General features: G+C 61.5%; 37 protein-coding genes and 3 tRNA genes. 5 read left to right on the forward strand and 35 right to left on the reverse strand.

Annotated elements, in window-relative coordinates; all coding sequences use genetic code 11:
- The 25 genes from ABHR75_RS04935 to ABHR75_RS05055 form a co-directional block, all read right to left on the reverse strand.
- Positions 1 to 226, reverse strand: a 226-nt coding sequence (locus ABHR75_RS04935) for a pyrroline-5-carboxylate reductase family protein (protein ID WP_346963794.1), incomplete at its 3' end; no start/stop codon positions are given.
- Positions 227 to 299: 73 nt separating this feature from the next.
- A complete protein-coding gene (gene rlmH, locus ABHR75_RS04940) occupies positions 300 to 770 on the reverse strand; it encodes a 23S rRNA (pseudouridine(1915)-N(3))-methyltransferase RlmH (protein ID WP_161145120.1) in 471 nt (156 codons plus the stop codon).
- Between the two features lie 6 nt (positions 771 to 776).
- The gene (locus tag ABHR75_RS04945; protein WP_161145121.1) at positions 777 to 1715 is read right to left on the reverse strand and encodes an SPFH domain-containing protein; all 939 of its coding nucleotides are present in this window, start codon (positions 1713 to 1715) and stop codon (positions 777 to 779) included.
- A gap of 306 nt (positions 1716 to 2021) precedes the next feature.
- A tRNA-Leu gene (locus ABHR75_RS04950) sits at positions 2022 to 2108 on the reverse strand.
- A gap of 43 nt (positions 2109 to 2151) precedes the next feature.
- Positions 2152 to 3069, reverse strand: coding sequence for a TatD family hydrolase (locus tag ABHR75_RS04955; protein WP_161145122.1), 918 nt, complete (start codon positions 3067 to 3069; stop codon positions 2152 to 2154).
- Positions 3059 to 3919, reverse strand: a complete 861-nt coding sequence (gene rsmA, locus ABHR75_RS04960) for a 16S rRNA (adenine(1518)-N(6)/adenine(1519)-N(6))-dimethyltransferase RsmA (RefSeq protein ID WP_161145123.1) — start codon at positions 3917 to 3919, stop codon at positions 3059 to 3061. Before rsmA ends, ABHR75_RS04955 begins: the two co-directional genes overlap by 11 nt.
- Before the next feature lie 107 nt (positions 3920 to 4026).
- Entirely contained in the window at positions 4027 to 5628 is a 1602-nt protein-coding gene (metG, locus tag ABHR75_RS04965) for a methionine--tRNA ligase (RefSeq protein WP_161145124.1), read from the reverse strand.
- Between the two features lie 69 nt (positions 5629 to 5697).
- Positions 5698 to 6576, reverse strand: coding sequence for a 16S rRNA (cytidine(1402)-2'-O)-methyltransferase (gene rsmI, locus ABHR75_RS04970; RefSeq protein ID WP_035136820.1), 879 nt, complete (start codon positions 6574 to 6576; stop codon positions 5698 to 5700).
- 6 nt (positions 6577 to 6582) lie between these two features.
- On the reverse strand, positions 6583 to 7644 hold the full coding sequence (locus ABHR75_RS04975) for a glycoside hydrolase family 5 protein (RefSeq protein WP_138113978.1): 1062 nt from the start codon (positions 7642 to 7644) through the stop codon (positions 6583 to 6585).
- Positions 7645 to 8112: 468 nt separating this feature from the next.
- Positions 8113 to 8185, reverse strand: a tRNA-Phe gene (locus ABHR75_RS04980).
- A gap of 123 nt (positions 8186 to 8308) precedes the next feature.
- Complete coding sequence (locus ABHR75_RS04985; protein ID WP_035137167.1) at positions 8309 to 8593, reverse strand: ATP-binding protein; 285 nt, start codon at positions 8591 to 8593, stop codon at positions 8309 to 8311.
- 324 nt (positions 8594 to 8917) lie between these two features.
- Positions 8918 to 9298, reverse strand: a complete 381-nt coding sequence (locus tag ABHR75_RS04990; RefSeq protein ID WP_138113976.1) for a DUF192 domain-containing protein — start codon at positions 9296 to 9298, stop codon at positions 8918 to 8920.
- A complete protein-coding gene (locus ABHR75_RS04995; RefSeq protein WP_055285913.1) occupies positions 9274 to 9750 on the reverse strand; it encodes a TadE/TadG family type IV pilus assembly protein in 477 nt (158 codons plus the stop codon). The genes ABHR75_RS04990 and ABHR75_RS04995 overlap by 25 nt, the downstream gene beginning before the upstream one ends.
- Positions 9750 to 11903, reverse strand: a complete 2154-nt coding sequence (locus tag ABHR75_RS05000) for a hypothetical protein (protein ID WP_229030338.1) — start codon at positions 11901 to 11903, stop codon at positions 9750 to 9752. The genes ABHR75_RS04995 and ABHR75_RS05000 overlap by 1 nt, the downstream gene beginning before the upstream one ends.
- Positions 11875 to 12411 (reverse strand): TadE/TadG family type IV pilus assembly protein, encoded by a 537-nt coding sequence (locus tag ABHR75_RS05005; protein WP_138113974.1) that lies wholly within the window; start codon positions 12409 to 12411, stop codon positions 11875 to 11877. The genes ABHR75_RS05000 and ABHR75_RS05005 overlap by 29 nt, the downstream gene beginning before the upstream one ends.
- Complete coding sequence (locus ABHR75_RS05010; protein WP_138113972.1) at positions 12347 to 12565, reverse strand: hypothetical protein; 219 nt, start codon at positions 12563 to 12565, stop codon at positions 12347 to 12349. Before ABHR75_RS05010 ends, ABHR75_RS05005 begins: the two co-directional genes overlap by 65 nt.
- Before the next feature lies 1 nt (position 12566).
- Complete coding sequence (locus ABHR75_RS05015) at positions 12567 to 12797, reverse strand: hypothetical protein (protein ID WP_138113970.1); 231 nt, start codon at positions 12795 to 12797, stop codon at positions 12567 to 12569.
- Positions 12798 to 13093: 296 nt separating this feature from the next.
- Complete coding sequence (locus tag ABHR75_RS05020) at positions 13094 to 13327, reverse strand: hypothetical protein (RefSeq protein WP_089572694.1); 234 nt, start codon at positions 13325 to 13327, stop codon at positions 13094 to 13096.
- Between the two features lie 10 nt (positions 13328 to 13337).
- On the reverse strand, positions 13338 to 13979 hold the full coding sequence (locus tag ABHR75_RS05025) for a type II secretion system F family protein (RefSeq protein ID WP_117746903.1): 642 nt from the start codon (positions 13977 to 13979) through the stop codon (positions 13338 to 13340).
- On the reverse strand, positions 13976 to 14869 hold the full coding sequence (locus ABHR75_RS05030; protein ID WP_229030340.1) for a type II secretion system F family protein: 894 nt from the start codon (positions 14867 to 14869) through the stop codon (positions 13976 to 13978). Before ABHR75_RS05030 ends, ABHR75_RS05025 begins: the two co-directional genes overlap by 4 nt.
- Before the next feature lie 5 nt (positions 14870 to 14874).
- A complete protein-coding gene (locus ABHR75_RS05035) occupies positions 14875 to 16203 on the reverse strand; it encodes a TadA family conjugal transfer-associated ATPase (protein ID WP_138113966.1) in 1329 nt (442 codons plus the stop codon).
- The gene (locus tag ABHR75_RS05040) at positions 16200 to 17849 is read right to left on the reverse strand and encodes a nucleotide-binding protein (RefSeq protein ID WP_161145129.1); all 1650 of its coding nucleotides are present in this window, start codon (positions 17847 to 17849) and stop codon (positions 16200 to 16202) included. The genes ABHR75_RS05035 and ABHR75_RS05040 overlap by 4 nt, the downstream gene beginning before the upstream one ends.
- Entirely contained in the window at positions 17849 to 18508 is a 660-nt protein-coding gene (cpaB, locus tag ABHR75_RS05045; protein ID WP_227790272.1) for a Flp pilus assembly protein CpaB, read from the reverse strand. Before cpaB ends, ABHR75_RS05040 begins: the two co-directional genes overlap by 1 nt.
- 252 nt (positions 18509 to 18760) lie before the next feature.
- Complete coding sequence (gene rsgA / locus ABHR75_RS05050) at positions 18761 to 19714, reverse strand: ribosome small subunit-dependent GTPase A (RefSeq protein WP_175406139.1); 954 nt, start codon at positions 19712 to 19714, stop codon at positions 18761 to 18763.
- A gap of 478 nt (positions 19715 to 20192) precedes the next feature.
- Positions 20193 to 22874, reverse strand: a complete 2682-nt coding sequence (locus tag ABHR75_RS05055; RefSeq protein WP_138113960.1) for a cation-translocating P-type ATPase — start codon at positions 22872 to 22874, stop codon at positions 20193 to 20195.
- 442 nt (positions 22875 to 23316) lie between these two features.
- Here ABHR75_RS05055 and pyk point away from each other — a divergent pair, with 442 nt between their 5' ends.
- Both pyk and ABHR75_RS05065 read left to right on the forward strand, forming a co-directional pair.
- Positions 23317 to 24777: a pyruvate kinase gene (gene pyk, locus ABHR75_RS05060; RefSeq protein ID WP_138113958.1), complete on the forward strand. Its 1461-nt coding sequence runs from the start codon at positions 23317 to 23319 to the stop codon at positions 24775 to 24777.
- Between the two features lie 425 nt (positions 24778 to 25202).
- Complete coding sequence (locus ABHR75_RS05065; protein WP_346963795.1) at positions 25203 to 26276, forward strand: hypothetical protein; 1074 nt, start codon at positions 25203 to 25205, stop codon at positions 26274 to 26276.
- On the opposite strand, the gene ABHR75_RS05070 is transcribed toward ABHR75_RS05065, so the two are convergent.
- From ABHR75_RS05070 to pheS, 6 genes are all read right to left on the reverse strand, one after another.
- Positions 26273 to 27121: a hypothetical protein gene (locus ABHR75_RS05070; RefSeq protein ID WP_229030341.1), complete on the reverse strand. Its 849-nt coding sequence runs from the start codon at positions 27119 to 27121 to the stop codon at positions 26273 to 26275. The genes ABHR75_RS05065 and ABHR75_RS05070 overlap by 4 nt on opposite strands.
- A gap of 80 nt (positions 27122 to 27201) precedes the next feature.
- Positions 27202 to 27972, reverse strand: a complete 771-nt coding sequence (locus ABHR75_RS05075) for an energy-coupling factor ABC transporter ATP-binding protein (protein ID WP_138113952.1) — start codon at positions 27970 to 27972, stop codon at positions 27202 to 27204.
- 44 nt (positions 27973 to 28016) lie between these two features.
- Complete coding sequence (locus tag ABHR75_RS05080; protein ID WP_138113950.1) at positions 28017 to 28853, reverse strand: energy-coupling factor transporter transmembrane component T family protein; 837 nt, start codon at positions 28851 to 28853, stop codon at positions 28017 to 28019.
- Entirely contained in the window at positions 28831 to 29916 is a 1086-nt protein-coding gene (gene cbiM / locus ABHR75_RS05085) for a cobalt transporter CbiM (protein WP_138113948.1), read from the reverse strand. Before cbiM ends, ABHR75_RS05080 begins: the two co-directional genes overlap by 23 nt.
- Positions 29917 to 30161: 245 nt before the next feature.
- Positions 30162 to 32615 (reverse strand): phenylalanine--tRNA ligase subunit beta, encoded by a 2454-nt coding sequence (pheT, locus tag ABHR75_RS05090; protein ID WP_138113946.1) that lies wholly within the window; start codon positions 32613 to 32615, stop codon positions 30162 to 30164.
- 184 nt (positions 32616 to 32799) lie between these two features.
- A complete protein-coding gene (gene pheS, locus ABHR75_RS05095) occupies positions 32800 to 33876 on the reverse strand; it encodes a phenylalanine--tRNA ligase subunit alpha (protein WP_035136801.1) in 1077 nt (358 codons plus the stop codon).
- A gap of 504 nt (positions 33877 to 34380) precedes the next feature.
- On the opposite strand from pheS, the gene ABHR75_RS05100 reads away from it, so the two are divergent.
- On the forward strand, positions 34381 to 35955 hold the full coding sequence (locus tag ABHR75_RS05100; RefSeq protein WP_346963796.1) for a carboxypeptidase M32: 1575 nt from the start codon (positions 34381 to 34383) through the stop codon (positions 35953 to 35955).
- A gap of 133 nt (positions 35956 to 36088) precedes the next feature.
- On the opposite strand, the gene glmM is transcribed toward ABHR75_RS05100, so the two are convergent.
- The 3 genes from glmM to ABHR75_RS05115 all read right to left on the reverse strand — a co-directional run bounded on the left by glmM (position 36089) and on the right by ABHR75_RS05115 (position 40988).
- Positions 36089 to 37420 (reverse strand): phosphoglucosamine mutase, encoded by a 1332-nt coding sequence (glmM, locus tag ABHR75_RS05105; RefSeq protein ID WP_346963797.1) that lies wholly within the window; start codon positions 37418 to 37420, stop codon positions 36089 to 36091.
- An 83-nt stretch (positions 37421 to 37503) separates the two neighbouring features.
- Entirely contained in the window at positions 37504 to 39816 is a 2313-nt protein-coding gene (locus ABHR75_RS05110) for a DUF4012 domain-containing protein (RefSeq protein WP_346963798.1), read from the reverse strand.
- A gap of 149 nt (positions 39817 to 39965) precedes the next feature.
- Positions 39966 to 40988, reverse strand: coding sequence for a DMT family transporter (locus tag ABHR75_RS05115; RefSeq protein WP_346963799.1), 1023 nt, complete (start codon positions 40986 to 40988; stop codon positions 39966 to 39968).
- 289 nt (positions 40989 to 41277) lie between these two features.
- Here ABHR75_RS05115 and ABHR75_RS05120 point away from each other — a divergent pair.
- Both ABHR75_RS05120 and ABHR75_RS05125 read left to right on the forward strand, forming a co-directional pair.
- Positions 41278 to 41352: transfer RNA gene (locus ABHR75_RS05120), tRNA-Val, on the forward strand.
- Positions 41353 to 41646: 294 nt separating this feature from the next.
- Positions 41647 to 42333, forward strand: coding sequence for a DUF5710 domain-containing protein (locus ABHR75_RS05125; protein ID WP_195445734.1), 687 nt, complete (start codon positions 41647 to 41649; stop codon positions 42331 to 42333).
- 444 nt (positions 42334 to 42777) lie between these two features.
- On the opposite strand, the gene ABHR75_RS05130 is transcribed toward ABHR75_RS05125, so the two are convergent.
- On the reverse strand, positions 42778 to 43156 hold a 379-nt coding region (locus ABHR75_RS05130), incomplete at its 5' end, for an HNH endonuclease (protein ID WP_346963800.1).

Here is a 43156-nt window from a genome sequence, read left to right on the forward strand (position 1 = left end):
CCTTCTCGATCATGTACGGTTTGACCGCAGCGACCACGATATCGGATGCGGCGACGACCTCGGCGGCATCGTGGCAGGCGACCATGCCGCGCGCCTCGCAGCGCTCAACCAGTGCGTCGTAGCGACCCGCACAGGCGCACATGTCGCTCGCAGCTACACCGGCAGCGATCCAGCCATCGGCCATAGCGCTCGCCATATTGCCAAAACCGACAAATCCAATCTTCATATCGCATAGTCCTTTCAGACACATTCCTCAAAACGAAAGGTATTGTCCCACGCCATTGTTTCGTATTGCCGACCTATTTGTGATACGGCTCGCCACGGCTGATCTTGCAGGCACGGTAAATCTGCTCTAGCAGCACCACACGCGCCAGGTTATGCGGCAAGGTAATGTGTCCAAAGCTGAGCATCTCGTCGGCGCGGGCGCGCACCTCATCACTCACGCCGTCCGAACCGCCGATTACAAAGGCAATGTCGCTGCTGCCTCGCAGCATAAGATCGTCGAGCCGCGCCGAGAGCTCCTCACTCGAACGCTCCTTGCCCTCGATAGCCAGCAGGATCACATGCGCCCGAGACGGCAATGCAGCAAGAATTGCCGCCCCCTCCTTGTCGCGCGCGGCATCCACGCCGCCCGCCTTAGCCGGGTCGATATCGGCCACCTCGCGGATATCAACCTTGGCATAGGCACCTAGGCGCTTGGTGTACTCAGCGCACGCGTCCTTCCAAAAGCGCTCCTTGAGCTTACCGACGCAAACGACGGTGTATTTCACGCGCGTCTACTCCTTCGAATCGTTTTGAACTTTGCTGGCGGTCAGCATCTGCTCGAACATCGAGGCCGACTGCGAAAAGTCGCTCGGCAGCACGACCGTCGAGGTTTTACCCGTGCGAGCGAACTCCGTCATCATCTCGGACCACTGCGTAAACATGAACAGTTGGTTGGCCTCGTCATTGCCGACACCCGTCTCTTGGATGATCTCGAGCGAATCTTTGATACCCAGCGCGATGGCCTTGCGCTGGTTGGCGATGCCCTCGCCCGCCTTTTCCATTGCCTCGGCCTCGGCGGTCGCCTCGGTGACGCGCTTGATGCGGTCGGCCTCAGCGAGCTCCTGTGCCGCAGCGCGCTTGCGCTGGGCAGCGTTGATGTCGTTCATGGAGTTCTCGACCTCGGTCGGCAGCGCGATTTTGGTGATGAGTGTCGACACGAGGGTGAAGCCGTAGGCAGCCATCTGCTCGGACACGGTGGCATTAACGTCCTTGGCGATGTCATCCTTCTTGGCAAAGACCTCATCGAGTGTGTAGACGGGAATCGAAGAGCGCAGAGCGTCGGTGATGAAGTCACGCATCTGGTCGACGGGCTCCTGCAGCATATAGTAGCTCTTGTAGATGCCCGAATCTGCCGGGCCGGCGCCCATGTCATAGCTCACGTGGTACTGAGCAGAGACCTCAAGGCCGATGGTCACGTTGTCCTGGGTCTTAACGTCGATGCCAAAACCGTTTTTCATGGTGCGCAGACTCACCGTGGCGGCCTTGCGGTCGATCACGGGCACCTTCATGTGGAAGCCCGCGTTGACGATGCGGTTAAACTTGCCCAGACGCTCAATGATCACGGCATGCTGTTGTTCAACGACATAGCAGGCGTTAGGAAGCAGCAGCAACAGGATGATGATGGGAATCAAAAGGCTGGTAAGGGCGGCGATGATACCGGACAACAGCATGGTCTCTCCTCTGATAGGCACACGTTGGCACTAGGATACCCGCACGAAGCAGCAACATGACATCAACAAGAGGCCCATAACAAAAAAGCTCCCATTGCTGGGAGCTCTTTCATTTAATGGTGCGGGCGAAAGGACGTCCGCGTATCCGCTTCGCGGATCCGCACCGGCTTCGGCCGCCTGCCGGCGTCCTCGCCAGCTCGCTAAAAACGCTCCGCGTTTTCTTTACGCTCGCTCCTTCACAGGTTCAAGTCCCTGTGATGGGCCCATAACAAAAAAGCTCCCATTGCTGGGAGCTCTTTAATTTAATGGTGCGGGCGAAAGGACTTGAACCTTCATGGGGTTGCCCCCATACGGACCTGAACCGTACGCGTCTGCCAATTCCGCCACGCCCGCGTGCAGGAATTAGAATAACGGAGCGCCACCACGAACGCAAGAACTATTTTTGAAAAAGTTTGCAGGCATTCTCCCAAGCGGCTTGCGCGATTGCCTCAGCATCCTCGCCGGTACGATCGACACGGTCGTTGACCAGCGTGTTTGCCGTAATGGAGATCATTGCGGGCTCGCATTCAAGACCGCGGATGGGCTCCGGAGCCATATACGGGCAATCCGTCTCGAACAAAATTCGATCGAGTGGGGTTGCCGCAAATGCCTCGCGCACATCGTCGTTGCGCTTAAAGGTGGCCGCACCGCCATAGGCGATATAGCAGCCCAAATCCACAAAGCGCTCCATCGTGGCGCGGTCCTCGCCAAAACAGTGCAGCACACAACCAGCCTGGGGCACACCCACCTCGCGCAGTACGTTGTACGCATCAACGTGCGAGGTGCGCTCCCCATCCGAGTCCTCGTGACGCAGGTGCAGCTCCACCGGCACATTGCGGCGCACGGCAAGCTCGAGCTGGCGCGCCATGCAATCAATCTGCACGTTATGGGGTGCCGGCGCGATATCGTCGTCATAGTCCATGTGATAGTCCAGGCCGATTTCGCCAATACCGGCGCATAAGGGGTCATCAAGTGCGGCAACGACCTGTGCATGAACGTCGTCGGTATAGTCCGGCGCGCCATACGGATGCACGCCGGCAAGATACTTGATCTGCGGGATATCCTGCATCGGAAGAATCTCGCGCACCAGCCAGTCGCTATAGTCCGCCACGCTGCGCTTGTCGGCAATGGGGTCGAACATCGTCACCAACAGGTCGACGCCCGCGGCTTTGGCACGCAGGAGCGTCTCGGGCACATCCTTGCCCCAAAACGAAAGCAGATGTGCATGCGTGTCGGCAAGCGGCGCCAAAGGCACGGGACAAGCAACCGTCTTCTTTTTCTTGGTAAACGTCACGCGTTCGGCATTAGGCATCATGGATTAGCTCCCGGGCCAGACGGACAAAGTCGGCAACATCGAGCGTCTCGGCGCGCGTGGTGGGTGCGATACCGCAAACCTCAAAAGCGGCATCGAGCACGTCCTTGGCAAAACCGTTGGCGCTCATGGAATTGCGGATGGTCTTGCGACGCTGAGCAAATGCAGCATCAATCACGCGGGCCACAAATTCGCGATCGAGTCCTTCGGGTACCACGCCGTCAACACGGTCGATACGCACGACGGCCGAGTCCACGTGCGGCGCCGGCATAAAGCAACGCGGCGGCACCTCAAAGCGACCCGTCACCTGCGCATACAGGCCGAGCTTTGCCGTATAGCCGCCATAGGTCTTGTTGCCCGGCACTGCGGCAATGCGATCGGCAACCTCCTTTTGCACCATGACGACGGCGCGCTTGAGCGCGGGCATCGTCTGGAAGAACTGCAGGATGATTGTCGCCGCCACGTTATAGGGCAAGTTCGCGACAAATACCGTGGGCTCGCCGCCGGCGGCCTGCTCAATCTGCTCCGGGCCCACCTTAAGCGCGTCGCCCATGATAAAGCGGAAGTTGGCGTAGTCGGCGGCGTGAGCATCGAGCACCGGCTCGAGCTCGGGATCTGCCTCAATCGACGTAACGCACGCCGCCTCCTGCAGCAGGGCCAACGTCAGCGTGCCGCAACCCGGGCCGACCTCGAGCACGCGCTCATCGCCCGCAAGCTCAGCGAGCTCACAGATACGTTCGATCACATGGTTGTCGATCAGGAAGTTCTGGCCCAGGCGATGCTTGGTCGCAAGGCCAAACTCCTCTAGCAGCTCCCTAGTTGCCGTGGGGTTTGCCAAAGGCGAAGTTGTCATGGTTGCCTCCTTAACATGGTGGCTGCATCGTAAAGCAAAAGGGCATGGACCGTTGCGGCCATGCCCTTACAGCTAAACAGCAAATTGCCGATATGGCGCGCAGCGGCTTAGCCCAGACGCGGGAACAGCGGCTCGCCCTTCTCGACGGGCTGACCACCGGCAAGCAGGCCCCAAGCGCAAATGCCCTTGAGGTCGTCGCTCGCGGCCTCGTCCTCGCAGGACAGGCGGCGCAGGGCCTCGGCAGAAGTCTGGGGCATGAGCGGCATCAGCAGGTGAGCGGCAATGCGGATGGCCTCGAGCAGGTTGTAGATCACAAACGCCAGCTCGTCAGCCTTGGCCTCGTCCTTGGCAAGCGCCCAGGGCTCGGAGTCCTCGATGTAGTGGTTGGCGGCATGGATGAGCTCCATGACCTCGTCCTTAGCTCCACCATAATCGAGCACGTCCATCTTGGCCATGTAGCGCTCGACCAGACCATCGGCGATCTTTGCCAGCGGGTTGTCGAACGCATCGAACGATGCGGGCTTGGCGGGCGCGCAACCATCAAAGTACTTGCCGCTCATGTTGAGCGAACGCGAGATAAGGTTGCCCCAGCTGTTGGCCAGGTCGGCGTTGTAGACCTGCTCCATGCGATCGAAGCTGATGGCACCGTCGGTGCCGGGGACGACGTCGGTCATAAAGTAGTAGCGATAGCCCTCGACGCCCAACATGTCGATAACGTCCTGCGGAGCGATGGCGTTGCCGCGGCTCTTGGACATCTTCTCGGCCTTGCCGGTCTCGGCATTGCGCACGGTCAGGAAGCCGTGGGCAAAGACGTGCTCGGGCAGGGCCTCGCCGATGGCCATGAGCATGGCGGGCCAAATGACGCAGTGGAAGCGGATGATGTCCTTGCCCACGATGTGGAACTGCGCGGGCCAGCGATAGGCCAGCTCGGCACGCGCCTCGTCGGTGTCGACACCGTAGCCGACGGCCGTCATATAGTTGAGCAGCGCATCGAACCACACGTAGGTCACGTGACCCTCGTCAAACGGGACCTGAATGCCCCAGTCAAAGCTCGTACGGCTCACGGAAAGGTCATTAAGGCCGCCCTCGACAAAGCTACGTACCTCGTTCATGCGGAACGCAGGCTCGACAAAGTCGGGGTGCTCGTCGTAAAGCTTGAGCAGCTTGTCCTGGAAAGCGGAAAGCTTAAAGAAGTAGGACTCCTCCTGCACGCGCTCAAGCGGACGGTGGCAGTCGGGGCACAGGTGCTGGCCGACGCTGCCGTACTCCTCGTCGCCCTTCTGGACCTGCGTATCGGTGAAGTAGGTCTCGTCAGGCACGCAATACCAACCGTCGTAGCTGCCCTTATACAGGTAGCCGGACTCCTTCATGCGCTCCCACAGGTACTGCACGGCATGATGCTGGCGCGGCTCGGTGGTGCGGATGAAGTCGTCGTTGGAGATCTCGAGCTTGCTCCAAAGCTCCTTGAAGTGCGGAGCCTGGCTGTCGGTCCACTCCTGCGGCGTCATGTTGTGCTTGGCTGCGGCCTCGGCGACCTTCTCGCCGTGCTCGTCCATGCCGGTCAGGAACTTGACGTTATAGCCGGCGGAGCGACGATAACGGGCCTGAACGTCGGCGATGATGGTGGAATAAGCCGTGCCCAGGTGCGGATCGGCGTTGACGTAGTAGATGGGCGTCGTGATAAAGAACGAAGGCTTACTTTGATCCATGGGGTTTGTCCTCCAGAAAAACGTTGCATACAGGGGATGATTCTAGCGCAAGGGCTGGATATCCTCCATCTATTGCATATCGAGCACCATGGCATAGACATCGCGCTTACGGCGCGAGTACTTCTGCGACAGGCGCTTGGCCACCGCAGAGGCGGGCTCTCCCTCCTCGAGCGCGGCGCGGATATCCTCGCGCAGAGCCTCGTCGGGATCCGCTGCCGCGGCGCCAACCGGCACGATACCGGCCTCCTCATCTTCGCTCGGCGGCGCGATGACCAGCGCAATCTCGCCCTTTACCTCGCCGCGAGCACGCAGCTCCTCGGCGAGCTGGGCGGCGGGCCCGCGCAAGACCTCCTCGTGCAGCTTGGTGAGTTCGCGGCAGACGGCAACCTCACGTTGGGGAAAGACCTCCGCCACGGCCTCGAGCGTCGCCACGATGCGATGTGGAGACTCGTAGAAGATGAGTGCGCCGGGCACCACGGCAAGACGCTGCAGTCGGCGCACGCGGTCGCCGTGCTTGCGACCCAAAAAGCCTTCGAAGAAGAAATGCTCGCAGGGAATGCCGGACGAAACGAGCGCCGTGACGCAAGCAGAAGGCCCGGGAATAACTTCGACGGGCACATCGGCCTCACGCGCCGCCTCGACCAGCGCCTGGCCGGGATCGGACACGCTCGGCATGCCGGCGTCCGAGGCAAAGGCGAGGGTCTCCCCCGCCAGCAGGCGGTCGACCAGGCCGGCGGCGCGGCTGGCGATCACATTCTCGTCGCAACGGACAAGCGGCTTGGAAATGCCCAGGTGCATCAGCAGCTTTGACGTCACACGCGTGTCTTCGCAGCAGATGACATCGGCAGCGGCAAAGGCTTCGCCAACGCGCGGGGACAGGTCGCCCAGGTTGCCGATGGGCGTGCCGACCACATAGAGTTTGCCCGTATGGGCGCTGTTTTGCGTCATATCAACCTATTCAATCATGCCGCGCTCGAGCGTGCCGAGCGCCGCGCGGGCGTCCCATGCTGCAATGCGCTTCTCGGTCTTCCACGTTTGGAAGAACCAACCGGCAGCCGGCGCAAACGAAGCCAGCTGATTGGCGATAAACACGCGCTCGTAGGCATTGCGGCCCTCGGGCGTAACCGACGAGTTGGCAAAGATCGCCGCGCCCGACCATTCGCCCACCAGCACGGGGAACCCAGTTGAAATCGCTTCTTTAAGCTCGCGCTTGTTACGCGAAATCGCCGTCGTCAGCCCGCGGGGGCTCGTGATGTCGAGCGCATGCTCGTCGCGGTAATGGTACAGGTGAAGGTCCATGTAGACGTTCTTGTACTTGGCGCCGCGCATAAAATGCTTCCACTCGCTGGGATGCCCCGACGACGAGAAAACGACGATCTTATCCTCGGGCATATACGAACGGACGAGCTCGTAAGCATCGCGATAGAAATTGCGCAGGTAGTGAGCAGGAATGCCATCCGTCATGGTGAAGAGGCTCTTGCGGACACTCATCTGCGGCGTATCCAGCAGCTCAATACCCAGCAGGCTCTCGGCCTCGCCGTAGCGATCGGCCAAGCGCTCGAGCACGTCGAGTGCGACATGACGACCGTTGGTGGACGAATGCCACTCGGCAACAGCCTCCGGCGTGGCGGGCGAATCGTTGGAATCGCCCTGGCCACCGGGCACAGTCGCCAGGTCAAGCAGCACGCGAATGTTGTACTTGGCAGCCCACTCAATCGCGCGGTCGATGTAATCGACAACCGAGATGTAGGAGGCATCGGACTCCTGTGAGCCAAAGGCATACCAAGGCACCGGCAGGCGCACGGCGTTGAGGCCGATCTGCGCCATGCGACGGAAATCGTCCTCGCTCACAAACGTCTCGTAATGACGGCGCATGCGCTCGTTATAGGCGGCGGTGCCCATGGCCTCCTGCAGCTCGGCCGCGTTGGATGCACCGGTCGCCGCGTATAGCGACGGGGTCACCCAAGGCTCGGGAATAAACCAGCCAGAGAGATTAACGCCGAGTATCCTCTCCATCACTGCCCCCTTCGGATCGTGCAGGCCGAGCCTGCATCGTATTGCATAGGAAAAGTATCGTTTTGAGTATACCCGCGCATGCGGACAGACGACCGAACGGTCTGTAAAGTGGCGCAAAAGTGGGAGGAATGTCTGAGCGGGCGGGCCCGAGATGTGCACGCACGTCGGAAGTAAGCGCCGGAAAGCGCATCCCACTCTGAAGCCAAATTCCGGGACGCAATTTCCGCAGAGCCCTCAATAAAAGAAAAGGACCCCTTTGCAGAGGTCCTAGTCAATTCAAGGTGGCGGGGAAGGGAATCGCGTCCGCGCGCTGCGCGGACGGACCGCTGCGGCGCTTGCGCGCCTTGCGAGCTACGCTGGAAAACGCTTGCGCGTTTCCTCAGCTCCGCGCCCTCACGGGGTTCGATTCCGTGCATGGGCTACATAAAAGAAAAGGACCCCTTTGCAGAGGTCCTAGTCAATTCAAGGTGGCGGGGAAGGGAATCGAACCCCTGACACGAGGATTTTCAGTCCTCTGCTCTACCAACTGAGCTACCCAGCCATTTGAGGTGTGCCTTGTTTCAAGGCTTGATTAGTATAACCAAGGACGCGTTCCGGTCAACCGAGAATTTTAAAAAAGTTTTTGAGCACAGCCTCGGTTCTATAAATCGGCACGTCAGAGGCATCAGCCGGCAGCAAGAAGTTTTTCACTCAGAGCCGCACGGGCAAACTCACTTGGCGTCATCCCCTCGGCAGCCGCCCGTCGACGAATGGCCTCCTTCATTCCCAGAGGAATCTTGACCGACAGCGTTGCCGTCCCCTCACCTGAGAGCGGGGGCCGTCCATGCACGATCCCACCAACGGTGTGTTCGCCATCCGGAAACTCTCCGCGCTCGTACGACTCGCACCACGCGTCAATCATTTCATCCGTTACAACCTGACCATTAGCGGCCGTATACGTCTTGCCCATCATCGACCCCTTTGCCGAGCCTGTTCAATCTCCTGCCAAAATTTCTTCTGGACTGGAGACAAGGCATGAATGATAAGCCACCCACGGACAAGCTCGACCGCGACAAGCTCCACGCTTCGTCCGTCTGGGAGCCATCCAATCGCAAGCCATCTCGGCGGCTCGTCCTTCGACTCGCGACGAATGCACTCAGTAACCGCAAGCCAAGCGCTAAGCACCTGCTTTTCCGTCAGGTGCTTTTTAGCGTTGGGATGAATCTCAACATCCATGCATCTTCTCCTCCATCTTACCCAATTTCGTATGACGAAAGTCCACTGTCGCCAATTCTTAAGCCGGCACGCGTTGGAGAGCAGGGGTCGAAACAATGATTGAAGGACGCTCTAGTACGGCCCAGGCGCCGGGGCAGGAGCACATGCGCCAAGGGCGGACGTTTTCGTAGCGCGCGAGGATATTGCCGTCGCGATCGATGAAGGCGATGTCGATGGGATAGGCCATAAAACACGTATGGACCGAAGAGCAGCGTGGAAACGCCATGACGAGCGGCAGGCCGTTGGCGGCAACCGGACGCCGTCCCAGCATGCCGCGCAGGCGCACGACAAACGACTCCGCCACCACAAACTCGGCCGGCGTCCAACCCAGCCTATTGAGTGCCCGCGCGTAGACGATGTAGGACGAGACCGCGGTCACATGACCACCCCCGGACGCCATGGATCGACCGTCACCGCACGCTCGTGCGACAACGTTGTCGGCGCCCCCAGCGGAACGCCAGCGATGCTGAGAGAAGTCGGCCACGGCTCATAGTGCATGGTGCAGGTGTAGGTCCTAAACGTACCGGATAGGGAGAGCAGGCCACCATCCGATGCCTCCGCGCCTTGCTCGCTCGACACTTCGATCTGCAAGTCATAGCCTTCCATGGCATTCAGAATTTGAGTCTGAACCGTCGCCGAGGCATCGGCAGAGCTTTCGTCGCCCTCCCCCTCCGACGCCACGGCGTGCGCCAACACGATGTCGGGCACCACGCGGTCGAAGCGCGCAACAGCGCTGGCAAAGATCATGACGTTGTACACGATGAGTGCCAGCACCAGCAAAACGGGCGTAACCACTGCCATCTCAACCGTCGCTTGGGCGCGCTCCTCGCGCAGACGCATGCGGATACTCATTACGACCCACCGCCCAGAGCGCCAACCAGCGTGGCGACATCGACGGTGAGCGGGATGGAGCCGCCGCCGGGCAGAGGAATCTCCGCAAGTGTGAACACCGTACCGCTAATGGTGCGTTCGACTTGATATTCCAACGCCTCGCAAAGCGCCTTGGGATCGGTCACGCCCAACGGAATACTTCGCAGTTTGTCTTGCGTTTGAGAGAGACCCGCAATGTCAGACCCCGGACTCTTAATGACGTTGGCGGAATCGGTCAGCACCGGCTTTCGCAGGCGCAAGTCGCACGGTTCCAAACCCAGCGCCGCCACGGACGCCGAAACGGTATCGCCGAGCCACGATGCAATGGAGCCCAACGCACCGCTGCCCCCTCCTAGGTCTTTAATCATCTCGTCCATAAGTTCGTCGGCCGAACCTTGGATGTCTCCGTATCCCACGAGTAGCCGTCCCCAAACATCCATGACGCCGTCGAGCACGCCGGCAACGCCGCCCGAGCGTTCCTTCAATGTCGAGAAAAATCGCGAAAGCACGTTGTTTTGCGCCGTCGCCTCATCGGGCGCCAGCACCGCGGCAGAGATAGCACCGCGATCGCCAAGCCTGACTGCCGCGTTAAACGAGGAGTTAAGTTGATCGGGGCTGGTAATGTCACCCGAAACTGCAAAGGCGACCACGCCGTTGCGGCCAGGTGGGGCGATACGCGGGCGCTCGCCGGAAAGCGCTTTAATGGCCTGGTCAAACGCATTGCCCGCACGGTCGGCCTCATCCTCGGTCTGACGCTCAAGTTCGAGTTCTTTGTTGCGGCATTCGACGTAGTCTTCCAGAGCCTCTTTGAATCGATCAAAGTGGTACTCAAAGCCGTTTTCGATAGAAGTCGAAGGAGCCGCAACGGCACCGAGCGACGAAACACCAAAATGGCATCTATTGCATTTGTCCTGCCCGTCATAAGCAGCAACCGAGGCCAGCCCGCATGGCGCCCCCTTCTTATAGTTGGGGCAACTCGTTCCGTAATGCAGATACGTCTTGCCATCGATGGCACTGGTTGGCCACACCGTATCGGTATAGAGTTCCGTCGCTCGCACCTCGTCAGTGTTGCGCGGCAACAGCGGGATATAGGAAGCGACTTCATCTCCGTCCTCGGTTACATATGCACGATTGACCTCTGTACTCGCATAGGTGTAAAACGCCTTGCGCGCCGCCGACTCCGCCTTCGTCTCGACGCTTGAACCCTGCGGTTTTTCGTCTGCCAGGCGTTGACGGTAGTAGGTCTTCGCGCGGTCGAGCGCCACCTGTGGCTCCCACGAAATGCTCGAGGCATAATGCGGGTTCTGCTCACCCGAGAGCTTTGCCAAACTCCTCGTACGTTCCCACATGCATGAACAGCTACCGACCGAAGCCGGAACCGATCCACCGCAATCCGCAAGCCAGGCGCGTTCTTTTGCTTTCGCCGTCTCCTCCAAGGCCTTCTGCAGCTCATCTGCTGCGCGCTCCAGATCTTTCGATGTGTCTTTAATGGCATCGGTCGAGATCTCAGAACCCTCGAGCGCAACGAAATCCGACTCGGACGTCCTGGGCACGGCAAGCGCCGTACCGGTATAGGTCACACTATCGGTATCCTGCGCCGACACCGCCTGCGTGGCACGCGCGGCAATCAGATACGGCAGAGCCGTCTCGATTTTCTGCAAGCCTTCCGATGCGCTTTTGGCAAACTTGTTGCGCGTTTTAATGATCTCAATCCCGGTGTCGACCATATTGCCGGCAACTGGTTCGGCACCCGGGATGAGGATGGCGACCAGGCCCGTCCCGATCGTGGCAAACCCCGCTAGCCCCAGACTCAAGATGCTCGCATCAACCACCGTGGCAGCCGTGTGATAGGACGACACTACGTTGGCACCCGCCAGCGCGCCGCTATCGGCCGCCACCTGGGTGTCCCCCGCGCGCGACATGCTCCATATCGCCGCGGTCGACGAAAACAACAACGTGAGCACCACTAGGATGACCACGGCAGAAGAAAGCGTGGTGTAGGCACCGTCTTCGATAAACAGGTCGATACCGGCGCGGCCCATAAAGCCGCCTCGCTTGCGATGGCAGCTCGGACGGCGCGTCAAAACGCGTCTAGACCAGAAACGCTTAATCCCATGCAGCAATCCACGAATCATAATCTCCCTCCAGCCATTCGGGACGTGATTGATACGAGACATCGACCTTGAGCTCAACGTAGCCACCCTCGGCGGTACCACCCATAGCCTGCGCAAACGCACCGATCACAGGCAACGGCTTGACCTCGCCGGAAACGGACACGGACGAGACGCCACCCGCATCGGCCCGGCTAAGCTCAATATCCCACGACAACGGCCCGCCGGCATGAAAGATCGAAACGTTGGGCACTGCGGCAAGCCGGCGGCGGGTGAACTCCTTAAGATCGTCGTCCTCCGCCGTCGTCGTGATCATGAGCCGCGCGGTCTCGGCGGCGGCAGACTCCATGACCGCGCGCGTATAAAGCAGGCACACCGGTTGCAGTGCGAGAAGGATGAGCGTCAGAAACGTCGGCAGCAAAAAAGCGGCCTCGACCGTAGACTGCGCCCAGTCCTCGCGCGCGATATCAATACAACGCGATGTCCTTAGCGCCCGCAGCGGCGTCGATAACCGACGTCGAGGCAACGCCATGGGATGCCGCCCGCTCAACCAGCGCCGCCAAGCGTCCATCGGTGCCAGCACGCCAAAGTCCCACAATCGCCAGCACGATCGATAACAGCGCCACCGTGACGATGGCGTATTCCACAGTCGCTTGGGCAGATTCCTCGCGCAGGACGTCATGCATTTCACGACCCCTCCTTTGAGTTCGATGCCTGCGGGCTCAGGCGGATCACGCGCAGGCGGCACGAGGCATCGCCGGCATCCGCGGCAACCGTCACCATATCGACCCAGCCGCGCCCATCGCGCACGATGGCGCCCCATACGTTGCCCTTAATATCAAGATAGCCGCTCAGGGCGAGCTGGGCCGTTGGCACCTCGCGGTAGGCGCGTAACATATCCGCCGCTGCCTCGGTCATCGGTCGGTCCTCAGACCATGCAAGCCGGACCGTAATCGCGTTGTCCCCAGGCGAATCCGTCGCAGTGCCAGACCGCTTGTCGAGCGTCCGCAGAAAGGTTTGCGCCGTGACAGCGACATCCGAATCGTCCGCATCTCGCATCTCATCTTTTTGAGACGCCACCGCCGAATCTGAGCCCGAATCGAAGGCGGCCCCAGGACGCTGCTGCCGCGCGGCGTTAAGCCCCCAAAGCACCGCCGCTATCGCCACGGTCAGGCAAGCAAACACCAGCAGCACCCCGATGGGGCGCTCGCCCTCTACAGGCTGTTGATGCCCTCGCTGATAGCGTTCCATAGATCTTGGACCTTGCCCTTAAATGCGACGATGGCGATAATCGCGATCACCACGAGCACGCCGACCAAGATGGCATACTCGGTGGTACCCTGTGCACTCTCCTCCTGCAGTAGCTCCTTGGCGCGCTGACGAACATGTGCCGCCCGGCAAAACGCCCAGCCCTGGACCTTGCCAGCAGCGTCAGTCATCGTGTTCATGTATTCCTCCCTACATCATCCCGCCTGCTCCCAGCAGCGGGCCCAATATGGACAGAAGCAACGCCGGCAAGATGAGCGTGCCGGTGGGAATCAGCAGCTTGACGGGCGCACGCTCAATCTCGCGCTCGACCGCGGCGCGATGAGCCGCACGGATCTCGCGACTTTGAGCGGCCAGTGTCTCGGCAAGTGGGGCACCCAGGGCGAGTGCCTGCCCCACCGTAATGGCAAAGGTCTCGAGCGCTCGCACGTCCAGGTCGCGCGCGGCGGCCAACAACTCGTCCTCACGCGTGCCCACGCCCACCTGCCACGCCATGCAGGCCCGCTCAAGGCGAAGAGCCAGCACTGACCGGCGGTTGGCGCAGAAAATCTCAAGCGCCGCATCAAACGAAAGGCCGGCCGAAAGACCCAAGCGCACAACATCGATCATCTCGGACACTTCGCCGAGCGACACTCGCGCCGGGCCGCCCGCTCCAACCGCGCCCTTCACTCGCGCGGTCAGGGCATCGACCACCGAGCGACCCGCGGCAGCGACCAGCACCGCCTCGCGCTTGCAGGCCCCTGCGATCTTGCGCGCATCCGCCCGATCCAAACCCGTCGCGACAAATACACTCAGGGCACACAGGCAAGCCACAACTGCAACCAGGGCGCTCATAGCTCCACCCGCATAATGCGCCGGATAACCACCAGGGCAACGACGTTGAGGGCTAGACCCAGCACCACAGCGCCCGCACCGGCAGGCGTCGCAAGACCGCGACGAAAATCTGCCGAAAGCAGCGCCAACACCGCGCACATGCCCGCCGGCATCGCCGCGACCATATGCGCAGACATGCGAGCCTGCGACGTCTTAACATCCAGGCGGCGCTTGAGCTCAATGCGCTCCCCCACCATGCTCGACGCCTCGGACAGTAAGTCGGCAAGCGGAGCACCGGTGCGCTGAGACACCTTAAGCGCCAAGGTCACAAGCGAAAGGCCGGGGGCGTCGATGCGCACGAGCAAGTCATCGAGCGCGTCGGTCGCCGAGATGCCGCAATCGATCGCCGCCGCTACCCGCAAAAACTCGGTATGCACCGGTTCTTGCGCATGAGCGCCCACAAAGCGCATGCCCTGGGCCAGCGAATGTCCCGAGGCAAGCGACATGGAAAGTGCGGTAAACGCCTCGGGCATGGCCTCTTCTGCATCGTGTTGCTCGCGCCGGCTCTCAAAGCCATCCCGAGCGGCGCCAGCGGCAATCGGAGCAACAAGTCCCAAGGCAAACCCGAGGGGCGATAACGACACCATCGTTAGCAAAACGCAGCAGACACCGCTCGATAGCAGCAGAAACGCCAAACGCCCCGAAGCATCTTCGATCACGAGGCCAAGGCGACGCGCCGGAGCCAGCGATGCCCACGAACGGGCAATCTTTTTCAGCAGATCGTTTTCCACCAACTCACGCGGCAGCTTCTCTGCCACCGTCTCGAACGCCTGACGCGCCAGCTCCGCCGGCGGCACCTGCGGCACACGAGGTTCCGCCCCGCACGCCGTCGCGACAGAAAACCCTGCCAAACCCCCTACGACGAGGGGCACAGCGACCTCCATTCGTCCACCTCCTCTTGTGTGAGCGTCCCCGACCGCAGGCCTTCTGCGATAAACGGCGGCTCGCGGTCAAGCGTCCAGGTGCGCTCGGCGGCATCGAAAGTCACATAGCGCTCGAGCTCTACGCCGCCCGACGCGGCGCGACGCACCCCCGAATACGAGGAGACGAAGCGCCTGCCATCGGCGTGGCGCTCGGACATCACGATGCCGTCGAGCGCCATGGCAATCTGCTCTTCGATGAGCTCGCTCGGCAGATCGATGCCATAACGTGCAAGCAACGTCAGACGCACCACGGTCTCCTGCTCGGAACCCGCATGAAGCGTGGTGAGCGACCCGTCGTGGCCCGTGTTCATGGCCTGCAACATGTCGCAGCACTCGGCACCGCGCACCTCGCCCACCACGATGCGGTCGGGGCGCATGCGCAGGGCATTGGTCACCAGGTCGCGGATCGTCACCGCGCCCTCGCCCTCAATTGAAGCCTCGCGCGCCTCTAGACGCACCACGTGCGGATGATGCGCAAACTTGAGCTCGGCAGAGTCCTCGATCGTCACGATGCGCTCGCCGGTGGAAATCTCACATGACAACGCGTTGAGCAGGGTGGTCTTACCAGATCCCGTGCCTCCCGCAACCGCCAGGTCCTGTCGCAGCGACACCGCGCACGACAACAGCTGCGCATACCAAAGCGGCAGCGACCCCAGCCCCACAAGCTCGTCCAGCGAGCAGATGCGGTCCGAGAACTTTCGGATGGTGAGAATCGGTCCGTCAATCGCCACAGGCGGAATCACCGCGTTGACGCGATAGCCCGTTTTGAGGCGGGCGTTGACGATGGGGCTGCGCTCGTCGATACGGCGGCCAAGTGGCGAGATGATGCGGTCGATAAGCACACGGATCTGTTCATCATCCTCAAACGCATGCTCGATGGGGTGCAAGACGCCGCCGCGTTCAAAGAAAGCCGAGCGGCAGCCGTTGATCATGATCTCGGTAACGGTGTCGTCCTCGATGAGCGGCTGCAACGGCCCCAGGCCCACTACGTCATCCAAAATCTCGTCGATGATGGTCTCGCGCTCGGTCGTCGCGAGATCGGTCGGTTCCTCAACATTGAGCGCCGCCTCCACCGCGGGACGCAATTCCGAGCGGGCAAGTGCCGGGTCGATATAGGCGCTGATACGCGCCACTTCGTCGTAACCCATGCGGTCCATCACGGCGCACTTGGTGCGTCGTTTCACCGCGCGGCGACGCCCCGCATCTACAGGCGCTGCCCCCGCTGCAGCGCCGGCAGCCTTAATCCTCGTTTGCAGGCTCATCGCTGATCACCCTCGCGCGACCAGGGAAGGCGGATACGCGGGCGTTCGGTGCGCGTTGCACGGTCGGCGACCATATCGCTCCAAGGGCCGACGGCGCACCCCAGTTCCACGAGCATCTCGCGCGTGGCCTCGCGCACGCTGGTCGCAAAAGCGCTGGTCTGCCCCACTGCCTCATCAGCGCGCCCAAACGCCATGAGCGCGGCGAGATCCTGCCCGCCATCGGCGATACGAATCTTGGAGCTCAACGCACAGGCAATCTCAAAGCGCATGGCGACGTCCTCGTCTGCCCCGCGCGCACCGAACCGGTTGAACACGGCGCTCATGCGCGTGCGCGGCACACCTACTCGACTTGCCAGTTCAATGACGCGCGACGCCGATGTCGCGGACGACACCGCAGCATCGCCAACGATCAGGCAGCGGTCGCTCGCCGCCACCGCAGCCGCCACGGCGTCGCCCCAAAAGACCGAGGTATCGATAAAGACTACGTCGGATTCGCGACGCAAAACATCAAGCAGTAGCTCCACCGGACGTGCCATGAGCTCGGCTTGCTCGGGCGCCGCAACGGGACCCCAGAGCGTAACGCCTGGCGCCACGCGCATCGATGTGGCTACGATATCCGGCTCGGTGAGCGCGCCCGCCGCCGCCGGCTCGATAAGTGCCGCCATATCGCGCGGAGCATCGACGCCTAACAAGTCGTAAAGGTTTCCAAACATCAGGTCCAGGTCGAGCACGGCGGCACGCAAGCCCAACAGCGACGATGTGTGTGCCATGGTGGCAACGATCGTCGACTTGCCGCAACCGCCCGAACCCGAAATGGCGCAGATGACCGGAGCTCGATGCTGCGGAGCGGCAGCGTCTGCCGGCGGCATCGGAGGCGGCGGGGCGGGCGTCGGCGACAGCGTCCCCGTCTCCCCCGCCGCAACCACACGCTGCGTCCAAGCCGGCATGGCAGCTTGTTCGGTCTGCAAGGCAGGCTCGTTCTGTGCAATCTGCTCATGCTGCATCAGCGACAACTCGCCGCACCCGGCAAAGCCCTCAACTTCGTCGAGTTCATCCGCCAGATTCACGCCGTGCACGTATCCCATATCTACAGCCGGGGAGTCGCCAGCATGCTGTGCCGGCCCTCCAGCGTCATCGTATACAAGGGGGTTCCGGGGGCGCCGACCATGCTCGGCTTCCGCTTTTCCATAATCATCAACACGCGGGCCTCTTGTAGCGCGAGGCGCCCCGGGTTCCCTATCAACAAAAGCATCGGGCTCAATCGTCATGCGCCGATCGGAATCAACCGCTCCCTCGCCCGCGCGCCCGTTGCCGCATATACTGTGCGCAGCGATGACCTCGGTCGCCCCCGCGCGAAACAGTCCCTCGATATCCGACGGATCGAGCGCTTCTATCAACACGACCACGCGACTCACGCGGCCTTCGGCCGTCAGGCGCGCAACAGTCTTGCGCACATCTTCGATATCAAACAGAGACGCCGCGATGATGGCAGCCCCGCGGCGCGACGGAAACGCCCGCGCCATGGAAACCAGCCCGTCCAGGTCACCCACGCGAAGCACCTGTGCACCCGCATCACGGCCCTCGACTTCCTGCTGCAACAGCCCGTAATCGCCGCACGCGCAGCACGCAAGCCAGATCGCCTTCATCACTCGTCGCCTCCGCTCTTTTTGCCGCGCGCCGTGGCGGGAATCGTCAAGCTGACCGTTCCCTTGCCCGAGGCTCCCAGCAGTTCCTTGACGTCTTCGGGGTCAGCCGCCAGCGTCACCCATTCGATCTTGCCCTCGCGCGTGGCACCGGAATTCTCACTGGTATCGATCACGTGCGCGCCGCACAGTCGATCGGTTACGCCATCTTTTTGCACGTACACGTCCACATAGCTGCCCACGCCCGTGGCACCGCCGACCGAGTGCTCGGCATCGACCGCCACCGAAACGGCGACCTTGCCCTTAGGCACCTCGAGCTTGTGGCTCTCGGCCTTGGTGTAGACATTGCAGATCACGGCGTTTTTGGGAATACGTGAAGTCGTCACGTCGCCGCGTACCTGGCGCAGCTCGGTCGCCGCGTCACGCGGCAGCAAACTCGTCAGCCATTCCTGGGTTATGACATTGGTCTCATCGAGGGTCTCGCCCACATCGATATCGCGCGCCGCGACGCATACCTCGACGCGATCGCCACCGTACTTGGCCAAGGTCTCAGCCTGGACCTGTTCGGCTTGCGAGCGGATCGACGAGCCGTAAACCATGCAGAGCAGAGCAGCGAGCACGCCCGCGACCAGACTGATGGCGATGCGCTTGCTCTTGTTCACGGCCGCTCCTCTCATGGCAGTGCCGGGCGAATGCCCGTACCACCATTGTCTGGGTGGTCAGAGTGCAAAGCGGCGCAATCGCGATCTTGGTTTTCGATGTCAAACCAATCGCTGACCAAAAGCTGACCAGCCCGTCAAGCTCGTGGCAAGGTTTTGGTCAGCACGTCAGCAAACTGCATGTTTCGAGGCTTTTCCGCAGCAAAAAAGCCGTCTCCCGAACAGTTGGGAGACGGCTGTCATAGGAAAAATCAATTACAGATGGACATCGGGATCGAGCATTTGAGCGCTCACGCGCATGGATGACGCCAGGTTTTGGAACGTTTCCAGACGCAGGCTGTCGATCTGCCCGGCGTCCTCGGCCTCGCGAACGGCGCAGCCCGGCTCATGGGTATGCGTGCAATCGCCAAACCGGCACGCGTGCGATGCCTCGACAATCTCGGGGAAGGCGCACGCCAGACCCCGCTCGTGACCCACGAGCGGTAGGCTGCGCAGGCCCGGGGCATCGGCGATCACGCCGGCGTCGCCCGGCAGCGCCACCATCACGCGCGCGACGGTAGTGTGACGGCCCTGGTCGTCGCGTTCGCGCACACCGCCGGTCGCCAACGTATCGTGGCCCAGCAGTGCATTGAGCAGCGTCGACTTGCCGGCACCCGACTCGCCCAGAATCATGGCGCAGCTCCCGGCAGGCACGCAGGCACGGACCTCGTCCAGGCCGCGGCCCTCGGCAGAAGACGTCACGATCACGCGCACGTCCGGGCCCACTAGGCGGCGCACGCGGTCCAGATCGCGCTCGAGCTCCTCGGCATCGCAGCGGTCAGCTTTGGTGAGCACCACCACCGGCTCGGCATCGCAGTCGAGCGCCAACACCAGCGAGCGCGCCACGCGGTCGAGCAGCACCTCACCGGCACCGAGCGCCTGCACGATTAGCACGCTATCCACGTTGGAGCAGAGCACCTGGCGCTCTCCACGGGCACGGCCGCGCCAACGCTCAAAGCTCGTACGGCGTGGCAGCACGCACTCAATCACGCCCATATCGTGCCCGGGAGCGCGGCGCACCGCCACACGGTCGCCCACGGCAGGCAGCAGGACCTCGTCCTCGCCGCGCGACTTGGCAAACCCCACGGCATGCTCGGCGCGGAAGGCGTCATCGGCAGTCGCCACCAGCGGAAACCCGCGATCCAAGCGCACCACGGCGCCAAGCTGCATCTGCTCGGGCTCCTCGGCATGTGCGCAAAAGTCGTCAAATGCCGCCTGCTGAGCTTCATCGACCGGCAGGTCATCGAACGCCGGAACATCCTGCAGCGCGTCGAGTCCCGGCACGTTTGCCAGCAGCTCCTCGGCTGATGCGGGGGCCTCGGTCGCAAGCTTCCGACGACGATCGCGCTTAGCCCGCGCCCCCGTCGTCTTTTTCTTCGCTTTAGCCTTAGCCTTGCCCACAAGCGCCTCCCAGCACCATAAATCACAACTGAGCAGGTATTTTAAATCAAAAAGAGCTGGCCGGGCAAAGCCCGACCAGCTCACAAACTTTCCCTCAGCCCTTTTCATCCGCACGGGAGAAAAGCCAGCAAGGATACCGCAGGGCCCGCCCGCCGGGAGGGGTTTCCTAAGGGCACATCCCGCAGCCGCAAAGCGGCGAGGACGTGCCCGTGGAAACCCCGCAGGCGGTCGGGCCCGGACAGGTACGTTACTCCTTCTCGACCGCGCGCATGATCGCCTTGTAGATCTCCATAAGCGGGATGATCAGGAAGGCCAGACCCAGCGCGGCAAGAACGCCCTTGAGCTCAAGCGTCACAGGGCCGAAGAACATCTCGGCAAGCGTCGGCTGCACGGTCACGATCACCGTCAGCACCAGTGCCAGCGCGGCGGAAGCCCACAGCCACTTGTTCTGCTTCTTCATGGTGAACAGCGACGCACGACGGCTGCGCATATTGAAGCAGTGGAAAATCTCGACCATGTTGAGCGTGATGAACGCCATCATCACGCCTTCCTCGTCGGCATTGCCGGCGATCATATCGGCGATGTGGATGTAGCCCATGTCAAAGTACACGCCCACAAAGAAGCTCGCCAGCACCAGCACGGTGATGATCAGGCCCTGGACCACGCAGTCCAGACCCATATGTCCGGCAAAGACGCCGTCCTTGGCGTTGCGCGGCTTGCGCTTCATGATGTCGCCCTCGGCATCCTCCATGCCCAGCGCGAGCGCGGGGAAGCAGTCGGTGACCAGGTTCACCCACAGCAGCTGCACCGGCTGAAAGATGGTAAAGCCGATGAGCGTGGCGATAAACACCGAGAACACCTCGGCAAGGTTGGCCGAAAGCAGGAACTGGATGACCTTGCGGATGTTGTCGTAGATGCGGCGCCCCTCTTCGCAGGCACCGATGATGGTGGCGAAGTTGTCGTCGGCAAGTACCATGTCGGCGACGTTCTTGGTGACGTCGGTACCGGTGATGCCCATGCCCACGCCGATGTCGGCGCGTTTGATGGACGGGGCGTCGTTGACGCCGTCGCCCGTCATGGCCACGATCTGGTCGCGTGACTTCCATGCCTCGACGATGCGGGTCTTGTGCTCGGGCTGGACGCGGGCGTACACGCCGTAGTCCTCGATGTGCGCGTCGAGCTCCTCGTCGCTCATGCGATCGAGGTCGGCACCGGTGATGGCATGGCTGCGATCGGTGACGATGCCCAGCTGCTTGGCGATGGCCACGGCGGTGTCGATGTGGTCGCCCGTAATCATGACGGTGCGGATACCGGCGTCGTGCGCCTCGCGGATGGCGTCGGCGACCTCGGGGCGGACCGGGTCAATCATGCCGGACAGGCCGCAGAAGACCAGGTCATGCTCGAGCGCGGCGGGGCTGCAGTCGGCCGGGACCTCGGTGTAGGTGCGGCTCGCCAGCGCCAGCACGCGCAGGGCCTCGTCGGCCATGGCCTTGTTGGCGGCCACGAGCTCGGCGCGACGCTCCTCGGTCAGGGGGACAACCTTGTCGCCCTCGTAGATATGGGTACACAGGCCGATCACCACGTCGGGCGCGCCCTTGGTGTACTGCTCGTACTCGCCGTCCAGGGTCTCGACGACCACGGACATCATCTTGCGGCCCGAGTCAAACGGGGCCTCGCCCACGCGCGGATGCTCGGCAGTCAGGCCAGTGAGCCCCGCCTTGCCGGCATCGTTGACGAGCGCACACTCGGTCGGCTCACCCACAGCCTCGCCCAGTTCCTCGTCCCACTGGGCGTCGGAGCACAGAGCCATGCCGGCCAGGAACTTCTCCTTAGGCGCAGCGAGCTCGTGCTTGACGACGGTCATCTTGTTCTGGGTGAGGGTACCGGTCTTGTCGGAGCAGATGGTCTGTGTGCAGCCAAGGGTCTCGACGGCGGATAGCTTGCGGATGATTGCCTGGCGCTTGGCCATCTTGGTCACGCCAAGCGACAGCACGATGGTCACGACGGCGACCAGGCCCTCGGGGATGGCAGCGACGGCGAGCGAGACGGCGACCATAAAGGTATCGAGCAAGGCTGTCGGGTCGGTGAGGACGTTGCCCACGCCGTGACGGATGATGTCGACGCCAAAGATGACGACGCAGATGACGATAACCATGATGGTAAGGATGCGGCTGAGCTCGGCGAGCTTCACCTGCAGCGGCGTGAGCTCTTCCTTGGCCTCGGCCAGGGCGCCGGCGATCTTGCCCATCTCGGTGTTCATACCGGTGCCGACCACGACGGCGCGACCGCGGCCGTATACCACGGTGGAACCCATGTAGCACATGTTCTTGCGGTCGCCGAGCGGCACGTCGTCGATGCCGGCGGCGAGCTCAATGACGTTGGCATGCTTCTCGACGGGCACGGACTCGCCGGTAAGGGCGGCCTCCTCGATCTTCATCGTGGCGCTCTCGAGCACACGGCAGTCGGCCGGGACGGAGTCGCCCGCCTCGAGCATGATCACATCGCCGGGCACGAGCTCGGCGCTCGGCAGGTGCACGAGCTTGCCGTCGCGCAGCACCTTGGACTGCGCCGCGCTCATCTCCTGCAGGGCCTCGAGGGCCTCCTCGCTTTTAGCCTCCTGAACCACGCCCAGCACCGAGTTGACGATAACGACGAACATGATGATGGCGACATCGGCAAAGTCCGCCTCGCCCTTGACCATGCCCGTGAGCGCGCTGATGACGGCGGCAACGATCAGCATGATAACCATGGGGTCGGCCATCTGCTCAAAGAAGCGCTTCCACAACGGCGTCTTCTCGGCTTCCTCGAGCTTGTTAGGGCCTGTCTTGGCGAGGCGCGACGACGCCTCGTCGTTGCTCAGGCCGAGGTTCTCATCGACACCTTGGTCGCTGAGTACCTCCGCCGCGGCGGACAGGTATTCCTTTTGCATATAGAGTCCCCTCCTGGGATTCGGGCCACTCAGCAGATTGATGCCCGATCATAATTCCCAGGAGAAGGGCAAGGGCTCATCAAGGCTGCCGTGCTGAGCGGCAGTTGATAGTGGGGCTATGGTACCCCAAAGCGGCGCGTCTAGCCAAAACATTCCAATTGGAAACACGGCTCGAGTGCAACGATGCAGACCGTGTGATGCTCAACATTGATAAAACGTTTTTTCTTCGGTGCATCATCAAACTGAAATATCGCCCAGATAGCAGCGGTCAGAACGGTTGGTAAAGATTTTTCATATACCGTTTTTACCGCAAAAAATGAACTTCTAATTCGGCATACGGTCGATTTTTTGAGGTATTCGGTCGGCATTTCGCTATAATCATCTCAGTTTAATTTCTTATGGTTTATCTATCAGCGCAAGACGATGTCAGATGGAGGTCTGAATGTACAAGCGCACCAAGATTGTATGCACCATGGGTCCCGCCTGCGATAGCGACGAGACCATCCGCGAGATGATCAAGGCGGGCATGAACGTCGCCCGTTTTAACTTCTCGCACGGATCCTACGACGAGCACCACGGTCGCATCGAGCGCGTCCGTCGTATTTCCAAGGAGCTCGGCATGCCCGTCGGCATCCTGCTCGACACCAAGGGCCCCGAGGTCCGCACCGGCCTTTTGGTCGACGGCAAGAAGGTTGCCGTCAAGACCGGCGACAAGATCGTCGTCACCGCTCAGCCCACGTCCGAAGATTTCCACGGCACCTCTGAGCACATCTCCCTCGACTACCTGGCTCTGCCCTCCGAGGTCGAGAAGGGCTCCCTTATCCTGATCGATGACGGTCTGGTTGCCCTCGAGGTCGAGTCCGTCGACGGCCAGGACATGACCTGCGTCGTTAAGAACGACGGCCTGATCGGCGAGCGCAAGGGCGTCAACATGCCCAACGTCAACATCTCGCTGCCCGCCATCACCGAGCGCGATCGTCAGGACATCCTCTTTGGCCTGACCGAGAACATCGACTACATCGCCGCTTCCTTCATCCGTGACGGCGAGTCCGTCCGCGGCATCCGCGAGCTTTGCCGCGAGAACGGCGGCGAGCACGTGACGATCTTCCCGAAGATCGAGTGCGCCCTGGGCGTCGAGAACTTCGACGAGATTCTCGAGGCTTCCGACGGCATCATGGTCGCCCGTGGCGACCTGGGCATCGAGATCAAGCCCGAGCTCGTTCCGCACATCCAGAAGGAGATCATCGCCAAGTGCAACGCGGCCTACAAGCCCGTTATCACCGCTACGCAGATGCTCGACTCCATGCAGCAGAACCCGCGCCCGACGCGCGCCGAGGTTGCCGACGTTGCTAACGCCATCTACGACGGCACCGACGCCGTTATGCTCTCTGGCGAGTCCGCTGCCGGTAAGTACCCGGTCGAGGCCGTTAAGATGCAGGCCAGCATTGCTCTCGAGACTGAGAAGTACCTCCCGGCTCACGCTCCGCTCGAGGTTCCGGCTGACGCTCACGGCACCCGCGTCGTCAACAACGTTGTGGGTATGTCCGCTGTGAACATGGCTACCACCGTTGGCGCCAAGTGCATCACCGTGCCGACGACCACCGGTCGTACCGCTCGCCTGATCTCGCACTTCCGTCCCAACATGCCGATCTGCGCGTTCTCCCGCCACGAGTGGGCCGTCCAGCAGATGATTATGTACTGGGGCGTTATCCCGCACCAGGCCGAGATCACCCAGGGCACCGTCAACGGCACGATCGTCAAGGCGATCGAGACCGCTAAGGAGCTCGGCTACGTCGAGACTGGCGACCTGACCGTCGCTACCGCCGGCGATCCCCGCATGAGCGTCCAGCTCGAGGACAAGGTCTCCTCGACCAACGTCGCTTACGTCGCTCAGGTGCGCTAAATCGCACTTGCAAGCAGACTTGCATTGCAAAGGGCCCGGAAGGCTTCGCCTTCCGGGCCCTTTTTCTGTGCGCTAAAGCCGGGGCACGGCAAAACACGCGCCCATTTCTTTACCAAAAGCGCGAAATCCGCCCTTCAAGGCCCAGAACTAGGACTCCTGGCTCCAAAAGTGTTCGCCCGGCGGCAAACCCACACCCCGTGCAGAGCTGCTATATCGTTTTAGCAAGGTCAAGATCAGCCACGTTTTCGGAAGTATGCGGCAAATTCTGAGACCTCCGAGCACACCCCGTTTTTTCGCAACAAAATGCCTGATAAACTAGCCTCAAAAGCCAGGTCTGCTCACAGGGTTCAGATTTTGCCGCATACTTCCGAATTGACGCTGGCACTCCTTAATCCATAGGCACGCTTTTCAGCCAGGAGGGCATCGTGGATCTGACGCTATGCGGCCAAACTGCTTTTAACTATCACCGCATCCCGCCGCAAATACTGGGTCTTTACCCTGCCATTAGCCTTGGCAATATGGATCGCAGATGTTGCGGCCTCAGAAGTCATGCGGTTGTAAAAGACCTGCTTCACGCACCGCTTCACAGGCTTGTATTCACCCGGGCACAATCCGGGTCGCGAAGCCTGTTTAAATCGCATCTCCTGACCCAAGAGCCACCTCCTGGGTCGTTTAGGCAGACTGAGCATGGATTTGATGTCACGTCGCCCGAGTTTACGCTGCTCAACCTTGCTGCGAAGGTCTCACGCAACCAGTTACTCATGGCTTGCTACGAGATGTGCGGCTCCTTTGCAGTGTTTAAGCCCTGCGAGCGAACGCAGCAAAAACTCGATGAATCTATTTCGCTTAAGCTCATTCCACCCAACTGCGGCTGGGAGCGAGTTAACGACACCAAGGGCAATGACACCAACCTGTGGAAGCGCCAACCGCTCCTCAGCGCGGCGGATATTGCCGCGTTCGCTAAGCAGGCCGCAGGCCTGCGCGGCGTTAAGCAGCTCCGCTGGGCGGCCGAGCACATGACGGGGCAGACCGCCTCGCCTTTCGAAGTCCAAACATCCATACTCGTCTCACTCCCCCGTGACGAGGGCGGCCTGGGTATCGGCATCACCAACAACGTGCGCATCCCACTCAGCGACGCCGCGCGCTCGATGTATGACAAAACCTGCTGCTACGCCGATATCCTCATCGAGAGCGCCACCGACAGCATGGGCGTCATTTTGGAATGCCAAGGCCGCTCCGCCCACGATGGCGAAGCCGCAAGCCTCTCCGATGCCGAACGCACCACCGCGCTCACCAGCATGGGCTACGATGTCATACAAATTACCTACGACCAGATCAAGGACAAGAAGAGCTTTAACAACATCGCCGAGCTCATTCATAAAAAGGCGGGGCTCCCCTACATCCCAAAGACCGATCAGGAACGTACCGCTGAAAATGCCCTGCGACGGGAGCTGTTGGTCGATTGGGTTGAACTGTTCACCGTTAAGCCGGCCGGCTAGCAGCTAGCGATCAGGGGGACTGCGGGAATGTCAGAAGCGGCAACGCGAGCCGCAAATCCTGCCTCGGTCAGCTCGATGACCTCGGTAAACGTTGCATCGAAAAACTCCTCGGTTAGCAGGCGATACGGCGGATGATCGGGCTCGCCGGGGTTTTCGCGCACGATCTCGTGCATAACGCCGATGGTCTTGAGCACATACTCCTTATGGATGGGATACTGCCCAAAACGTGCCGCAGCGGTATACAGGCGATCGGTCGCGCGCGGAATCGAAACAATGCCGAGCGTCTTGCCAAACCAGTCAAAGTCGCCTTGCTTTTTAATGCGGAATTCCTCGCACGGCTTGCCGCCGTGCGCCTCCAGGTACTGATTCACGCGTGTATTCCATACGGTATCGGCCACCAGATGCGACCAGACACCCAGTGTCAAATCAAGCAACGACTGCGCCACGTCCTCGGACGCAAGCGAGAACTCACGAGCGCTGGGACCGACAACCGGCTCGGCATCCTTGTAGCGCTGGGGATAGTGCACGCGGTTCAGTCGCTCGCGTTCCTCGATAATCGAGGTCGCCGCGGCTGGCGCACCGGTGGGCGAACTTTTAAGCAACGGTGCCACATAGGTATCCCAGAACTCATGCTCACGAGGCTTAGGGATAGGCTCGGGCTTTGCAAAGTGCGTAATGCGGTACGGGATGGGATCGGCGATGCCAGGGACCATATAGCCCACGAAGATATCCGGAACCACGCAGCCAAACAAAAAGGCATTGCGGTCGCGCACGCTATTGGCAAGCGCACCAGTGCGCTCCAGCAAACGCTCCGTCTGAGCGATATGAATGTTCCAGCTTGGCATAGCCACCCCCATAAAAAACCTGGATAACTATACCATCACGGCAAAGCCGCGCGGACGGCTACGCACGCTCTACGCAGCAACTAGTCCGTAGCACCGTTTTCAGTTCCATACGACGACGAAGACGCCTCGACCACATGGTGATATCGATCGATATAGATTGCACGGGCACCCAGGCGTCGCACCAAATCCTGGTGATGCGTGCTCATCAAGACCGTCTTACCCGCCGCGACGTAGGCCAGCAAGAAGTTGACCACGATGTCGCATGAATCCTCGTCGAGCCCATTGGTGGGCTCATCGAGCACCAGGATATCCGGGTTCATCGACACCACCGCAGCCAGCGCAACGCGCTTCTTTTGCCCGCCCGAGAGCTGATAGGGAGAGACGTCGACAAGGTCGGCAACCTGGAACAGCTCCATGGCATCGCGCACGCGGCGCTCGAGCTCGTCTGCCGGCAGCCCCATCTGCGCGGGACCAAAAGCAACTTCCTCGCCCACCGTAGCGCAGAACAGCTGGGCGTCGGCATTCTGGAACACAAAGCCCACGCGCTGATGAAAACGCTGAGCGGCCGCAGAATCCTTTAGAAACGCCGCATCGACCGCATGCCCGTCGAACAGGTACGCACCCGCGTCCGCAAGCTCAAGGCCGTTGATAAGACGCATAATCGTCGTCTTGCCGCAGCCGTTAGGACCAAGCAGAGCAACGAGCTCTCCACGGTTCACCTGCAATGAAACGCCATCGACCACCGTATGACCCGCATAGGAAAACACCACGTCGCGAAACTCGATGAGCGGCGTGACCTCGGCGCCGGCAGCACCGCTCGCACCCATCGCGTTATTCGTATCGTTTGCCAAAACGTCGCCCTTCCCTACTCACATCAACGGTTCGACCGTCCGCGCTACAGCACCGCGCACAACACGGCGAGCAACGCCACAACGGCCGCGTAAACCGCATCGTGCCAGCCAAAGCCGCTCCGTGCAAGCGCCGGATACACGCCGGCGAAGCCGCGACACAGCATGGCCTCGTCCATCGCGCGGCTGCATTCCATCGCCTTGATAAACGTCATGCCCATGATACCCGCCAGCGAATCGGTGCGCGAAAAACCCGCAGGCGCGGAACCGACGCTGCGCAGCATGACCGATTCGCACAGATCGTGCGCCGTGCGTCCCAGCACCTCAATATGCTTGAGCGCCATATCAAACGTAAAGATAACCTCGTCGGGCAGGTGCAGCATTTTGAGCGCCGCCGACATGCGGCTCCAGGTGAGCGTCCACGAAACACCCAGCACCAGCGACACATTAATAAACGTCTTGAGCGCGATCTTGAGCATGGCGCCCGCGGCAGAAGTGTCCAGCAGCAAGGCGAGCAGTACCAGAACCACCGCGAGCCCTGCAGCGCCAAGCGCCGGCACAAAGGTTGCCCGCAGCCCGCGTACGGGGCGCACGGCAACGAGCACCAGCGCGATAGCCGCCATCAACATGAGGTACAGAGGGCTCTGCGTCAGACACACGCACAGGACGCAAACGAACATCCCCACCAGGCGCACCGGAGCCGAAACGCAAGAAAGGGCGCGGTCGACCATCGACCCGCCCTCGTGCGCGCCTCCACCCAGGCGAACCCGCTCAAGCAGGCTCGCCAGGTGCAGGACATTCTTTTGCATCACACGATGCCGAGCCCCCACGGGCTCATATCGCTCCTCGGCCGCAAGCCAGCTAGGCAGCTCGGCTATTGCCATGAGCACCGCTTTCCTTAACCGTCAGCGAGATCAGGCGGAATGCGATGGTGAGCACCGCCACGCCAATCACGCCGGACAGGATATACATGGCAGCCTGACCGGCAAAGTCAAGGCCCTGCTCCTCGGAATAGGCCTGCAGATAATCGCCCGTGGGCAGGACATCGGCAAAGGTCGGAGTATCGAGGCCAACCGAAGTCTGCAGACTGTCGTCACCAGCCTCCTGAACGGCGGTCGCGGCGCCCTCGGCGTCCCACTCGCCCCATGCGTCACCCGTGGCCAGCAGGCCCAGCGGCGTGGCCACGACAAGCACGGCGACCAGGATGAGCGTGGGGACCAGCGAGGTCTTCTTGGCGGCTGCGCCCTCGGCAGTAAGCTGTCCATCGGCGGCTTCGGGGCCGACGATAACGCCCGGCGCCGTCTTCTTGATAAAGCCGTAGATCGCGGCAGTCGCCACGCCCTCGACCACACCGGCTACCAGCATGTGCGGAATCAACATGGCCGGAATGGAAACAGACAGCGGGAAGGGGCAGTATAGCGGGGCACCCGAGGCGTTGGTGAAGAGCATCGGCTGAATGCCGAACTCGATGGCAGCGCACAGGGCAGCCACGCACAAGCCGATCCAGCCGCTCACGATGGCAGAAACCGAAGTGCCCCAGCTCTTGTCGTGCAGGCGGCCGTTGAGCGCACGGAACACGATGGCTGCCACAAACGGCAGCACAAATGCCATGTTAAAGCAGTTGGCTCCAAAGGACAGGATGCCGCCGTCGCCAAACAGCAGCGCCTGCAGTGCCAGTGCGACCGAAACCGCAATGGCCGCGGCCTCGGGGCCCAGCAGCAGCGCGATGAGTGCACCGCCGACGGCGTGACCCGTGGTGCCGCCGGGCAGCGGCACGTTAAACATCATGAGCAAGAAGGAGAACGCAGCGCAGATGCCCAGGAAAGCCATGTGCTCGCGATCGAGCGTGGCGCGTACCTTTTTGATGCAATGGACCCAAACGGGCACCATCGCCACCGCCATAACGGCATCGGTCTGCGGGGACAGGTAGTTATCTGGAATGTGCATATACGCCTCCCGGTTATCGACGCACAGAATTGCAACGCCGCTTGAATCACCTTGTCAGTGTTACGCATTGTCAGATTCGTAACACGCCGCGGGCTATCATAGCAAAACGGCGCACTGCCGACAAAGCAGCACGCCGTTATGTAATGCGCGTGTCATATATGAAGGCTCAACGGTGCCTTATACCGAAAACAGCAGTCACGTAAGACTCGGCGGCAGCCGACGCTGGTCTATATCCGGCGCAGGACCTAGCCGCGGACCTCGCCGTTTACGCCCTTGCACACCTTGGTGACGATCTTCTGGTGCGCCTTTTCGACCTCTTCGCTGGTGAGCGTGTGGTCGTCGGAGCGATACGTAAGCGCAAAGGCCATGGATTTCTTGCCCTTGCCGATGCGGACCGGATCGCGGTAGACATCGAACAGGCGCACGCCCTCGAGCAGCTTGCCGCCGGCACTCGTAATACGACGCTCAAGATCCTCGCAGGTCACAGTGTTGTCAACCACGATAGCGAGGTCGTGCTCAACGGCCGGGTACTGCGAGAACTCACGGTAGTTCTCCTGGTTGCGGGCGCCCTTGATCAGCTTATCCAAGTCGAGCTCAAAGGCGACGACGACCTCGTCAATGCCCATAGCCTCGCGCGCCTCGGGGTGGATCTCGCCGACCCAACCCAGCACGGTGCCGCCGGACAGGACCTCGGCAGCACGACCCGGCTGCAGGAAGGCATAGCCCTCGCCCTCGACGGGACGGAAGCGAACCTTCTCGATGCGCAGCTGGGCGAGCAGCTCCTCGACGATGCCCTTGCCAAAGAAGAAACGCAGCTTGCGGTACTTCATGCTCCAAGACTGCTCGCTCCACTGGCCCGAGAGCACGCCCGCGACGGACTTGGTCTCCTTGGGCAGGCTGGCGTTCTCGCGGCCATGGAACAGGCTGCCGACCTCGTACAGGTGTACGTTGGGCGTACCGTGCGCCTCGTTATAGGCAACGGACTGCAGCAGACCCGGCAGCAGCGAGCGGCGCATCTCGGTCTGCTCGGCCACCAGCGGGTTCATGAGCACCACGGGGCAGCCGCGGCCCTCGGTGGACATGCCGATCTTCTCCAGGTCGCCCGGAGCGGCAAAGCCAAAGGTCGTGGTCTCGTTGAGGCCGCAGGCGCGCAGGATCTCGCCGACCTTGCGGGTGAGCTTCTGCTCGCGAGTCAGGCCGCCGATGTGGTTCTTGGCAGCCGGAATGGTCGCCGTGACGCGACCCATGCCCCACAGGCGCAGAACCTCCTCGATCAGGTCGATCTCACGCGGCAGGTCGGGACGGAAGCTCGGCGGCGTGACCATAAAGTCCTCGCCGTCGCGCTCGACGGTGCAGCCCAGGCGGGTGAGCGAGCGCTCGATAAAGTCGGGCTCGATGTCGGCACCGCAGATGGCGTGCACGCGGGCCAGGCGCAGCTTAATGCTGTCGATGGTCTTGGGCGCGGGGAAAACGTCGACATAGCCGGGAGCAACCTCGCCGCCGGCGATCTCCTCGATCAGCGCGCAGGTAACGTTGGCGACATCCACGCAGCCGGTCTCGTCGACCTGGCGCTCAAAGCGAATGGAGGCGTCGGAGATCAGCGAAAGGTCGCGGCTGGTGTGCGAGGTGCGGCCGGCATTGAAGCAGGCGCTCTCGACCATCACGTCAACGGTATCGTCCTCGATCTCGGAATCCATGCCACCCATAACACCGGCCAACGCCACGGGGCGCTCGCCGTCGGTGATGAGGCCCATGCCGGCGTCAAGCGTGCGCTCCTCGCCGTCGAGCGTCGTGAACTTCTCGTCCTGCTGGGCGGCGCGAACCACCACACGACGGTGGCCATCGCGCTCGGCAAAGGTGTCCAGGTCAAAGGCGTGCAGCGGCTGACCGGTGAGCATCATCACATAGTTGGTGATGTCGACGATGTTGTTGTGCGGGCGCACGCCCAAGGCGTTAAGGCGCTTGACCATCCAGTCGGGCGACGGGCCGACCTTGACGTTGCGCACGATGCGGGCAACGTAGCGGTCGCACAGGCCCTCGTCGGCAATCTCGACCGAAAGCTCGTCGTCGGTCGCGCGGCCGGTCTCGGCCTTGATGGCGGGCAGCTCAACGTGGAAATCGCGGTCGAAGATGGCGCCGGTCTCGCGGGCCATGCCGATCATGGACAGGCAATCGGGACGGTTGGGCGTGATCTCGCAGTCGAGCACGGTGTCGCTCGAGCCCACGTACTCGGCAAACGGCATGCCGCAGGGCGTATCCTCGGGCAGGATCATGATGCCGGAGTGGTCGCCGCCCAAGCCGAGCTCGCGCGCGGAGCAGTTCATGCCCATGGACACGACGCCGCGAAGCTTGCTCTTCTTGATCTTGACGCCGCCGGGCAGGACAGCGCCGATCATGGCCGCGACGATGTGGTCACCGGCCTCGAAGTTCTGCGCGCCGCAGACGATCTGCAGCGGAGCGGGGTTGCCGTCGGCGTCGAGGTTCTTGTCACCCACGTCGACCGAGCACACATACATGTGGTCGCTATCGGGGTGCGGGGTCTTGGTGAGCACCTGGGCGGTCACCACGTGGTCGAAGGACTCGCCCACGGTGTCGATCGCCTCGACCTCGGTGCCGGTACGGATATATTCGTCCGAAAGGGTCTTGGGATCCTCCGGAATATCGATCATGGTCTTGAGCCAGTCGTAAGAAACACGCATCTAGCTCTCCTTTCATACTGAAAGCCTGCGAAGAGATGCAGGTGGAAACTTCAACTTTGTGAACATTCCTTACAAAGCGAGGGTTGTCCAAGTGCGGCAGATCGGCCCGAAAGAGGAGCGCCGCGTACTTTGGTACGCAAGCGACGAATGAGCGCCGAGGTGTCGTGCTTGGGCAAGCCGCAGCCTAGAACTGATTCAAGAAGCGCATATCACCCGTCATGAGAGTTCTGAGGTCGGGCAGGTCGTAGCGCAGTGCCGCGACGCGCTCGGCGCCAATACCAAAGGCGAAGCCGGTGTACTTCTCGGGGTCGATGCCACAGTTGATCAGGACGTTGGGGTCGACCATGCCGCAGCCCAGAATCTCGATCCAGCCGCTGTGCTTGCAGAAGTTGCAGCCCTTGCCGCCGCACACGTGGCAGCTCACGTCCACCTCGCAGGAAGGCTCGGTGAAGGGGAAGAAGTGCGGGCGATAGCGCGTCTTGCGATCCTCACCAAACATGCACTTAACAAAGTAGTCGAGCGTGCCCTTAAGATCGCCAAAGGTGATACCCTCGTCGACGACCAGGCCTTCGATCTGGTTGAACTGCGGCAGGTGGCAGGCGTCGGCCGTGTCGGGACGATAGACGGTGCCCGGGCAGATCATGTAGATGGGCGGCTTTTGCGACTCCATGGTGTGGATCTGCACGCCCGAGGTCTGGGTGCGCAGCAGCACGTCGGACTCGCCGTGAGCGTGAGCCTCGGGATGCGCAACGCTGCCGGGGTTGTTGTCGACCACATAGAACGTGTCGCGAGCCGAGCGGCTCGGGTGATCCATGGGCGCGTTGAGCGCGGTGAAGTTGTAGTAGGAGGTATCGACCATGGGGCCGGACTCGACGGTGTAGCCGATGCCGCAGAAGATGTCCTCGGCCTCCTCGATGATCTGCTTGATCAGGTGCTGGTGACCGATCTGCGGACGGATACCCGGCAGCGTGATGTCGACGGCCTCGTGCTCGAGTGCGTGCTTGAGGGCGGCGGCCTTCATCTCGGTGGTGCGCTCGTCGAGCATGCCCTCGATCAGCTGGCGCATCTCGTTGGCGCGTTTGCCCATCATGGGACGATCCTCGGGGGCGAGCTTGCCCATCATGCGCATCAGGCCGGTGATGCGGCCCTTGCGGCCGAGCAGCTCAACGCGCGCGGCCTCGAGCTTGGCGGCGTCGTCGGCACCGGCGACGAGCTCCTTGGCCTCTTCCTCGAGTTTGACCAGATCATCAATCAGACTCATGTCTTCCCTTTCGTCTCTCGCGCTTTCCGCCTGCCGGGACGACTGTCGCCGTCTGGCACTGCGAAAACGCGGCCCGGTTCGGTAACAAAAAACCGCCCTCGGGCATGTGCATTGCCCAAGGACGGTTGAATTCCGCGGTACCACCTTGTTTGACCCGGCGGATGTCTGGCCCGCCGTGCCCACTCTGCGCCTCTTGTCGCGAGGCTCACGGCTTCCCTACTGGGGCTTTGCTGCCACTGGCCGCGCGCCCGTTGAGGTCGCTGCTCGGGAGTGAACGCTTGGCCCTTGCCACCGCAGGAAGGCTTGCAGCCCATGACCTTCCCTCTCTCGCCGGCGACGCGGCGGGCAAAACCCTCTCCGTCAACGCATTGGGCTATAGGATAACACATTTCGCGAGCGCATCGCCGCGTTCCGTTTTGTTCGCGCTGGGTACAAGGCAAGTAGCTGTGCAAACTGGCCGTGCACCCGCCTGCGGCGCTCGGCCTGCGAGATTAAGGATATGGTATGGGAAAGAAGTACGATAAGAAGGCCAAGCCCGCAGCGGGCAAGACGCCCAAAGGCATGAAGGTCGATAAGGCCGTCAAAAAATTCCGCAAGCTCGAGGGCAAGCTGTGGACCCGCGAGTACCTGCTCAAGATTGCCGAGTTTGACGGCGCGACCATTGCTCCCGCCAACGGTGCCGCCGCCCGTGCCGACGCCATGGGCACCCTTGCCGGCGAGCACCATAAGCTCCTGACCAGCGAAAAGTCTGTCGAACTTGTACGTTCGCTGGCACGCGAGACCGTCACCGGCGGAAAGATCGACGACCCGCAGCTGCTTGACGAGATTCGCGTGCTCGGCCGCGACCAGCGCGAGGCAAGCGTCATCCCCACCGAGGAGGCCGAGGCCTGGACCAGGCTCACCTGCGAGGCCGACGCCGTGTGGCACAAGGCCAAAGCGGCCAACGACTGGGCGAGTTTTGAGCCCTATGTGGATAGAATCATCGCCCAACTTAAGCATCAGGCCGAACTCATGGACCCCAAGCGCGACCCATACGACGTTTGGCTCGACCAGTACGAGCGCGGCCTTTCCGCCAAGAGCTTCGACGCGTTTTGCGAGGAGGTCAAGGCCACGGTCGTGCCGCTCGTGCACGCCATCGGCGAGCGCGGCCAGCAGCCCGCTGCCGACTTTTTGCACGCCCGCGTGCCCGAGGCTGCCCAGCACGCCATGAGCTTCGACCTTATGAAGCTCGTCGGCCTGAACCTGAACGACACCACGCTTGCCTTTACCGAGCACCCGTTTAGCGAGGGCTTTGCCGTGGGTGACGCGCGCATCGCGACACACATCTACGAGGACGATTGCATCTCCAACGTCTACAGCATCATCCACGAGGCGGGACACGCCATGTACGAGCTGGGCGTCAATCCCGCCTATGCGCGCACCTGTCTTGAGGGCGGCACCTCCATGGGCATCCACGAGAGCCAGAGCCGCTTTTTCGAGAACACCGTGGGTCGCAGCCGCGCCTTTATGGGACCGCTGCTCGAGGTGCTGCGCCGCCACGCACCCGAGGTCTACGGCGACGTCGACGAGGACACGCTCTACCACGCCGTGAACATCGCGCAGCCTTCGCTGATCCGCACCGAGGCCGACGAGCTCACCTATCCGCTGCACGTTATGGTGCGCTACGAGATCGAGCGCATGCTGTTTGCCGGCGAGGCCACGGCCAAGGATATCCCCGCGCTTTGGAACCGCTTTATGGACGAGTACCTGGGCATTCCGGTTCCCGACGACACGCGCGGCTGCCTGCAGGATACGCACTGGAGCGGCGGCTCGTTTGGTTACTTCCCCACCCATGCGCTGGGCAGTGCCTACGACGCCATGTTTGTGCCAGCCATGTGCCGCGACGGCGTCGACCTTACCGGCGCCTGCGCGAGCGGCGACCTGGCACCCGTCCGCGCGTGGCTGGGCGAGCACATTTGGCAGTGGGGCCGCGCCAAGGACGCTCCGGAGCTCATCAAGGGCGCCTGCGGCATGACGTTCGACGCCCGCTACTACTGCAGCTACCTGCAGGACAAGTTCACCACGCTCTACGAGCTGTAGGACATAACCGACACGCCAACGCAAAGGGGGGCGCCGCAGAACCAATCCGCGGCGCCCCCTTTCTCCACCTAGTCCGTTAACGTCAATGTTTTGGCACCGTCGAGCCGTTACGCGGTTTGGCAAAACCACGTAACTACAAAGCTTCCAAGGCGCCTGCGATGCGCTTCATGGCGGCATCGGCGGATGCTTGGTCGGGCGCCTCGGCCAGAACGCGGATGACCGACTCGGTTCCGCTCTTGCGCACGAGCACGCGGCCCTCGCCTGCCAGCGCAGCCTCGGCCTCGGCGATGGCGTTCTGCACGCCCATGTTCTCGAGCGTGGCGTCCTTGTCCGCCACGCGCACGGCCACCTGCGCCTGCGGCAGCAACTTGCACGGAGCCGTGAGCTGCGAGAGCGTCTCGCGCTCGGCACGAATCACTTCCATCACGCGCAGCGAAGTCATAATGCCGTCGCCCGTGCGCTCGATATCGCCAAAGATCGTATGGCCCGTCTGCTCGCCGCCCAGGCTGTAGCCGCCCTCGCGCATCTTGGCATACACGTGACGGTCGCCCACGCCGCTGGTCACGGCGCTCAGGCCGGCAAGCTCCAGCGACTTGACAAGGCCAAAGTTACTGGCAATCGTCGGCACCACGGTACCGCCCGAGAGGCGCCCGTGCTTGTTCAGATACACGCCGCACACGTACAGGATCTGGTCGCCGTCGACCACGCGCCCGCGCTCGTCCACGGCCAGGCAGCGGTCGGCATCGCCGTCGTAGGCAAAGCCCACGTCCAGGCCCTGCTCCACCACATGGCGCTGCAGACGCTCCATATGCGTGGAGCCGCAGTCGACGTTGATGTTAAAGCCATCGGGCGCGGCATTGATCACGCGCACGTCGGCACCGAGCGCGTCAAACACCGGCTTGGCCACCGAGGAAGCCGAGCCGTTGGCGCAGTCGATACCGATTTTGACGCCCTGCAGCGAAAAGTTCGCACTTGCAATGAGCGAAGCAATGTAGCGGTTGCGGCCCTGCATGTAGTCCACCGTGGCACCGATGTGGTTGCCCGTGGCCAACGGAACTTCGCTCTTGCCATCGATGTAATCCTCGATGAGCTCCAGTACGTCCTCGTCCATCTTAAAACCGTCGCTATTGACGAGCTTAATGCCGTTATCGCAAAACGGGTTGTGGCTCGCGCTGATCATGATGCCGCAATCGAAGCAGCCCTCCACGGTCTGATGCGCCACGCCCGGCGTCGGGATCACGTGCAGCATATAGGCGTCCGCACCGCTCGCGACCAGACCGCTCACCAGCGCCGCCTCGAACATATAACTCGAGCGACGTGTGTCCTTGCCCACGATAACGCGCGCCTTAGCACTGCGGTTGGCGCCGTAATACCAGCCCACAAAACGGCCAATCTTATAAGCGTGCTCTACCGTCAGCCCAACGTTGGCCTCGCCGCGAAAGCCGTCGGTGCCAAAGTACTTCATGCGCCCTCCTTACAAAATAGGGGCGGACAGATTGCCTGTCCGCCCCAAAATGGTACTCGATTATCTGCGCTACCAGAAAAACCCTACGCCGACGCGCTGTCGCGAGCCGCCTGGCATGTAGGGGTCTGACGCAGCGTAAGCGGCTTGTCCCCCGCCTCGGCCGACGTGGTCAGCGTATACGTGATCGTCGTCGTCTCGCCAGCATGCAGGTCAACGGTGCCCGAATAGAAGGGGATTCCATGCCACGTAGCGGCGCCAAGACCAAACTGGGTGCCCTCGACGGTCAGATCAGTAATGTTGCCGCCCGTCGGGGCAAACAACGAGACATTCAGACGCTCGTCGTCACGCGCGGCATCGGGTGCGCTCGCCGCAACGTAGTCGGGCAGCTTGCCAGCCTCCTCCTGCGTCATGATGTTCGTCAGGGTAACGGTGATGCGATAGGAGCACGTGCCGTCGCCGTTCTTCACGCCCTGACCAATCTGAGTGTCGGCGTTCAGATACCAGTCGAGCTTGGAGAAGCTCAGGTTGTTAAAGTAAACGCCGGCAACGGGATCGGCACTCGGATCATCCGGATCGGGCAGCGAAGCGTCAATGCCCGTCTCTTTGATGGCATTCTGCTCATCATCGTTTCTCATCCACGCGATCAGGCGGCCCTCTTCGGCACCGCGCTCAACGGCGCTGACAAGGTTCGCAACATCGACGTCGCCGATACCGCCAAGAATCTTGTCAAAGGCAGCGCTGGCGACGGATGCAAAGATGCCGTCCGACTCCTCGACCGGATAGTTCCAGTACACATCGTGCATGAGGACCTTTGCGGCGTTGGTGCCGTCGACAACCGTTCCGTCGGGCAGTGACACGTTACCGACCAGGCCCAGCAGATACTGCAGGAACACCGGGTCGATAGCGATGACGCCATCAACGTCCTGTCCATACTGGGACTTCCACAGCGCGGCGACACGCTGCGAGTTGCGGGGCCAATCAGGCGAATAGGTATTGCCCGAGTTGTACAGGTTGCTGTGGTTGCCGAACAGCGCCTCATCCTCTTCGTCGACGCTCTCGACCGCCTCATCCTCGCTGAGTCCAATGCGGGGAACAAACTCGCCAATCGACATCTGACCGTCGGTGACCGAAATCAGGCCCTGCGAACCGCCAAAGCCGCCGCAGGCACGAATCTCGACGTTGTTCATGGCGTACATAAGGTAGTTGCGCGTCTGGCCGTTGGCGCCGAGCATCTGGGGAAGGACGGGGGCGACCTTCTCCGCCGCGTCAACCGCACCGTTGAGGGTGGCAAAGCCGTCCTTGGCCTTATCGACCAGCTCGGTCACCTGGGAAATATGAGTATCGCCAATGCCCTGGACCTTCTCGTTGGCGCTCTTGAACACCTTCGAGCTGCTGGAAAGCGAATCGGCGACCGCCTGCAGCGCGGACACGTTAATCATGCCGTCCTGGAACAGTTTGCCGGGCGTAGCCTGCGAGAGGTTGTCGGCCATGGGAACCAGCGCATTGCTCGAGACATCGGACAGGGCGTCAATCATGGTGCGGGCCGCATTGATATCGCTGCCATACACCGGGATAAACGAAGCCGCCGCCCACAGCGGGCTCGAGGTCTCCGCCTTCATGCTGTTACAGAGCTCATCGATCTTCTTCGCGTCGTCAGGCAGCGTCGAAAAATCGCCCGACGTGACCTTGCCCTTAAGGCCACCGACGATCTCGACAGCCTCCTTCGCTTCGCTCTTTACGGTCTTTGCCGAGTTAAGCAGCATAAAGCCGCTTGCGCCAAGCACAACGAGAAGCACCGCGACTACAGCGGCAACAATGGCGCCAGTGTGACGCTTTTTGCGCTCGCCCTTGCGATGGCGATGACGGACCAGACCGTCAGAGGTCGAACTCGACGAAGCATCGCTACCGTAGTTCAAGCCAAAATCGTAATAATCTTCCTTGGAACCCGAGCCCGCAAACTCGGCACCGCTATCATCCAGGCGGGCGAACGTGCCAGTCTCGGAGGCGCCGGTGTAAATCGTGCCAAGGTTACCCGTAAGCCCCGCGCCACCAGCAGAGGGAGTATTGTTGGCGGCCTTGCCGGCATTAACGTTGCCGGCAGCATTCGCGGCGTTGGCAGCACCTGCGTTGTTCGCAGGCACCGAAGGAGCCCCGCTCGGCTGCGACGCGGAGGTTGCACCGCCCGCAAAGACATTCCCTCTTGCACGGCCGGTCTTTTTTGCCTTTTGAGACTGCTCGTACAGAGCGGTAAACATCGCCGTCTCGCCCGGGGACACGCGCTTACCGGAACCGCCCTGTCCAGCGCCGCCCGGCGTGCCGGCCTTACCAGCCCCGTTCGGACGCGGCGGAACTGCAGGGCGGCCGCTATCGCTGCCCTTAAAGTGATTACCAGCCATAAAGAAATCCTCGCAATTGAGTCGCAATGAAAAAGTCCATAACGTTGCTAGTTTATGGCATTTTGAGCATCGACAGCTAAACTCCAGACACGGACATCAATTGGCGAAAATGCGGCACAACACCTTTTCTGTCTTGGCGGCGGCGCTAGCTACACCGTAAGGAACATCATCACGATGATCATGACAAAGCCGATAAGGTCGGTCGGCAAAAACACCGTCCCCAGCATAACGACGCTGGTGATGGTCGCCGAAACCGGCTCCACAGTTCCGATGAGGCTCGCGCGCACCGAGCCGATGTCCTTAACGCCCTGCATATAAAGCATGTAAGCAAAAAACGAGCCGATAACTACGAACACCGCGAGCGCCTCGATGCCGGCAGCGTCGAGCGCCGGCATATGCGCCCAGGGCTGCACGAAGACGCACGAGACCACGCCCGCCGTGAGCATTGCCGAGCCCGTGACGATGGGGCTGCCGTATTCGGGCAGGATCTTGGCGGGAATCACCGCCATACACGCGGCGCTGACCGCACACATAAGACCTGCTGCCAGGCCAAGCGGCGAGATATTCAGGCTGGTGGGGTCGCCGCCGGTGGCGATTAAAAAGGTTCCACCCAGAGCCAGGCCAATGCCGATGACTTCGCGAGTACGCGGCATGCGGCGATCGATCACGCAGGTGTAGCCCATGATGATAACGAGCTGCAGGCACTGGAGCACCGTCGCGGTTCCGGCGTTCGTCAGGCGCACGGCCGAAAGATAGCAAAACTGGTTGAACAGCAGGCCAAAGGCGGTAAAGAGCAGCAGCTGCTTGCGATCGGCGGGTGTGGTCCAAAGCTTGACCAGGCGTGCGCGGTCGCGCGTGACAACCACAGCCATAAAGAGCAGGCCGGCGAGAATCTGACGCACGCTCATAAGCCACAGCGTATCGACATGGTAGGTATCGAACAAAAAACTCGCGCTGGTGCCCGAGAAGCCCCAAAACGAACCGCCCACCAGCGTAGCCAAGACACCCGTGATCATCTTGCGCGTCGAAGCGCTGTTCAGGCGGTCGCGCCATGCGCGACGGGTGTTGCGGCTGAGCTCGTCGGTGCCCTCGGGCACATCAATGTTCGATATATCGGTCATCGGCACCGAAGCCCCTGCGCCTTCGACCTGCTCGACACACTCTTTGCTCATTCCACTCCCCCGAAACAGCCTGGAAACAATTCGGTTTACCTTACCACGGCGAAGTCACCAGCTGGAGGCTTGTCCGCTTATCGGTAGGACAATTCCGCAGGCGTCTTTCCATAGCTCGATACCGCAATGGCCTTGCATTATGCGACAGCCAAATCGCGGCAGCAGGCTCTTTTGAAATGGATGCGACAAAGCCCCCGAATTCCACAATGTAAGCGATTTTTAAAAATGTTCTTGCCACCGAGTTCAGGCTCCGTTATATTATCCCTTGCGCGCTTGCGCACCCTTGATCGGGCGTTTAGCTCAGGGGGAGAGCGCTTCCCTGACACGGAAGAGGTCAGAAGTTCAAATCTTCTAACGCCCACCAAATGTTCGCAGCTCAGAGGCTATGTCCTCTGGGCTGTTTTGTTTTATGTCGCCAAATCAGCTGGCAGCTCCAACCGCCCAAGCAACCACCCTGCCCATACACAAAACCGCGTCAGCGACCCAAGTGCCTATCCCGGCTGACTCCGCAGTCAATCAAAACCGCCCCAATAGTCACCGAGGCCGAGACCAACACGTCTCGAACCCATCCGAGCCGCAACTTCTCAGCAAAACGCCGCGATGTCTGCGTCCTGCGGTATCCTTGAGCCACTTGCACCTGCAGCACCAAGGAGCCGCCATGCGCACCGAGCTCGATGTCCCCTTTTCGCACAAAGAAGAAGCCAAGGCGCTGGGCGCCAAATGGGACCGGACCAAGAAGATCTGGTATGTACCCAGCGGCGTCAACCCCGAGCCCTTTGCCGAGTGGCTGCCCGGTGTTGACCGATCCGACCCCTCAGCGCCGTATATATATCTAGTACTGGGCAAGCGCGAATGCTGGAAGTGTCACAAAGAGACCTCAGTCGCGGCCTTCGGCATTCCCTATCGAACCGATAACGACGACAGCATCGCCATCGCGCACGCGCCCAACGAAGCCGGGTACATTGCCATCGACACGGCCAACGCCAACGCACTCGCCATCGTGCCCGCTCTTGGCTGCGTACCGGGCGAGATCCGCGACTACCTTCATAAGCGCTGCGGCTACAAGCCCGTAGGCGCGCGAGCCTCCAAAGCCCCGTCGCTCGGCAACACGTGCACCAGTTGCGACGCGCTGCAAGGCAGCCGCTATCTGTTCGAGGAGCCCTCGTCCCCGTTTGCCCTCACTGCCATCAACAAGCTGCCGGCACTGGAGTTTATACGCGTCGAAGTTGCCGGCGTCTTTGGCGTCCCGGTCACGCGTACCGACTTTGACCAGGCGCTCTTTACCTGGGCACGCGACCATCACGCCGAGTTCCACAAGCAACTCGGTGAGGGGATTTATTTGTAGAGGCAAAAGACACTCACAGCCAACTCCTCCGCATCACCTATCCCTCGTCGCCGGCGTCGTACACGATATCGAGGCCACAAACAGGGCATTTCTCCGGATACACCGGCATATGAACGCCTGTCCGTTTTCTCACTTCGTCGCTGAGTCTGTCGCGCGCATCGATAAACCGAATGTCGAGACACGGTATTTGCGAGCCGCAGCAAGGGCAGGTGACGACAAACGACGCGCAATCAACCTCTACGCTCGGAAACATATTGTTGTCTATAAGGGCACACGGCAGTTTTCCGTACTTCCCCATCGCAATATCGCCTCGCCAGCTCATATACGCTCCCCTCTCGCTATACAAATCAGGAAGAGCATGCACCGGCGGGCGTGCGCGAGATTGCATCGCCACGCGATCCGATCAAACAACACGATCGTCAAAGAATGCCAAAGCCAAATACGCTAATACGGCAGAAGCCCCGCCTTTTCACGCTTCTTTTCCGAGCGATCGAACTCAATGCGATGGGCCTCAAGAAACACCGTATCGGGTCGCCACTGACGCTCATCCGGCTGCCTTAGCGTCGCACCCGCAAAGGAAGCGTAGTCGGTCTTATCCAGCAGGTACGATCCGCACAGCCGATATTCGCCGCAAACAGGCTCAAACGAAATCAGGTGAGCATCAAATAGGGAATGAAGATCGCGCCGAAGCAGAATACCGTTGCTGGCAACCTGCGATTTGGGTCCCGAGTAATTCTCGATATGTGCAGCCTCCAGAGCTTCACTGACGCCGCAGTCCGACACCGCGCAACGGCCATCATAGGCGGCAACGAGCTGCTTGCGG

It is taken from the genome of Collinsella aerofaciens (assembly GCF_039752955.1).
GTDB lineage: Bacteria > Actinomycetota > Coriobacteriia > Coriobacteriales > Coriobacteriaceae > Collinsella > Collinsella aerofaciens_BI.

What these genes read in the sequence shown, in the direction of transcription:
- ABHR75_RS04945 (WP_161145121.1), bottom strand. Translation starts at nt 1,715, where the DNA reads ATGCTGTTGTCCGGTATCATCGCCGCCCTTACCAGCCTTTTGATTCCC.
- ABHR75_RS04955 (WP_161145122.1), bottom strand. Translation starts at nt 3,069, where the DNA reads ATGATGCCTAATGCCGAACGCGTGACGTTTACCAAGAAAAAGAAGACG.
- rsmA (WP_161145123.1), bottom strand. Translation starts at nt 3,919, where the DNA reads ATGACAACTTCGCCTTTGGCAAACCCCACGGCAACTAGGGAGCTGCTA.
- metG (WP_161145124.1), bottom strand. Translation starts at nt 5,628, where the DNA reads ATGGATCAAAGTAAGCCTTCGTTCTTTATCACGACGCCCATCTACTAC.
- rsmI (WP_035136820.1), bottom strand. Translation starts at nt 6,576, where the DNA reads ATGACGCAAAACAGCGCCCATACGGGCAAACTCTATGTGGTCGGCACG.
- ABHR75_RS04975 (WP_138113978.1), bottom strand. Translation starts at nt 7,644, where the DNA reads ATGGAGAGGATACTCGGCGTTAATCTCTCTGGCTGGTTTATTCCCGAG.
- ABHR75_RS04985 (WP_035137167.1), bottom strand. Translation starts at nt 8,593, where the DNA reads ATGGGCAAGACGTATACGGCCGCTAATGGTCAGGTTGTAACGGATGAA.
- ABHR75_RS04990 (WP_138113976.1), bottom strand. Translation starts at nt 9,298, where the DNA reads ATGGCGTCCGGGGGTGGTCATGTGACCGCGGTCTCGTCCTACATCGTC.
- ABHR75_RS04995 (WP_055285913.1), bottom strand. Translation starts at nt 9,750, where the DNA reads ATGAGTATCCGCATGCGTCTGCGCGAGGAGCGCGCCCAAGCGACGGTT.
- ABHR75_RS05000 (WP_229030338.1), bottom strand. Translation starts at nt 11,903, where the DNA reads ATGATTCGTGGATTGCTGCATGGGATTAAGCGTTTCTGGTCTAGACGC.
- ABHR75_RS05005 (WP_138113974.1), bottom strand. Translation starts at nt 12,411, where the DNA reads ATGGCGTTGCCTCGACGTCGGTTATCGACGCCGCTGCGGGCGCTAAGG.
- ABHR75_RS05010 (WP_138113972.1), bottom strand. Translation starts at nt 12,565, where the DNA reads ATGCATGACGTCCTGCGCGAGGAATCTGCCCAAGCGACTGTGGAATAC.
- ABHR75_RS05015 (WP_138113970.1), bottom strand. Translation starts at nt 12,797, where the DNA reads ATGACCGAGGCAGCGGCGGATATGTTACGCGCCTACCGCGAGGTGCCA.
- ABHR75_RS05020 (WP_089572694.1), bottom strand. Translation starts at nt 13,327, where the DNA reads ATGAACACGATGACTGACGCTGCTGGCAAGGTCCAGGGCTGGGCGTTT.
- ABHR75_RS05025 (WP_117746903.1), bottom strand. Translation starts at nt 13,979, where the DNA reads ATGAGCGCCCTGGTTGCAGTTGTGGCTTGCCTGTGTGCCCTGAGTGTA.
- ABHR75_RS05035 (WP_138113966.1), bottom strand. Translation starts at nt 16,203, where the DNA reads ATGAGCCTGCAAACGAGGATTAAGGCTGCCGGCGCTGCAGCGGGGGCA.
- ABHR75_RS05040 (WP_161145129.1), bottom strand. Translation starts at nt 17,849, where the DNA reads ATGAAGGCGATCTGGCTTGCGTGCTGCGCGTGCGGCGATTACGGGCTG.
- rsgA (WP_175406139.1), bottom strand. Translation starts at nt 19,714, where the DNA reads ATGCAGCTTGGCGCCGTGGTGCGCTTGGATCGCGGGTTTCCGCTGGTG.
- ABHR75_RS05055 (WP_138113960.1), bottom strand. Translation starts at nt 22,874, where the DNA reads ATGCAAAAGGAATACCTGTCCGCCGCGGCGGAGGTACTCAGCGACCAA.
- pyk (WP_138113958.1), top strand. Translation starts at nt 23,317, where the DNA reads ATGTACAAGCGCACCAAGATTGTATGCACCATGGGTCCCGCCTGCGAT.
- ABHR75_RS05070 (WP_229030341.1), bottom strand. Translation starts at nt 27,121, where the DNA reads ATGCCAAGCTGGAACATTCATATCGCTCAGACGGAGCGTTTGCTGGAG.
- ABHR75_RS05080 (WP_138113950.1), bottom strand. Translation starts at nt 28,853, where the DNA reads ATGGCAATAGCCGAGCTGCCTAGCTGGCTTGCGGCCGAGGAGCGATAT.
- cbiM (WP_138113948.1), bottom strand. Translation starts at nt 29,916, where the DNA reads ATGCACATTCCAGATAACTACCTGTCCCCGCAGACCGATGCCGTTATG.
- pheT (WP_138113946.1), bottom strand. Translation starts at nt 32,615, where the DNA reads ATGCGTGTTTCTTACGACTGGCTCAAGACCATGATCGATATTCCGGAG.
- pheS (WP_035136801.1), bottom strand. Translation starts at nt 33,876, where the DNA reads ATGAGTCTGATTGATGATCTGGTCAAACTCGAGGAAGAGGCCAAGGAG.
- ABHR75_RS05100 (WP_346963796.1), top strand. Translation starts at nt 34,381, where the DNA reads ATGGGAAAGAAGTACGATAAGAAGGCCAAGCCCGCAGCGGGCAAGACG.
- glmM (WP_346963797.1), bottom strand. Translation starts at nt 37,420, where the DNA reads ATGAAGTACTTTGGCACCGACGGCTTTCGCGGCGAGGCCAACGTTGGG.
- ABHR75_RS05110 (WP_346963798.1), bottom strand. Translation starts at nt 39,816, where the DNA reads ATGGCTGGTAATCACTTTAAGGGCAGCGATAGCGGCCGCCCTGCAGTT.
- ABHR75_RS05115 (WP_346963799.1), bottom strand. Translation starts at nt 40,988, where the DNA reads ATGAGCAAAGAGTGTGTCGAGCAGGTCGAAGGCGCAGGGGCTTCGGTG.
- ABHR75_RS05125 (WP_195445734.1), top strand. Translation starts at nt 41,647, where the DNA reads ATGCGCACCGAGCTCGATGTCCCCTTTTCGCACAAAGAAGAAGCCAAG.